At 68.6% G+C, this 57671-nt stretch carries 49 protein-coding genes and 7 tRNA genes (1 of these 56 cut by a window edge); 22 read left to right on the top strand and 34 right to left on the bottom strand.

The genetic code is table 11. The annotated features are described in order from the left end of the window. Positions 1-53: 53 nt before the first annotated feature. From GSI01S_RS09465 to GSI01S_RS20110, 5 genes are read right to left on the bottom strand one after another with little or no spacing between them, the layout of a single operon-like run. Complete coding sequence (locus GSI01S_RS09465; RefSeq protein ID WP_006896330.1) at positions 54-1124, bottom strand: MBL fold metallo-hydrolase; 1071 nt, start codon at positions 1122-1124, stop codon at positions 54-56. Positions 1125-1170: 46 nt separating this feature from the next. Then, complete coding sequence (locus GSI01S_RS09470; RefSeq protein ID WP_006896331.1) at positions 1171-1980, bottom strand: ABC transporter ATP-binding protein; 810 nt, start codon at positions 1978-1980, stop codon at positions 1171-1173. A 2-nt stretch (positions 1981-1982) separates the two neighbouring features. Next, complete coding sequence (locus GSI01S_RS09475; RefSeq protein ID WP_006896332.1) at positions 1983-2765, bottom strand: ABC transporter permease; 783 nt, start codon at positions 2763-2765, stop codon at positions 1983-1985. Continuing rightward, the gene (locus GSI01S_RS09480; RefSeq protein WP_006896333.1) at positions 2765-3631 is read right to left on the bottom strand and encodes an ABC transporter permease; all 867 of its coding nucleotides are present in this window, start codon (positions 3629-3631) and stop codon (positions 2765-2767) included. The genes GSI01S_RS09475 and GSI01S_RS09480 overlap by 1 nt, the downstream gene beginning before the upstream one ends. After that, complete coding sequence (locus GSI01S_RS20110; protein ID WP_039867362.1) at positions 3628-3867, bottom strand: aliphatic sulfonate ABC transporter substrate-binding protein; 240 nt, start codon at positions 3865-3867, stop codon at positions 3628-3630. The genes GSI01S_RS09480 and GSI01S_RS20110 overlap by 4 nt, the downstream gene beginning before the upstream one ends. On the opposite strand from GSI01S_RS20110, the gene GSI01S_RS09490 reads away from it, so the two are divergent. After that, a complete protein-coding gene (locus tag GSI01S_RS09490; protein ID WP_278127423.1) occupies positions 3832-4455 on the top strand; it encodes a LysR substrate-binding domain-containing protein in 624 nt (207 codons plus the stop codon). The two genes, GSI01S_RS20110 and GSI01S_RS09490, sit on opposite strands and share 36 nt — an antisense overlap. A gap of 20 nt (positions 4456-4475) precedes the next feature. Here the strand turns inward: GSI01S_RS09490 and cei are convergent, their stop codons facing one another. Next, on the bottom strand, positions 4476-5165 hold the full coding sequence (gene cei, locus GSI01S_RS09495; protein WP_006896336.1) for an envelope integrity protein Cei: 690 nt from the start codon (positions 5163-5165) through the stop codon (positions 4476-4478). A 278-nt stretch (positions 5166-5443) separates the two neighbouring features. Here cei and GSI01S_RS09500 point away from each other — a divergent pair, with 278 nt between their 5' ends. Then, a complete protein-coding gene (locus GSI01S_RS09500) occupies positions 5444-5743 on the top strand; it encodes a DUF4193 domain-containing protein (protein WP_006896337.1) in 300 nt (99 codons plus the stop codon). Between the two features lie 86 nt (positions 5744-5829). Here the strand turns inward: GSI01S_RS09500 and GSI01S_RS09505 are convergent, their stop codons facing one another. Next, positions 5830-6408, bottom strand: coding sequence for a DUF3093 domain-containing protein (locus GSI01S_RS09505; RefSeq protein WP_006896338.1), 579 nt, complete (start codon positions 6406-6408; stop codon positions 5830-5832). A 42-nt stretch (positions 6409-6450) separates the two neighbouring features. Here GSI01S_RS09505 and dut point away from each other — a divergent pair, with 42 nt between their 5' ends. Both dut and GSI01S_RS09515 read left to right on the top strand, forming a co-directional pair. Continuing rightward, on the top strand, positions 6451-6933 hold the full coding sequence (gene dut / locus GSI01S_RS09510; RefSeq protein ID WP_006896339.1) for a dUTP diphosphatase: 483 nt from the start codon (positions 6451-6453) through the stop codon (positions 6931-6933). 2 nt (positions 6934-6935) lie between these two features. Continuing rightward, positions 6936-7826: a DUF3710 domain-containing protein gene (locus tag GSI01S_RS09515; RefSeq protein ID WP_006896340.1), complete on the top strand. Its 891-nt coding sequence runs from the start codon at positions 6936-6938 to the stop codon at positions 7824-7826. Here the strand turns inward: GSI01S_RS09515 and GSI01S_RS09520 are convergent. Beyond that, positions 7800-8513 carry a hypothetical protein gene (locus GSI01S_RS09520; protein ID WP_006896341.1) on the bottom strand — a complete coding sequence of 238 codons (714 nt, stop codon included), beginning with the start codon at positions 8511-8513 and terminating at the stop codon, positions 7800-7802. The two genes, GSI01S_RS09515 and GSI01S_RS09520, sit on opposite strands and share 27 nt — an antisense overlap. A 71-nt stretch (positions 8514-8584) precedes the next feature. Here GSI01S_RS09520 and GSI01S_RS09525 point away from each other — a divergent pair, with 71 nt between their 5' ends. Further along, a complete protein-coding gene (locus GSI01S_RS09525; protein WP_006896342.1) occupies positions 8585-8959 on the top strand; it encodes an OB-fold nucleic acid binding domain-containing protein in 375 nt (124 codons plus the stop codon). 82 nt (positions 8960-9041) lie between these two features. On the opposite strand, the gene GSI01S_RS09530 is transcribed toward GSI01S_RS09525, so the two are convergent. The 5 genes from GSI01S_RS09530 to GSI01S_RS09550 all read right to left on the bottom strand — a co-directional run bounded on the left by GSI01S_RS09530 (position 9042) and on the right by GSI01S_RS09550 (position 12627). After that, positions 9042-9482 carry a hypothetical protein gene (locus tag GSI01S_RS09530; protein WP_006896343.1) on the bottom strand — a complete coding sequence of 147 codons (441 nt, stop codon included), beginning with the start codon at positions 9480-9482 and terminating at the stop codon, positions 9042-9044. A 10-nt stretch (positions 9483-9492) separates the two neighbouring features. Further along, positions 9493-10653: a globin domain-containing protein gene (locus tag GSI01S_RS09535; RefSeq protein ID WP_006896344.1), complete on the bottom strand. Its 1161-nt coding sequence runs from the start codon at positions 10651-10653 to the stop codon at positions 9493-9495. A gap of 10 nt (positions 10654-10663) precedes the next feature. After that, positions 10664-11167, bottom strand: coding sequence for an RrF2 family transcriptional regulator (locus GSI01S_RS09540; protein WP_006896345.1), 504 nt, complete (start codon positions 11165-11167; stop codon positions 10664-10666). Positions 11168-11299: 132 nt separating this feature from the next. Continuing rightward, the gene (locus tag GSI01S_RS09545) at positions 11300-11962 is read right to left on the bottom strand and encodes a potassium channel family protein (RefSeq protein ID WP_006896346.1); all 663 of its coding nucleotides are present in this window, start codon (positions 11960-11962) and stop codon (positions 11300-11302) included. Between the two features lie 2 nt (positions 11963-11964). After that, positions 11965-12627, bottom strand: coding sequence for a potassium channel family protein (locus GSI01S_RS09550; protein WP_039867369.1), 663 nt, complete (start codon positions 12625-12627; stop codon positions 11965-11967). A gap of 78 nt (positions 12628-12705) precedes the next feature. Between GSI01S_RS09550 and GSI01S_RS09555 the strand changes: the two genes are divergently transcribed. The 3 genes from GSI01S_RS09555 to dxs all read left to right on the top strand — a co-directional run bounded on the left by GSI01S_RS09555 (position 12706) and on the right by dxs (position 18087). Beyond that, positions 12706-14760: an APC family permease gene (locus GSI01S_RS09555; protein ID WP_051999635.1), complete on the top strand. Its 2055-nt coding sequence runs from the start codon at positions 12706-12708 to the stop codon at positions 14758-14760. Next, complete coding sequence (locus GSI01S_RS09560) at positions 14757-16043, top strand: class I SAM-dependent RNA methyltransferase (RefSeq protein ID WP_006896349.1); 1287 nt, start codon at positions 14757-14759, stop codon at positions 16041-16043. The genes GSI01S_RS09555 and GSI01S_RS09560 overlap by 4 nt, the downstream gene beginning before the upstream one ends. Positions 16044-16155: 112 nt before the next feature. Continuing rightward, entirely contained in the window at positions 16156-18087 is a 1932-nt protein-coding gene (gene dxs, locus GSI01S_RS09565; RefSeq protein WP_006896350.1) for a 1-deoxy-D-xylulose-5-phosphate synthase, read from the top strand. A gap of 13 nt (positions 18088-18100) precedes the next feature. On the opposite strand, the gene GSI01S_RS09570 is transcribed toward dxs, so the two are convergent. Beyond that, positions 18101-19378, bottom strand: coding sequence for a ribonuclease D (locus GSI01S_RS09570; protein WP_006896351.1), 1278 nt, complete (start codon positions 19376-19378; stop codon positions 18101-18103). Then, positions 19375-20016 (bottom strand): DUF3000 domain-containing protein, encoded by a 642-nt coding sequence (locus tag GSI01S_RS09575; RefSeq protein ID WP_081598103.1) that lies wholly within the window; start codon positions 20014-20016, stop codon positions 19375-19377. The genes GSI01S_RS09570 and GSI01S_RS09575 overlap by 4 nt, the downstream gene beginning before the upstream one ends. A gap of 224 nt (positions 20017-20240) precedes the next feature. Here GSI01S_RS09575 and hemE point away from each other — a divergent pair, with 224 nt between their 5' ends. Genes hemE through hemQ form a run of 3 tightly spaced genes read left to right on the top strand, consistent with a single transcriptional unit; the run spans position 20241 to position 23402 of the window. Continuing rightward, positions 20241-21269 carry a uroporphyrinogen decarboxylase gene (gene hemE / locus GSI01S_RS09580; RefSeq protein WP_039867371.1) on the top strand — a complete coding sequence of 343 codons (1029 nt, stop codon included), beginning with the start codon at positions 20241-20243 and terminating at the stop codon, positions 21267-21269. Further along, complete coding sequence (gene hemG, locus GSI01S_RS09585; RefSeq protein ID WP_006896354.1) at positions 21266-22669, top strand: protoporphyrinogen oxidase; 1404 nt, start codon at positions 21266-21268, stop codon at positions 22667-22669. The genes hemE and hemG overlap by 4 nt, the downstream gene beginning before the upstream one ends. A 37-nt stretch (positions 22670-22706) precedes the next feature. After that, positions 22707-23402, top strand: a complete 696-nt coding sequence (hemQ, locus tag GSI01S_RS09590) for a hydrogen peroxide-dependent heme synthase (RefSeq protein WP_006896355.1) — start codon at positions 22707-22709, stop codon at positions 23400-23402. A 24-nt stretch (positions 23403-23426) separates the two neighbouring features. On the opposite strand, the gene msrB is transcribed toward hemQ, so the two are convergent. Genes msrB through GSI01S_RS09610 form a run of 4 tightly spaced genes read right to left on the bottom strand, consistent with a single transcriptional unit; the run spans position 23427 to position 27483 of the window. Further along, positions 23427-23840 (bottom strand): peptide-methionine (R)-S-oxide reductase MsrB, encoded by a 414-nt coding sequence (msrB, locus tag GSI01S_RS09595; RefSeq protein ID WP_006896356.1) that lies wholly within the window; start codon positions 23838-23840, stop codon positions 23427-23429. A gap of 17 nt (positions 23841-23857) precedes the next feature. After that, entirely contained in the window at positions 23858-25108 is a 1251-nt protein-coding gene (locus tag GSI01S_RS09600; RefSeq protein ID WP_006896357.1) for a glycosyltransferase family 87 protein, read from the bottom strand. A gap of 25 nt (positions 25109-25133) precedes the next feature. After that, positions 25134-26720, bottom strand: coding sequence for an alpha/beta fold hydrolase (locus GSI01S_RS09605; protein WP_006896358.1), 1587 nt, complete (start codon positions 26718-26720; stop codon positions 25134-25136). Between the two features lie 10 nt (positions 26721-26730). Further along, entirely contained in the window at positions 26731-27483 is a 753-nt protein-coding gene (locus GSI01S_RS09610) for a dihydrofolate reductase family protein (protein WP_006896359.1), read from the bottom strand. A 35-nt stretch (positions 27484-27518) separates the two neighbouring features. Here GSI01S_RS09610 and zapE point away from each other — a divergent pair, with 35 nt between their 5' ends. Continuing rightward, positions 27519-28535 (top strand): cell division protein ZapE, encoded by a 1017-nt coding sequence (gene zapE / locus GSI01S_RS09615; RefSeq protein ID WP_006896360.1) that lies wholly within the window; start codon positions 27519-27521, stop codon positions 28533-28535. Between the two features lie 7 nt (positions 28536-28542). Next, the gene (locus GSI01S_RS09620) at positions 28543-29205 is read left to right on the top strand and encodes a Type 1 glutamine amidotransferase-like domain-containing protein (protein WP_039867407.1); all 663 of its coding nucleotides are present in this window, start codon (positions 28543-28545) and stop codon (positions 29203-29205) included. Positions 29206-29209: 4 nt separating this feature from the next. Here the strand turns inward: GSI01S_RS09620 and GSI01S_RS09625 are convergent, their stop codons facing one another. Further along, entirely contained in the window at positions 29210-29833 is a 624-nt protein-coding gene (locus tag GSI01S_RS09625) for a GNAT family N-acetyltransferase (protein WP_006896362.1), read from the bottom strand. A 117-nt stretch (positions 29834-29950) separates the two neighbouring features. Here GSI01S_RS09625 and GSI01S_RS09630 point away from each other — a divergent pair, with 117 nt between their 5' ends. Then, positions 29951-30847 (top strand): DUF4261 domain-containing protein, encoded by an 897-nt coding sequence (locus GSI01S_RS09630; protein ID WP_006896363.1) that lies wholly within the window; start codon positions 29951-29953, stop codon positions 30845-30847. 2 nt (positions 30848-30849) lie between these two features. Here GSI01S_RS09630 and GSI01S_RS09635 read toward each other — a convergent pair whose 3' ends face one another. Next, entirely contained in the window at positions 30850-34224 is a 3375-nt protein-coding gene (locus tag GSI01S_RS09635) for a DUF499 family protein (protein WP_006896364.1), read from the bottom strand. 217 nt (positions 34225-34441) lie between these two features. Next, the gene (locus GSI01S_RS09640) at positions 34442-37207 is read right to left on the bottom strand and encodes a DUF1156 domain-containing protein (RefSeq protein WP_006896365.1); all 2766 of its coding nucleotides are present in this window, start codon (positions 37205-37207) and stop codon (positions 34442-34444) included. A gap of 146 nt (positions 37208-37353) precedes the next feature. Here GSI01S_RS09640 and GSI01S_RS09645 point away from each other — a divergent pair, with 146 nt between their 5' ends. Continuing rightward, positions 37354-38937 carry an HNH endonuclease signature motif containing protein gene (locus GSI01S_RS09645; protein ID WP_039867410.1) on the top strand — a complete coding sequence of 528 codons (1584 nt, stop codon included), beginning with the start codon at positions 37354-37356 and terminating at the stop codon, positions 38935-38937. 12 nt (positions 38938-38949) lie between these two features. Here GSI01S_RS09645 and GSI01S_RS09650 read toward each other — a convergent pair whose 3' ends face one another. The 9 genes from GSI01S_RS09650 to GSI01S_RS09690 form a co-directional block, all read right to left on the bottom strand. Continuing rightward, on the bottom strand, positions 38950-42432 hold the full coding sequence (locus GSI01S_RS09650) for a helicase-related protein (RefSeq protein WP_006896367.1): 3483 nt from the start codon (positions 42430-42432) through the stop codon (positions 38950-38952). Positions 42433-42510: 78 nt separating this feature from the next. Then, entirely contained in the window at positions 42511-43383 is an 873-nt protein-coding gene (locus GSI01S_RS09655) for a DUF4261 domain-containing protein (protein ID WP_006896368.1), read from the bottom strand. Between the two features lie 118 nt (positions 43384-43501). Then, a tRNA-Val gene (locus tag GSI01S_RS09660) sits at positions 43502-43576 on the bottom strand. Between the two features lie 49 nt (positions 43577-43625). Beyond that, a tRNA-Cys gene (locus tag GSI01S_RS09665) sits at positions 43626-43699 on the bottom strand. A gap of 14 nt (positions 43700-43713) precedes the next feature. Beyond that, positions 43714-43786 (bottom strand) — tRNA-Gly (locus GSI01S_RS09670). Positions 43787-43838: 52 nt separating this feature from the next. Beyond that, positions 43839-44915, bottom strand: coding sequence for a hypothetical protein (locus GSI01S_RS19520; RefSeq protein ID WP_006896369.1), 1077 nt, complete (start codon positions 44913-44915; stop codon positions 43839-43841). 70 nt (positions 44916-44985) lie between these two features. Next, positions 44986-45060 (bottom strand) — tRNA-Val (locus GSI01S_RS09680). Positions 45061-45109: 49 nt separating this feature from the next. Further along, positions 45110-45183, bottom strand: a tRNA-Cys gene (locus tag GSI01S_RS09685). 14 nt (positions 45184-45197) lie between these two features. Beyond that, positions 45198-45270: transfer RNA gene (locus GSI01S_RS09690), tRNA-Gly, on the bottom strand. A gap of 261 nt (positions 45271-45531) precedes the next feature. Here GSI01S_RS09690 and GSI01S_RS09695 point away from each other — a divergent pair. The 5 genes from GSI01S_RS09695 (at position 45532) to GSI01S_RS09710 (ending at position 50099) form a co-directional block, all read left to right on the top strand. Next, a tRNA-Val gene (locus GSI01S_RS09695) sits at positions 45532-45603 on the top strand. A gap of 258 nt (positions 45604-45861) precedes the next feature. Then, positions 45862-47667, top strand: coding sequence for an ABC transporter ATP-binding protein (locus tag GSI01S_RS09700; RefSeq protein ID WP_006896370.1), 1806 nt, complete (start codon positions 45862-45864; stop codon positions 47665-47667). After that, positions 47664-47837 carry a hypothetical protein gene (locus GSI01S_RS20680; protein WP_324803216.1) on the top strand — a complete coding sequence of 58 codons (174 nt, stop codon included), beginning with the start codon at positions 47664-47666 and terminating at the stop codon, positions 47835-47837. Before GSI01S_RS09700 ends, GSI01S_RS20680 begins: the two co-directional genes overlap by 4 nt. A 24-nt stretch (positions 47838-47861) precedes the next feature. Next, positions 47862-49427 carry an ABC transporter ATP-binding protein gene (locus GSI01S_RS09705; protein ID WP_081598104.1) on the top strand — a complete coding sequence of 522 codons (1566 nt, stop codon included), beginning with the start codon at positions 47862-47864 and terminating at the stop codon, positions 49425-49427. A gap of 9 nt (positions 49428-49436) precedes the next feature. After that, on the top strand, positions 49437-50099 hold the full coding sequence (locus GSI01S_RS09710) for a TetR/AcrR family transcriptional regulator (protein ID WP_006896373.1): 663 nt from the start codon (positions 49437-49439) through the stop codon (positions 50097-50099). Positions 50100-50112: 13 nt separating this feature from the next. On the opposite strand, the gene GSI01S_RS09715 is transcribed toward GSI01S_RS09710, so the two are convergent. From GSI01S_RS09715 to GSI01S_RS09725, 3 genes are all read right to left on the bottom strand, one after another. Then, complete coding sequence (locus GSI01S_RS09715; protein WP_006896374.1) at positions 50113-51108, bottom strand: alpha/beta hydrolase; 996 nt, start codon at positions 51106-51108, stop codon at positions 50113-50115. A gap of 136 nt (positions 51109-51244) precedes the next feature. Further along, entirely contained in the window at positions 51245-53092 is a 1848-nt protein-coding gene (locus GSI01S_RS09720) for an ABC transporter ATP-binding protein (RefSeq protein WP_006896375.1), read from the bottom strand. Next, entirely contained in the window at positions 53089-54885 is a 1797-nt protein-coding gene (locus GSI01S_RS09725; RefSeq protein ID WP_006896376.1) for an ABC transporter ATP-binding protein, read from the bottom strand. Before GSI01S_RS09725 ends, GSI01S_RS09720 begins: the two co-directional genes overlap by 4 nt. 203 nt (positions 54886-55088) lie before the next feature. Here GSI01S_RS09725 and GSI01S_RS09730 point away from each other — a divergent pair, with 203 nt between their 5' ends. Both GSI01S_RS09730 and thrS read left to right on the top strand, forming a co-directional pair. Then, positions 55089-56438 carry a glycosyltransferase 87 family protein gene (locus GSI01S_RS09730; RefSeq protein ID WP_231650087.1) on the top strand — a complete coding sequence of 450 codons (1350 nt, stop codon included), beginning with the start codon at positions 55089-55091 and terminating at the stop codon, positions 56436-56438. Positions 56439-56532: 94 nt separating this feature from the next. Further along, positions 56533-57671, top strand: partial view of a threonine--tRNA ligase gene (gene thrS, locus GSI01S_RS09735; protein ID WP_260868972.1) — the 5' portion only. It continues 880 nt past the right edge of the window; the window shows 1139 of its 2019 coding nt (coding positions 1-1139); its start codon is at positions 56533-56535; the stop codon falls past the right edge of the window.

A 57671-nucleotide genomic window follows, 5' to 3' on the forward strand; every position in this document is an offset into this window, starting at 1 on the left:
CTGTGAGATTTGATGCCTGTGCGATGTGCTGCGGTCGTGCGCCGGCGGGCGGTTCAGCGGGGCTCGCCGAGACCGAAATGCATGAGGTCTTCTCCCACCACCAGGTGGCCGGAGAACCCCTGCTGCGCCTGCTGCCACTTCTCGACCGGCGTATTGCCCGGCACCAGGTGTGTGAGGACCAGGGTGTCGACGCCCGCGGCCTCGGCTTGAGCGCCGACCTCCTCGATCGCGGTGTGCGCAGCGAGCATGTGCTGCATGAGGTTGGGGTCGGGTCTGGCGGAGTTCGGCCCGAGCAGGGAGTCCACCCAGTCCATGTCGATGCACTCGTGGAGGAGGATGTCCGCGCCGTCCGCGATCGTCACCAGATTGCTGCACACGCCGGTGTCGCCCGAGACGACGATCGAGCCGTCCGGGGTGTCGAAGCGGAAGGCGAAGGCCGGGAAGATCGGCCGGTGGTCGACGAGGATGGCGGTCACCCGGACGTTCTCGTCCGCATAGACCTCGAACGGTTCCATCGCCGGACTCGGGTCGCCGTTGGGGTCGTCGCCGGTCGTTCCCGGGAGCACGATGTCGTGGAACTCGAAGATCTCGCGCAGATCCTGCTTGGCGTTGTCGCGCATCCGGTCGTTGATGTCGAGGGCGTACGCCTGGAGCAGCCTGGCCGTCGACTCCTCGAGACCGGGTGTCGGCGACTCCGGATTGAAGACCTCGGGGATCGGATCCCGATTGGTCTCGTCGAAGATCGGCGGCAGGACGCGACGATCGCCGGGGCCGTAGACCTGCACCGGCTGCCGGAGACCGTCGGAACCGTTGTGCCAGGCGAGGAGCAACAGGTTCGGATAGTCGACCATGTGGTCGGAGTGGTGATGGGTGATGAACACGCCGCGGAGGTCGTCGAGACCCTTCTGGAATCCGGCCGGGCCGAGACCGGCCTTGCGGTACCGGGGACCCCACCCCTCACCGCAGTCGATCAGGTACACCGAGTCGTTCACCGTGATCGCGGTCGAAATGCCGGCGCGGTCCGATCCGTCCCACCACGGCGGTCCGCCGGAGGTGCCGAGCAGGGTGACCCGGGTGCGATAGGCGGTGGCCTGGGCGTTGTCGAGAGGCTGATGAGTTGTCATGGCGGCGTTCTCCTAGAGGGCTTTCTCCTGCTGGCGTTTCGGGTGGTCAGGCGATGCTCGCGTGCGACTGCGCGGCCTGGATGAGCTCGAAGACCTCGGTGCGGTACTTCGCGTACGCGGGCAGCGTCTTGGTCTCGAGTTGGTCCCGTGGCTGCGGTAGATCGACGTCGATGTTCCGCGTCACTCGGGTCGGAGCACCGGAGAGGACGATGACTCGATCACCGAGGTACACGGCCTCGTCGATGTCGTGGGTGACGAAGACGATGGTGGTGTCGAAGTCCTTCCGCACACGCAGCACCAGGTCCTCGAGTTCGATGCGGGTCTGCGCGTCGACGGCGGCGAACGGCTCGTCCATCAGCAGCACATCCGGCTGATACGCGAGACCCCGGGCGATCGCCGCGCGCTGCTGCATGCCGCCCGACATCTGCCAGGGGTACAGGTCGTGCTTGCCCGCCAGGCCCACCGCTGTGAGAACCGAATCGATCCGGACCGCGCGCTCGGCCTTGCGGACCGTGCGGCGCAGCGGAAGTTCGATGTTGTCGGCGACGCTCAGCCACGGGAACAGGGAGCGACTGTAGTCCTGGAAGACGACGGCCAGCTTCGCGGGCGGTCCGGTCACCGTGTCACCCTCGAACAGGCAGGCGCCGTCGGTGGGTGCGAGCAGGCCGGCCATGCACCGCAGCAGGGTGGTCTTGCCCGAGCCCGAGGGGCCGACCACGCAGACGAACTCGCCGCGGCGCACGGTGAAGTCGATTCCGGCCAGGATCTGGACATCGCCGTAGGATTTGCGCAGGTCGCGCAGTTCCATGAGCGTCGTCGGTGCGGTGACATCGGTTTCGGTGGCGTCGACAGACATGATCATCCTTTTGCGTTCAGGGCCCGCATGCCGTACTGCCAGCGCAGCACGTACTTCTCGATGCGGACGAAGACGAGATTGGCGAGGTATCCGAGCAGGCCGAGCAGAACGGTGCCCGCCCAGGTCTCCGGGACCGCGAAGGTCTGCTGGGAGTTCAGGAGGTAGAAGCCGATGCCGTTGGTCGACGCCACCATCTCGGAGACGACGATCAGGATGATCGAGATCTGCAGAGTGGTGCGCAGGCCGGCGAAGATGGCGGGGCCGGCATGCGGGAGCAGAACGTACCGGATGTATTGCGGGAGCGTCAGTCGGTACGACCGCGACATGTCCTTGACGAGCGGGTCGAGGGATCGAACTCCGTCGATGGTGTTGAGCAGGGTCGGCCAGACCGCACCCACGACGATGATCGAGATGTTCATCGCCGGACCGATGCCGAAGACCAGCAGGCCGATCGGCAGCAGAACGGGAGGCGGCAGCGAGCGCAGGAACTGGATGATCGGCTCGCACGCGGCACGCAGGACCGGCGACAGCCCGATCAGCAGTCCGAAGACTATCCCCAGTGCGCCGGCGATGAGGAATCCGATGAGGAACTTCTCCACGCTGGGGACCACGTCGGTCCGCATGCCGTGGACGATCAGGTCGTCCCACATCGTGGTGAGGATGGTCTTCAGGGAGGGAAAGTACAGCGATTCACTCGTCGCCGAGGCGAACCACCAGGTCAGAACCAATGCGGCGGGCAGCCAGGCGCGAAGGAGGATCGCCCGCCAGAGACGACCGGTCTTCATCACTTCGCCTCCTCTCGGTGACTCGGGTGCCAGAACAGCAGCGGCTTCTCGGCTGCCTTGAACACGGTGTTGACCAGGAGCCCGAGCAGGCCCGCGGCGAAGATCAGGGCGTACATCTCCTTGATCGCGCCTGCCGACTGAGCGACCACGATGTCCTGGCCCAGACCTGCGGCGCCGCCGATCATCTCGGTGACGATGGAGATGATGAGTGCGATGGCGGCCGCGATCCGCAAGCCGGTCATCGCGAACGGCGTCATCGACGGAATGACGATTCGGCTCGTGGTGAGCCACCAACCGAGGTGGTAGCTGCGCGCCATGTCGAGACTGGTGGCGTTCACCTCACGGACGCCGTAGACCAGCTGGGTCAGCAGCGGCCAGATCGCGCCGAACACGATCAGGACCATCTTCATTCCCGGCGTCGGGCCCCACAGCAGCAGACCGAGCGGGATCAGGGCCACCGGCGGGATGGGTTTGAGGAACTCCACGACGAGCCAGGTCGATTCCTCGGCGAATCGCGACAGGCCGAGGAGGATGGACAGCGGCGCGGCGATGACGATGATGACCACGAGACCGAGGATCACGATCGACACCGTCGACCAGACGGACGCCCAGAAGGCTCCCGATCCGAGCAGGTCGAGCAAGGCGCCGAGCATCTGGCCTGCGGAGGGCAGTGCGGTGGCCGGCAGGACGCCGAGTGACCAGAGCACCTGCCACACGGCGAAGACGAGGGCGACGGCGCCGGCACCGTAGAGGAATCGTCCGAGACGGGACTCGGCAGATGCGTTGATCGTCCGCACCCATCGCCGGATCGGCCGGTGCATGGTCGTGGCCGAGGTGGAGTCGGTCACGGTGACGAGCTGACTCACGGCCAGATCATCTCCTTCGTATCGACGGGCTTCGAGGTGAAGCCGAGGTGGTTCATGAGGTCCGCGGTGCCCTGGAGAGCGTCGGCGCTGATCTGGTCCGTGTAGACCGGGAGACGCATCTTGGCGAAGACCTGTGGCGGCAGCTTTCCGTACTTCTCCAGCACGGCGCCCACCGCTGCGGGATCCTTCGCTGCGACGAGATCGGCGCGGTTGACCGCCCGGACGAACGCTTTCACCAGCTCCGGGTTGGTTTCGGCGAACGGGCCCGCGCTCCGGACGTGTCGGTCGAACTCTCCGATCCCGACCCGGCCGGAGTCCTCGGCATCGTGGCGGAGGGTCGGGCGGACGTCGGATTCGTCGCCACCGCGGACGTCTCCCGCCTGGCCTCCGCATTCCCCGGACTCCACGTCCGATTCCTGGTGGATCTGCCCCTGGTCCTGGTGGTCTCAAGCGGTCGGCATGTCGCCGGCCTGCGTGATCTGGAGTCGGAGACGTGGATCGTGCCCGCGGCGATTCAGGGATTCCCCGGGCTCGACGAGCTGACCGATCAGTTCTGGCGACGGAACGACGTGACCCCCGCCCGTATCCAGCAGGTGTCGACTCTCCAGACGGCGCTGCCGCTCATCGCCGCGGACATGGCCGTGGGGCTGCTGCCGCGTGACGGATTCGAGGTGGTCGGCGGGCAGGTCGCGGCGATCGATCTGGCCCTCGACATCCCGCCGTTGCGCGCCGCGATGGTCTGGTCCGCCGAGATGCAGCCCGCACCCAGTCTCGATCTGTTGTTCCAGGTGATCGATCAGGCGGTCGCCGACGCCGCCATCTGACCGCGGCGGCGCCGTGACCGCTAGCAGGCCTGGTTGTGCACCGCTTCGATGAGTGATCGATCGATCGCCGTCTTCGGGTTCTTCGGGTCCACCGACCGCAGGGCCTCGAGTGCGGCCTGCGAATCCTGAGTCGGACGTCCCTGCGTGTAGTACTCGCCCAGTGCGAGGTCGACGTCGGTACCGGTGCGGCCGTCGTCGACCAACTGAGCGCACGGCGCGGCGAGCCACACCGCCGCCGCGCCCGCCTGACCGGCCTGACCGAATCGGATCTGAGCGACGCAATGCAGATTCTGGTCGGGGTAGACGGTGTCGTCGGCGTACGCGGGATCGCCGGGGGTGAACCCCTCGGCCACGAGATCGTCGCTCACCGAACGCGCCGAACCACGGGGCGCGGCGGAGTTGAAGACGCGCACCTTGAACGTCGACAGACCCGCCGGCGCGACGCTGAGCATCTCGGTGGAGCTGACCGGCTTCAGATTCGGCGGGGGCGTCGCCGGTGCCCCGGAGCGGTCCGACGGCGACGCGGCCTCGGGCATGTTGCAGTCCGTGGGGCGCGCCTCGTCACCGCCGCCGGTCAGCGCGACCGACCAGGCGGTGATGGCCGCCACGGCGAGGACCGCGACGACGATGAGGGCGGGCATCAGGTGGCGGCGCCGGAACGGACGGCCCTTCACATCGGTGGTGTAGCCGGTGGCGATCTTCGAGACCAAGACGCTCTAGCACCTTCTTCCGGAATCAGGGGTCGCCGACCACTGTAGAGGGCTCCGCGACGACGGTGCGGGAAGGTGTCCGGCGCGCCCTCATAAGTCGAGTTCGGTGCCTCTGACCGGCGCATTCGACGAGTGGTTGACTTCCGGGGTGGGTGCACCTAGAATTCGGGCGCCCAACATCATCGCGCGACGATGTGGGGGCCGGGGGAACGAGGCCACAAGTGTGTTCTCCCACAGCAATCCGCATCCACACCTACAGAACCCAGGTTAGGCACACTATGGCAACCGATTACGACGCTCCGCGCCGCAGCAACGACGACGACATCGCGGAGGACTCGCTGGAGGAGCTGAAGGCTCGCCGCAATGAAGCGAAGTCCGCCGACGTCGATGTCGACGAGGGCGACACCGCCGAATCGTTCGAACTGCCGGGCGCGGACCTGTCGGGCGAGGAGTTGTCGGTGCGCGTGGTCCCGAAGCAGGACGACGAGTTCACATGCTCGAGCTGCTTCCTCGTGTACCACCGCAACCGTCTCGCCGAACAGCACGGCAACGAGATGATCTGCGTCGACTGCGCCTGATGCACCCCTGTGCCGCGAACCGACCGCGGCTCCGGTGATCCCGGACCGCGGTCGGTGAATCGCGACCCCCGTGCGCCGCGTAGGGCTCAGCCCTGCGCGGCGTCGTCCTTTCCGTGACCCTCATCTCCGGACTCCTCATCTCCGGACTCCCGGTCTGCGGGTTCCTGACCGGGGACGCGGCCCGCGTCACCCATGCCCAGGGCGGCCAGCACCCGATCGGGATGGCGGGTCGAGATGAGCCAGTAGGGCGTCGGGTCGTCGGGGTCGTCCAACACCACGAGCACCATCGTCTTGACCCAGGTGCGATGGAGTACGAACGCTGCCGGATCGAGCTGCCTGCCCATGGCCGCGCTGCGCTGTGCCGCCGAGACCGTGGCGCCGCGGGCGATCACCTCGCTGGGCAGCATGGCCTTCCCCGCGTGCAGCGAGCCGTTCGCGTCCACGCGAACGGGCGTCCGCCCCATCGAATACAGTCCCCAGCCGATGAGGGCCGCGATGACGGGATAGGCGACGACGCTCCACGGCTCCCGGTAGGCGGCGAGTTGGACCTCGTAGCCGAAGATCGCGGTGATGGCGAGGCCGGCGAGCCACCACCACCACGGGACGATGAGGCGCTCGCTGTAGCGGTCCTGCTGCGGGGCGGGTGTCGAGGCTGCTTGCGTCACGCGGACAAGCCTAATGCGGTAGCGCCCTAGTAGTCTGCGGGGGTGACCACGCCAGTGACGCCCGATACGTATCCGCCGTTGCGAATCCGCCGACTCGATCCCGACCTCCCGCTTCCCGTGCGCGCCCATCCGGGCGATGCGGGCATCGATCTGTACGCCGCCACCGACCTCGTGCTGGCGCCGGGACGTCGTCAGCTCGTCGGGACCGGTATCGCGATCGGGCTGCCGTACGGCACCGTCGGACTGATCCATCCGCGCTCCGGTCTGGCGGCGCGCGCGGGACTGTCGATCGTCAACGCGCCGGGAACGATCGACGCGGGCTACCGCGGCGAGATCAAGGTGTGCCTGATCAACCTGGATCCGGAGGCTCCGATCACCATCACGCGCGGCGACCGGATCGCCCAGCTGATCGTGCAGCGTGTCGAGTTGCCAGACGTGGTCGAAGTCGATGAACTCGACGACACCGAGCGCGGCGCCGGAGGCTACGGCTCCAGTGGCGGCCACGCGATTCTGACGGAGGGATGACGATGGCACAGCGTGCGACCGGCGCCGCGGGCGACAAGTACTCGATCGGCGACACCGCGGGACCCTACGACATCGCGGATCTGGCGACGCCCCTCGCCGAACTCGCGAACTCCCATCTGGATCTGGGCTCCCTGCTGATGCCGGTGGTGGAGGGCGGGCAGGTGACCGTCGAGATGTCCGCGACGCATGAGCCCGAGGCCGTCTACCTCGTGACGCCGGTCGGCCGCATCGGACTGCACGCCTTCGCCGCCCCGCGCAGCGGGGGACTGTGGCGCGAAGTGGTGCGCGAACTGGCCGAGTCGCTCCGCAGCGACGGAGCGCAGACCTCGATCGAGGACGGTCACTGGGGCCGCGAAGTGGTGGCCCGGGTGCCCGGCGGCAGTCACCGGTTCATCGGTGTCGACGGTCCTCGCTGGATGGTGCGCTGCGTCGCGAGCGGCCCCGAGGAGTCCGAGGTGCAGCTGGCCCAGCTCGCCCGCGCCGTCCTCGCCGAGACGGTGGTGCGTCGAGGCAGTGAACCGTGCCCGCCGCGGGAGTTGCTGCCGATCGTGTTGCCGCCGGTCCTCGCCGAACAGGTCGCGGCCGCCCAGCAGCAACTGGCCGAGCAGGCGGCCGAGCAGGCCGGGGTGGACGCCGAGACCGGAGCCTTCCCCTCGCAGCCGCTGCCCGCACAGCCGTCCGGTGACGACTCCGGAGTGCCGGAGGTGATTCCCGGCGGCGCCGTGGAGCAGAGCGCCTCGGCCACCGTCTACTCCGATCAACCGGACGCGGATGCGCCGTCGGCGACAGCGGAGGAGACGTCGGCTCCGCCCGCAGTGGAGCCGGAGGAGGCACCCACCGCGCCGCCGTCGCGCGGTTCGGCGATGTCACGCTTCCGCCGGCGCCGCCGCTGACGCGTCCCTCCAGGCGGCGGCACAGGCGTCGCCGAGCCGATGCGGTGCCGGCCCGAACTCGGTGAGCGGCACGGCGCGCACCGCCGCCCGCGGTGCATACGCGGCCCAGGCCCGTCCCACCTCGACGGGATGCAGCGGGTCGTCGGGGGCGGCGGCGACGCCCAGCGGCACCGTCAGTGCGGACAGTTCGCTCTCGGCGGGCGCGGCGTGCGCGGCCGCGGCACGCAACTGCTCGACCAGTCCGCGGTCGGCGAGCGAGCGCCACGACCGTGACAGCTCCGCCCCGAGCCATGCGGGGCTGGTCCGGACCATCTGCGCCACCGCGGCCGCCAGACCGTCGCGTTCGATCGCGTCGGCGGTCAGCCGCGCCGACAGCGCGGCGAGTGAGTCCGCGGCCGGGCCCGACCACGGCGGCAGGGCGGCAAGCACTCCGCGGCAGTGCTGCGCGAGCGGTGATCGCAGTGCCCATTCGACGGCGATCGCCGCACCTATCGAGATGCCGCCGACGAGTAGGTCATCGCCTTCGGCGGCGACCTGGTCCAGGCGCGTAGAATAGCTGTTGACCAGGTCAGATTCTGGTTCGAGTGACACCAGTCGAGCGCCGATCGAGGCGGCGGCGGGGCCGAAGACCCGTGCGGCGTAATCGGCGTCCGACCCGGTGCCCGGCATCACGATCAGCGTGGTCATACTTCGATCATGCACGGGTAGTATGGTGAGTTTGCAAGTGAGTTCGATTGCGACACCCCGCGGAGGATGGGATGGCTAATTCGGGTCTGCTCAAGCGGCTCGGACGGATGCTGACCGAAGATCTCGACGAGATCGAAGAGGGTCGCATCCAGCGCGAGTGCCAGGCACATGGTGCGCAGCGCGCGGTCGACTGCGCCCGCGGCGACGAGGCGACGATGGTCGGCGAGCTCCGCGCGGTCGAGACGTGTTCGCGCAACACCAAGACCGGTGTGGTCGCGGAGTTCTTCGACGGCACCGACACGGTGATCCTCAAGTGGATGGGCCGGAACCGGATCCCGGGCATCGAACCCGGTCGACGGGTGACGATCCGCGGCCGGGTGGCGAACTCGGACGGCATGAAGGTGATCTACAACCCCTATTACGAACTGCACGCCACCGACGAGTGAGCGCCTGACCGAGTGAGCGCATGACCGAGTGAGCATGACGACGCCGGCCTCCGTGGAGACCGGCGTCGCGTCGTGCAGTACTTCAGATGCTCAGCAGCAGCGAGGTCCCGAGCGTGATCAGCGCCGCGACCTTGATCAGATCGAATCCGACATACCAGTAGTGCGCCGTGCTGCGGTGTTCGGGAACCGACTCCGGGTGGGCCAGGACCAGATCGGTGCGCTTGGAGAGCACCGGCCTGATCGCCGCCACCTGAACGATCAGCGCCGCGGCCGCCACACCGAGTCCGATCAACGTACCCGTCGACCAGTCGTCGCCGACGGCGACCGCGACGATCAGTGCGATCGCCCAGAGCGCCTCGACCGCGTTCAGCGCGCGGAACACGAGGCGGCCGATACCCAGGCCGAGCGGGATGGTGATCCCGGGGGCCTGGAACTTGAGCGGCGCCTCGATGAACGAGATGCCGAACACCATGCCGAGCCAGATGAAGGAGCCGGCTGTCGCCAGGGCCTGGGTCACGGTCATCGGATCACGCTCACTTCATCACGCTGAAGGACTCGTAGTGGATGCGGTCCTCGGGCACGTCCCGCTCCAGCAGGGCGTCGCGGATCGCGCCGAGGAAGCCGGACGGTCCGCACAGGAGCGCGGTGGTGTCGGGTGCGATGTCGACGCCCTCGAGATCCATGTAGCCGATCCGCGTCGCCTCGTCGGTCGCCAGTCCGTGCTCGTACCACTGCAGCAGTTCGGCCTGGGGGAGGCGATCGACGAGCTGTGCGAGGTCGCCTCGGTGCGGCTGCCTGCTGCGCGAGCGGTCGGCGTGCAGGACCGTGACCGGACGGGTGTCGCCGGTGGAGACCAGGTGGTTCAGCAGACCGATCACCGGGGTGCAGCCGATCCCCGCCGAGGCCAGCAGCAGCGGATCGTCTCCCTCGGGGAGGGTGAGGTCGCCGAAGGGCGTGCTCACGGTCATGAGATCGCCCTCGAAGACGTGCTCGTGCAGATGGCTGGACACCTCGCCGTCGAGCTTGACGCTGATGTGCCACGCGGGATCGGAGGTCGACCCGGTGAGGCTGTACTGCCGGATCTGCCGCGCGCCGTCGTCCATCGTCGCCTGGACCGAGATGTACTGACCGGGGACGAAGGCGCCGAGCGGCTCGCCGTCGAGGCTCTCGAGCGTGAAGGCCACGGCGTCGGGGGCCACCTGCTCGCGTTCGACGACGCGCGCCGACTTCCACACATCGCCGGGTTCGACGCCGGCAGCCCGGTACAGCTCGGTCTCCCGGCCGATCAGGACGTGTGCCATCTCCCAGTACAGCTCGTCCCATGCGGCCGCGACCTCCGGGGTGACGGCCTCACCGAGGACGTCGACGATCGCGGCGAACAGGTGCTCGTGGACGATCGGGTACTGGTCGGCGACGATGCCGAGGGAGGCGTGCTTATGGGCGATCCGGTCGATGATGAAGCGCATCCGGCCGGCATCGGGCTCGAGCTGCAGTCGGGCGAAGGCCGCGACCGCACCCGCCAGCACCTGCGGCTGACCGCCGGTGGCCTGGTTGGTCCGATTGAACAGATCGCGGAGCAGTTCGGGCCGCGCGGTGAACATCCGGTCGTAGAACCGCGGCGTGATCTCCGGCAACGCGGCTTCGACGACGGGGACAGTGGCTTCGAGCACCAGTTTCGTATCCGACGAGATCATCGATTTATCCTCACTTCGCTGCGATTGAATCGGGAGCCGCCGCATCCACGGTGGTCGTGGTCGGCGGGGTATCGGTGGACCGGAGAGTCGGCAGCAGCGTCAGCAGCTGGGCTCCGGTCGGATCGGCGATCAGGTCTTCGACGCTGAGCCGATCGAGGCTGGTGTAGAACGCCTCCTGGGCGGTCGCGAGTGCGCGGCGCAGACGGCAGGCGTTGCGCAGGGGACACGGTGCGGGGCCTTCGCAGTCGACGACTTCGGCATCGCCCTCGAGATGACGGGCGAGCCAGCCGACGCCTGCTCGCCTGCCGAGCTCGGTGATGCCCAGGCCGCCGGAGCGGCCGCGGCGCGAGTGCACCACGCCGAGTTCGGCCAGTCGACTGACCACCTTGGCCACGTGCGTGTAGCTCAGCTGCAGATCGGCCGCGATCTGCTTGGAGGTGTGGCTGGCATCCGGGTCGGCGGTCAGCGCCATGACGACCCGCAGGCCGATGTCGGTGAACCGTGTCAGCTGCATGAATCGATCAGAACATAATTGGAACCCGGGACTCCAATTAATGTGTCGGACCTCTCATGACCTGCGGAAACAGGTAATTTCGGCCTTTGAGACGGGGACGAAAGTCCCTACCGCTACTACAGCGTGTAGGAGTTAAATGGGTGACTTGATCGTCCGGTGGAGCTCTTCTTCGGCTTCCTCCGGTGCGATGAACACCAGCTCGTCGCCGCCCTCGAGAGGGTCGTCCGACTCGGGCACGATCACTCGCCGGCCGCGGATGATCGCCACCAGCGCGACGTCGTGCGGGAGCTGCAACCGCCGCACCGCCTTCCCCGCGAGCGGGGTGTCGTTCGGCAGGGTCAGCTCGACGAGGTTGGCCTGGCCCTGGCGGAAGGTCATCACCCGCACCAGATCGCCGACGGTCACCGCCTCTTCGACCAGCGAGGCCAGCATCCGCGGTGTCGAGACGGCGACGTCGACGCCCCAGTCCTCATTGAAGAGCCACTCATTGCGCGGATCGTTGACGCGGGCGACCACCCGATTCACGGCGAACTCCGTCGTCGCGAGCAGGCTCACCACCAGATTCGCCTTGTCATCTCCCGTGGCCGCGATCATCACGTCGTATGTCTGCAGCTGCGCCAGCTCCAGGTCCGACAGTTCGCACGCGTCGGCGTGCACCCAGTCGGCCCCGGGTACCGCGACCGGATCGATGTGCGTGCGGTTCCGTTCGAACAGCGTCACGTCGTGATCGTTCACGAGCAGTTCGCGGGCGATGGCCCGGCCGACGGCCCCGGCTCCGGCGATGGCGACTTTCACAGTTACTCCCGGGGCATCTCGGCGCCGGCGACGGCGCGCGCGTTGTCGACATTGGAGGCGAGGGTCGCGACGTAGAGCACGTCGTCGTCCTGAATCACGGTCCGCGGATCGGGCAGCACGGTGTTGCCCATCCGCGACAGGAACGCCACCCGCGCCCCGGTCAGTTCCTGGAACTTGCCCGCGTCGGTGCCGACCCACGATTCGTGGAAGTCCAGAACGGCCATCACCACCGAACCCGACGGATCGGTCCAGACCGGCGTGCTGGAGGTCTCGCCGAGGGCGGCGACGAATCGCTGGGTGGTCCACGGGACGGTCGCGACCGTCGGGATGCCGAGACGCTCGTACACCGCGGCGCGCTTCGCATCGTAGATGCGGGCGACGACGCGGTCGACGTCGAAGGTCTCCCGCGCGACCCGCGCGGCGATGATGTTGGAGTTGTCGCCCGAGGACACCGCGGCGAAGGCGTCGCAGTCCTCGATGCCTGCGTCCTTGAGGACGTCCCGGTCGAATCCGACGCCGCAGACTCTCCGGCCCCGGAAGTCCTCGCCGAGACGACGGAAGGCCGTCTCGTCTCGGTCGATGACGACGACGTCGTGGCCGAGTCCGGACATCGCCCCTGCCAGGGCGGATCCCACTCGGCCGCAACCCATGATGATTACGCGCACGGTGATCGAGGTTACTGTGCCGCGATTGAATTCGCACCCTGGTGTTGCGAGGGCGACCTCGGGCCTTAATGTTGCGGAGTGTCCACGATGTCAAAGGTGTCGGTAGCCACCAAGAGGCTGGTCCTCGGGCGTCCGTTTCGCAGTGATCGGCTCGGTCACACGCTGCTCCCGAAACGGATCGCGCTGCCGGTGTTCGCCTCTGACGCGATGTCGTCGGTGGCCTACGCCCCGCAGGAGATCTTCCTGGTCCTGTCGATCGCCGGTATCAGCGCGTACACCCTCGCTCCGTGGGTGGCGGTGGCCGTGGCGGCCGTCATGGTGGTGGTGGTCGCCAGCTACCGGCAGAACGTCCACGCTTATCCTTCCGGCGGCGGCGACTACGAGGTGGCCACCGTCAACCTGGGCTCCAACGCCGGTCTGACGGTCGCGTCCGCCCTCCTGGTGGACTACGTGCTGACCGTCGCCGTGTCGGTGACTTCGGCCGCGGAGAACATCGGTTCGGCGGTACCGCTGGTGCACGAGCACAAGGTGTGGTTCTGCGTCCTCGGCATCGCGCTGCTGGCCGCGGTGAACCTGCGCGGTATCAAGGAATCCGGTGCGGTCCTCGCGATTCCGACGTATGCGTTCATCGTCGGCGTGCTGTTGATGCTCGGGTGGGGAGCGGTGAAGATCTTCATCCTCGGCGACACCGTCGAGGCCGAGACCTCGGGATTCGGGATCGTCGCCGAACAACCGCACCTGATGGGGCTGGCGATGGCCTTCCTCGTCGCGCGGTCGTTCTCGTCCGGCTGCGCCGCGCTGACCGGTGTGGAGGCGATCAGCAACGGTGTGCCCGCGTTCCGGAAGCCGAAGTCGAGGAACGCCGCGACCACCCTGCTGCTGCTCGGCTCCTTCTCGATCGCACTGCTGCTGGGCATCGTGATGCTCGCTCAGAAGATCGGCGCGAAGTACGTCCTCGATCCGGCGAAGGATCTGAGCGGTCTGCCCGACGGCTACCAGCAGAAGTCGATCCTCGCGCAACTCGCCGAGGCCGTCTTCCGTGGTTTCCCGCCGGGCTTCTACTTCATCGCCGTCGTCACCGCCCTGATCCTGTTGCTCGCGGCCAACACCGCGTTCAACGGTTTCCCGGTGCTCGGCTCGGTGCTCGCGCAGGACCGGTACCTCCCGCGTCAGCTGCACACCCGCGGCGACCGCCTGGCGTTCTCGAACGGCATCGTCTTCCTGGCACTGGCCGCGATCGCCTTCGTCGTCGCCTTCGGGGCCGAGGTCACGTCGCTGATCCAGCTGTACATCGTCGGCGTCTTCGTCTCCTTCACCCTCAGTCAGACCGGCATGGTCCGGCACTGGACCCGCCACCTCAAGACCGAGAGCGATCCCGATGCGCGCTCGCGGATGCGGCGCTCGCGCGTCATCAACGCGATCGGCATGGTGATGACCGGGACGGTGCTGGTGGTGGTGCTGCTGACCAAGTTCACCGCCGGCGCGTGGATGGCGATTCTGGCGATGGTGGTGCTGTTCTGCCTGATGAAGCTGATTCACCGCCACTACTCGGGGATCGTCGAGGAGCTCGAGGCCACCGACCAGTCCGACGAGGTGCTGCCGAGCCGCAGCCACGCCGTGATCCTGGTGTCCACGCTGCACCTGCCGACGCGGCGCGCGCTGCGCTACGCCCGGGCGACGCGCCCCGACACCATCGAGGCGGTGACCGTCAACGTCGACGACCGTGACACTCGCACTCTCGTCAGCGAGTGGGAGGAGAGCGACATCACGGTGCCGCTCAAGGTGCTGGCGTCGCCCTACCGCGAGATCACGCGTCCGATCATCAACTACGTGCGGCGCGTGCGACGCGAGTCGCCGCGCGACGTCATCACCGTCTTCATCCCCGAATACGTGGTCGGACACTGGTGGGAGCAGATCCTGCACAACCAGTCCGCACTGCGCCTCAAGAGCCGCCTGCTGTTCGAGCCCGGGGTGATGGTGACCTCCGTTCCGTGGCAGCTGAACTCCTCGGAGAACCGGGCCCGGCGGGCGGAGCACAATTACCACGCACCCGGCGACGCCCGCCGGGGGTTCTCGGCCAACGAGCAACCGCGGCCCGGATCCGGTTCCCCCTCGGACGGCGGAACCCGATGAGCCGCCCCGGCGGCCCGCTCACCCTCGAGGTCACCGCGTACGCCAACGGCGGCGCCGGCATCGCGCGGTCGGACGGTCGCGTGGTCTTCGTCGACGGCGCCCTGCCCGGCGAGCGGGTACGCGCCCGGATCACCGACGACTCGCGCAGCAGCTACGCCAAGGCGGCGGTGGAGGAAGTCCTCACCCCGTCCGAGCATCGCGTGGTCCCTCGCTGTCCGGCCGCGGCGGCCGGCGCCGGCTGCTGCGATCTCGCCTTCGTCGAGCCGGCGTACGCGAGGAGGCTGGGCGCGGACGCCCTCGCCGACGTCCTCCGCCGGATCGGCCGATTCGACCTCGACGAACTGCCGCCCCCGGACGTGGAGCCGCTCGGCGGAGCGTCCACCGGCTGGCGGATCCGGACGCGGCTCGCGGTGGGCCGAGACGGGCGGGCGGGCCTGCGTGGACGCCGGTCGGCCGAGATCGTCACCGAGCCGTGCGTCGCACCCGTCGCGGGACTGCTCGAGCAGGTGGACGGCCTCGGTGCCCGGCCGGGGACGGAGATCGTGCTGATGGCGGGCACCGACGGCGTGCGGCATGCGGGTGAGCTCGCCGCGCCCCGGGAAGGCGATGTGCGCGGACGCCGTCGCGGCGACGCCGCCCGACGCCGGGCCCAGCGATCGCGCGGGGCCCGCAGTGCGCACCGAGAGCTGCGCATGCTGGTCGGTGACGGTTCGGTGACCCACCGCGTCGGCGACCGGAGTTGGCGGATACCGGTGACCGGCTTCTGGCAGGCACATCGCAACGCTCCCGAGGTGTACTCGGCCGCCGTGGTCGATCTGCTCGCCGAGGCGGGCGTCGCGGGGACGGTTCACGCGTGGGACCTGTACGGCGGGGCGGGCGTCTTCAGCGCGGCGCTGATCGACGCTGGGCCGAGCCGCGGACTCGACGTCGCATCCGTCGACCTGGTCGACACCGATCCGAGCGCGCTCGCCGCCGCAGATGCGGTCTTCGGCGCCGATCCGGTGACCACTCATCGGGGCGGCGTCGCCGAGACCCTCGCCGGCCTGCGGTCACCGCAGGTGGTGGTCAGCGACCCGCCGCGTGCCGGGGCCGGACTGTCTGTGGTGGACGGCGTCGCCGCCGCGGGTCCGGAGGCGGTGGTGCACGTGGGATGCGACGCGGCCTCCTTCGCGCGCGACCTGGGCCGGTACGCGGTCCACGGATACCGGGTGCGCGGCTGGCGGGCCTTCGACGCCTTCCCGCTGACCCATCACATCGAGGCGGTCGCCGTTCTCACGCGGTGAGGGGCTCGGTGACCCTGCGGCGTCCTGTGATCCCGGGCTCAGCCCCCGAGTCCGTAGACTGGGTCTGATGCGACGCCGCTCGGGCGGTCGCGGCTGCGAAGGAGGACTACGGATGGGCGTGCTGGATCGGGTGGACTCACCGGCAGACGTACGTGCGTGCTCGCCAGAGGAACTGGCGGAGCTGGCCGACGACATCCGGCAGTTCCTGATTCAGAAGGTCGCGGCCACCGGGGGACACCTGGGCCCCAACCTCGGCGTGGTGGAACTGACCCTCGCGATCCACCGGGTCTTCGACTCGCCGACCGACCCGATCCTGTTCGACACCGGGCACCAGTGCTACGTCCACAAGATCGTCACCGGGCGCAAGGATCGATTCGACACCCTGCGGGAGCAGGGCGGGCTCACCGGGTACCAGGACCGCACCGAGAGCCCGCACGACTGGATCGAGTCCTCGCACGCCTCGGCGGCGCTGTCGAACGCCGACGGTCTCAGCAAGGCCTTCGCCCTGCGCGGCGAGGACCGCACCGTGGTCGCGGTGGTCGGTGACGGCGCGCTCACGGGCGGCATGTGCTGGGAGGCGCTGAACAACATCGCCGACAGCGACCGCTCGGTGGTGATCGTCGTCAACGACAACGGGCGGTCGTACGCGCCCACGATCGGCGGATTGGCACGCAATCTCTCGGCGCTGCGGCTGCAGCCCGGTTACGAGCGCTTCCTGGAGACGGGCCGGCGCACTCTCAAGAGCGTCCCGATGGTCGGCGACGCCGCGTACGCGGTGCTGCACGGGATGAAGAGCGGGGTCAAGGACCTGGTCTCGCCGCAGGCGATGTTCGCCGACCTCGGGATCAAGTACGTCGGCCCGGTCGACGGGCACGACCTGGCCGAGATGGAGGCCGCGCTGCGGCGGGCCAAGGCCTTCGGCGGTCCGGTGATCGTTCACGCCGTGACCCGGAAGGGAAACGGCTACGCCCCGGCCGAGAACGACGAGGCCGAGCAGATGCACTCCACCGGAAAGATCGACCCGCTCACCGGCCGGGCGCTCGCCGAATCGCCGGTCGACTGGACCTCGGTGTTCTCGGAGACGCTCGTGCGCGAGGCCGCCCGCCGACCCGAGGTGGTGGCGATCACCGCCGCGATGCCCGGTCCCACCGGGCTCGCCGCGTTCGGTGAGCGGTACCCGGAGCGGATGTTCGACGTCGGGATCGCCGAACAGCACGGCATGACGTCGGCGGCCGGGTTGGCGCTCGGCGGCATGCATCCGGTCCTCGCCATCTACTCGACCTTTCTGAACCGTGCCTTCGATCAACTGCTGATGGACGTCGCGCTGCTCAAGCTGCCGGTCACGGTGGTGCTCGACAGGTCCGGCATCACTGGTCCGGACGGACCGAGCCACCACGGGATGTGGGACCTGTCGCTGCTGGCGATCGTTCCGGGGATGCGCGTGGCAGCTCCGCGCGACGCCGTCCGGCTGCGCGAGGAACTCGCCGAGGCCCTCGATATCGGCGACGGTCCCTCGGCGGTGCGCTTCGGCAAGGGCCGCGTGCCCGACGACATTCCGGCGGTACGGCGGCTCGGCGACGGCGTCGACGTTCTCGTGGAGGCCGCCGAGCCGGGCGGGGTCCTCATCGTCGCCGTCGGCGGAATGGCGGAGATCGGCATCGGGGCGGCGGAACTCCTGGCCGCCCGCGGTATTCCCGCCACCGTGGTCGACCCGCGCTGGGCGCTGCCCGTCCCCGCATCGATCGCCGACCTGGCCCGCACGCACATCTCGGTGGTGACCATCGAGGACGGCGGCGTGCGCGGCGGTGTCGGAAGTGCGGTGGAGTCGGCGCTGGAGCAGGCGGGCGTCGACGTTCCCGTCCATCGTCGGGGAGTGCCTCAGGAGTTCATCGCACACGCTTCGCGCGAGGCGATCCTCGTCGACTGCGGGCTCACTCCCGCAGGGATCGCCGACTCGATCGCGACCGGATCCGGGTACGTGTCCCTCGTGGGGCCGGAGGAGCCGGTGGAACTGAACGCGCCCGTCACCACCGCGAGCGGGTAGACGCAGATCCGGCTCAGGGCCGGATCGCGTCCAGGGCCGCGTCGATCGGTGCGGCCACCAGGGCCCGCTGCCACGGTCGGGCACCGCGCTCGGCGAGCCACTCGTCGGCGCCGGCGCTCGGGCCCAGACCCTCCCAGCAGAGGTTGCGCAGCAGGTCGGGGGAGATCAGGTTCTCCTGCGGAACGCCGACCTCCTCGGCGATCGCCCGGACCACCGGACGCACGGCGCCGGCGCGGGCCGCGGCCTCCGGATTGCGCTGCTCCCACCGGTTGTAGGGAGGCGGTCCCACCTGCGGAGTCTTCTTGGCAGGCAGGTCCGACTCGGGCAGTTGCTGGGCCTTCCGGATGGCGCGCATCCAGCGGTCGGCCTGACGCCGCTGGCGCGGTCCGCCGAACACCGGGAGGCTGGCCAGGGCCGCGGTATCGGTCGGATTCGCCGTGGCCGCGGTGACGATGGCCGAGTCGGGAAGCACCCGGCCCGGCGCGATGTCCCGGCGCTGCGCGATCTCCTCCCGCGCCGTCCAGAGCTCGCGCACCACAGCGAGTTGGCGCTGAGTGCGCAGGTTGTGGATGTTCGACGTCCGCCGCCAGCGGTCGGTGCGCGGCGGCGCGGGCGGCCGCCGGAGAACGTGGGCGAACTCCTGAGCCGCCCATTCGCCGCGGCCGCGTTCGTCCAGCGCGCCGGCGACGGCGTTGCGCAGTTCGATGAGGACCTCGACGTCCAGGGCCGCGTAATTGAGCCAGTCCGCCGGCAGCGGTCGGCGCGACCAGTCGGCCGCGCCGTGACCTTTCGCGAGACCGAGGTGCAGGAATTCGGCGACCATCGCCGCAAGATTGACCTTCGGGAAGTCGAGGAGCCGGCCCGCCAGCTCCGTGTCGAACAACGACTCGGTCCGGAAGCCGAGCTCGCGCAGGCAGGGCAGGTCCTGGTCGGCGGCGTGCAGGATCCACTCGGGCCCGTCGAGGGCGTCGATGATCGGCTCCAGTGCATCCGGGTGCGCGATCGGATCGATCAGAAAGCTGCCCGATCCGGCGCGTCTGAGCTGGATCAGATAAGCGCGCTGCGAATAGCGGTAGCCGCTGGCGCGCTCGGTGTCGACCGCGATGGGGCCCGAGCCGTCGCGCAGCCGGCGTGCGGCTTCGGCGAACTCGTCCCCGGTGGCGAGCACCGGCGGGACTCCCTCGCGCGGCGAAGTGAGTGGCGTGACGTCGGGCGCGACGGCTGGCTCGGGCTGGGCCCGCGGTTCCACCCGCGGCTGTTCGCCGGTCGAACCCGTCGAGGCTTCGGTCACGAGGACTGGACCGGGCCGAGCGCGGTCACCCCGGCCGGCGGCAGCCCCGCGGCCGAGGCGAGGACCTCGCAGAACGCCTCGAGATGCGCGGCGAGCCGGGGACTGGTGGCCGTCCACGACGCGCGGAGTTCGAGCTGGTGCGCCTGCGGGGGGCCGGCGATGTCGCCGTATCGCACAGACGTGGTGGCGGTGACCGTGCCGCCGAGGGCCCGAACCATCGGTACGTCGGACCCGAGCGGGGGATCGGATTCGGTGGCGCCGTCGGGGACGCCGAGCGCCTCCGACAGCCACGTCCACGCCACCTGCGGCAGCAGCGGATCGGCTGCGAGGGCGGCCTCCACCTCGGCCTGAATGAAGGCGACGAGCCGGAAGGTTCCGTTCCACGCCTCCTGGCCTGCGGGGTCGTACAGCAAGACGAGTCTGCCGAAGGCACTGCCGGAGGAATCGTCGGCGACCAGCGCGGGATCGCCGGACTCGGGCGGGCTGACCTCGACGCCGAGGGCGTAGCTGTACGGCGCCAGGCGCTGCGGCGGGCGGATCGAGCCGATCTCGATCTCGCGGCGCACGGCGGCGTCGTGGAGCGAAGCCACCGCATCACGGAATTCGGCGGGCTCGCTCGGGGCTCCAGAAGTGGTCACGGCGTCAGGTTAGGCCCCCGCTCCTGCCAGTTGGCGGAGGCGCGCCGCAAGCTGAAACGACGATAAGTGAGCGGCCTCACGCGCCGGCGCCGGTACGGGTGCGGCATATCACCTGGACGGAGCACAGGGAGGCCGCGGGCGGTGCGCGGATGGTGGCGGGCGCGGGCAATGATGGCAGAGTTGTCCGTATGACTTCGATTCGAGGCCGACGTTCGCCGGGCCGGATGCCGTTGATCGCCGCCGCCACGGGCGGCACCCCTTCTCGCCGACCCGTGTGGTTCATGCGCCAGGCGGGGCGTTCACTGCCGGAGTATCGCGAGATCCGTGCCGGGCGCGGGATGCTCGAATCCTGCTTCGACCCGGAACTGGTGGCCGAGATCACCATGCAGCCGGTGCGCAGGCACGACACCGACGCGGCGATCCTGTTCTCCGACATCGTGGTCCCGCTGCGCGCTGCGGGGATCGACCTGGACATCGTGGCCGGGACGGGCCCGGTCATCGCCTCGCCGATCCGGACCGCGCGTGATGTGGCGTCGATCCCACGCCTGGACCCCGCTTCGGTCGGCGCCGTGACCGCGGCCATCGGCATGATCCTCGGTGAACTGGCCGACGAGAAGTCGCTGATCGGCTTCGCGGGTGCACCGTTCACCCTCGCCTCGTATCTGATCGAGGGCGGACCCAGCCGCACCTACGAGCACACCAAGGCGATGATGCTGGCTGAGCCGGAGCTGTGGCATTCGCTGATGGGGCGGCTCACCGACATCACCATCGCCTTCCTGCGCGCCCAGCTCGACGCCGGCGTCGACGCCGTTCAACTGTTCGACTCCTGGGCGGGAACGCTGTCGAAGGCAGCGTACGAGGAGTTCGTGGCGCCGCACTCGTCCCGAGTGATGGCGGAGGTCGCCGAGTACGGGGTGCCGCGCATCCACTTCGGCGTCGGCACCGGAGAGATCCTCGGCTCGATGACCGACGTGGGCGCCGACGTCATCGGCGTCGACTGGCGCATCCCGCTCGACGAGGCCGCGGCCCGCGTCGGGCATCGCGTCGCGGTCCAGGGCAACCTCGATCCGACGGTTCTGCTGGCCGGCGACGACGCGGTCCTCGAGCGCGAGATCGATCGAGTGGTGGCGGCCGGACGGCGAGCCGTCGACGCGGGCGCCCCGGGACACATCTTCAATCTCGGCCACGGCGTCCTGCCGAACACCGACGCCGGCGTGGTGACGCGCGCGGTCGAGCTCATTCACTCGCTGTGACCGGCGGGCGGTCGGGGGACCGGAACCGGGTCGCGGTGATCGGGGCCGGTGTATCCGGTCTGACCGCCGCCCACCGCCTGCGGCGCGAGCTGGGAGCACAGGCGCGGATCGACGTCTACGACGCGGCTGACCGGCCGGGCGGCCTGCTGTGCACCCGCACCGTCGGCGGTACCGCGGTGGACGTCGGCGCCGAGGCGTTCATCGTGCGCCGTCCCGAAGCCCTGGCGCTGGTGACCGAACTGGGTCTGGCCGACCGCGTGGTGGCCCCGGGACCGATGCGGCCGGCGATCTGGTCCGGGGGAGCGCTGCACGACCTCCCGGCCCCGGCTCTGATGGGCATCCCGGCGGGTCCGGCGCCGTTCGCGGACCTCGCGGCCGCCGACGACCTGGAGCGGATGGCGGCCGAGGAGCGGACCCCGCTGGAGTGGACTCCCGGAGCCGATCCGTCGGTGGGAGAGCTGGTGGGCGAGCGGTACGGACGGTCGGTGGTGGCGCGCGGGGTGGACCCGATGCTCGGCGGCGTGTACTCGGCGCTTGCCGACCAGCTCGGACTGCGCGAAGCCGTGCCCGCACTGGCTCGCGCTCTCGACGCGGGCGCTCCGTCGCTGAGCGCCGCCGTTCGGACCGTGCTCGATGCGGGCGCCGGGGGAACGGGCCCGGTATTCGGCGCGCTCGCCGGCGGATATCGGGAACTGGTGTCCGCGCTCGTCGAGGCCGCGGGCGCCGATCTGAGACTCGGTACCGAGGTGGTCGGGCTGCGGCCGATCGCCGACGGCGCCGCGGTGCTGGTCGCCGGTTCGGGTGAGCCCCGGGCGGTGGAGTACGACGCGGTGATCGTCGCCGTTCCGATCTGGACGGCCGCCCGCCTCCTGTCGGAGGCGGCTCGGGCCGCGGCCGCGGTGTTCGGCGAGGTCGCACCCGCGGGCTCGGCCGTCGTGGCTCTCGCGGTGCCCGCCGCGACCCCGCTGCCCGAGCATTCCGGCGTGCTGGTCGCGACCGACGCCGGCCTCCGGCTGAAGGCGATCACGCTGAGCAGCCAGAAGTGGCCGCATCTGCGACACGGTGACGTGCGGACGCTGCGGACCTCGTTCGGACGGCTCGGCGACCCGGTGACGGCGAGCGACACCGAACTCGTCGACGCCGCGGTCGCCGACCTCGGCACGGTCTTCGCCGCCGCCGGACTGCCCGCGCCCCAGGTCGCCGACGCGGCGGTGCAGCGCTGGCCGCACGGACTGCCGCACTACGCACCGGGGCATCTCGCCCGAGTGCGCGAGGCGGTGGCCGGACTGCCCTCCCGGATCGGGGTCGCCGGGTCCGGTTACGCCGGAGTCGGAGTGCCCGCCTGCATCGGCACCGCGGATGCGGCCGTGGGAGAAATCACCGCCGACCTGCGGACCTGACGTTCCGCCCGAGTCGGGCCGGTGGCACGATGGAGGCATGAGTCGTCTGGATTACGCCGAACTGAATGCAACCATCCGATACCTGATGTTCTCGGTCTTCAAAGTCCGGGCGGGCGAGCTGCCGGCGGACCGTGACGAGGTCGCCGCCGATCTCGAGCGTTTCCTCGCCGAGGTCGCCGACAAGGGCGTGGTGGTGCGCGGCATCTACGACATCGCCGGTATGCGCGGCGACGCCGACTTCATGTTCTGGTGGCACGCGGAGACGATCGAGCAGTTGCAGGACGCCTACTCGACCTTCCGCCGGAGCACCGTCCTGGGCCGGGCGTCCGACCCGTTCTGGAGCGGCTCGGCGCTGCACCGTCCGGCGGAGTTCAACAAGAGCCACATCCCGGCGTTCCTCGCGGGCGAGGAGCCCGGTGCGTACATCTGCGTGTACCCCTTCGTGCGGTCGTACGACTGGTACCTGCTGCCCGACGCCGACCGGCGCAAGATGCTCGCCGATCACGGCAAGGAGGCGCGTGACTACAAGGACGTGCGGGCCAACACGGTCCCGGCGTTCGCGCTCGGCGACTACGAGTGGATCCTGGCCTTCGAGGCGCCGGAACTGCATCGGATCGTCGACCTGATGCGCGACCTGCGCGCCACTGAGGCGCGCCGCCACGTGCGCGTGGAGATCCCGTTCTTCACCGGACCGCGCGTGGACGCCGCCAAGTTGGCCCGCTCGCTGCCCTGATCGGGCCCGCGCGCCGGGCAGGGTTCACTCGGCCTCGAAGGTGAGGCTGATGGAGTTGATGCAATAGCGCAGGTCGGTCGGGGTGTCGTAGCCCTCGCCGGCGAAGACGTGACCGAGGTGGCTGTGGCAGTTGGCGCACAGCACCTCGGTCCGCGTCATTCCCAGCGAGTCGTCGACGCGCTCGATGATCCGGTCGCCGGCGAGCGGGGAGAAGAACGACGGCCATCCGCAGTGCGACTCGAACTTCGTCGTACTCCGGAACAGTTCGGCGCCGCAGGCGCGGCAACGGTAGACGCCGACATCGGTCTTGTCGGTGTACTCACCGACGAAGGGCCGCTCGGTGCCGGCTTCGCGCAGCACGTGGAACTCCTGCGGAGTGAGGCGTTCACGCCACTGCTCGTCGGTGAGCTGGGACAGGTCGGCAGGCTGGTCGGTCATGCCGTCCAGGGTACCGCTCAGGCGGCGGGGACGGGCCCGTCGTGGACCGAGCCGCCGTCGCTGGAGCCCCCGTCGACGGAGCCGCCGCTCGCATCCGCTTCACGCAGGTCGAGGTAGCGGAACAGCAGCACGCAGAACACCGAGATCATCAGCAGTGACCAGCCGAGCGGAACCTTGTTGTATTCGAGGTACCGGCCGAACGGTTCCCATTTCTTCGAGTCGAAGACGTCGAAGGTCATGCAGCCGTACACGCCCAGCCAGGCCGGCCAGTTCCGCATGGTCGAGCCGGTCTGGAAGACGGTCATCAGCAACGGGAACAGCAGCATCGAGTAGTAGCCCTGGCCCAGCGATCCCACGAGGAACGTGGTGCCGAGCAGAACGCCCGACGAGGTCGCGAGCCAGAGCAACTCGTCGCTCCGGCGGTAGTAGCGGTAAAGGAACCACAGCGAGAAGACGGCCATCACCACGAACGCGATCCGCAGCAGCCACGCCAGCCAGGAGTCGACGCCGAAGTAGGCGGCGTTGCCGGTGATGGAGCTGTTGTAGTAGTCGCGCGACTCGCCGAGGTACGGGACGGTGCGGTGGACGAAGTCCATCGGGTCCTTCGACAACGGCCACGCCAGCACGTTCAGCACCAGCGGCACACCGATCGCGGTGACCAGGATCTTCCACTGGCGGTTCAGCAGCACCAGCAGGAGCAGCGGCGCGAGTACCGGCTTGACGGCGAGCGTGAGACCGATCGCGACGCCGGCCCACAGGTCGTGTCTGCGCATCATCAGCATCATGAACGCCAGCATCCCGAGCAGGACGAAACCGTTGAAGTTGGTGAAGATCAGCGTGTGCGCCACGGTCTCGGTGCTGAAGAAGAAGAGCAGGAGCGCCGGGAACACCCAGGAGTCGTAGGAGTAGCCGAACATCCTGGTCAACAGGTAGGCGCAGAGAATGAGCACCACCACGCTCGCCGCGATGAACAGCCAACGGGAGTATTCCGGGTTCAGAACCGCGAGCGGCGCCATCAGCATGGTGCCCGACGGCGGGTACAGGTAGTGCGGATCGACCGTGCTGTAGTTCTCGTTGTAGACCGGCAGCCGGTTGAGGAAGTTGAACGCGGCGTTGTAGACGGGCGTGAAGTCGTCGGTCCGGTGTCCGTTGACTCCGAGGATCAGCGACCGCTGAATGATCATCATCACCGAGATCGGCCACAGAATCAGCGAGATGATCCGCTGCGACTCCACGCGCGGATACAGGTAGCGCTCTACAACGTTCACCCGCGCACCGTACTACACCACGGTGTCAGGCCGGACAGGCGCGCTCGCTCGGCGCGCCCAGCGGAGCCGGGCCGAGATATTCGCCGATCAGGTCGCCCGCGCACGTGGAATTGGCGGCCACCGAGTAGCCGAGACCGTCCCACGAGACGGTGGTCTGAGCCGTGTCGGCCGCCAGCATCAGCGGCGTCAGATCGTCGGCCGCGGCGGCGCCGTTGATCGGATCGTTCTGGCCCACGAGCACCAGCGGGTCGACCGCGAAGCGCTCCGGCGCGGCGGGCGAGTCGGCGACGCCCCAGCCGTCGCACCGGACGAGATCGAGTGCCGTGGTGCCGGCGGTCAGCGGATTCTGCGCGTTCCAATCGCGCGCGAGGGCGGGGATCTCGTCGGTGCCCGGACGCCCGCGCATGTCGTTGCAGCGGGCCACGATCTGGCCGTCGGCCAGGCGGAGCGAGCGAGCCTGGTCCGCGAGCTTGCGCAGGGCACCCGTGTCGCCGCGGTCGGCGGCGGTGAGCGCCGTACTCAGTTCGCGCAGTCCGTCCGGGGAGGTGTCGCCGACCGCGAGCGCGGTGGTGAGTGCGTCGAGGACCTGTGTGTCCGACAGCGCGCCCACCTGTCCGCCCGCGCCCGACGACATCAGCCGTCCGAGGACCGCCGCCCCGCCCGCGCCGAGCGAACAGCCCGCCCCGGCGCAGCGCTGCGTGAACGCGGTGAGGGTGGCCTGCAGGCCGCGGGCGCGGCTCTGGGCGGCGGCCTTCGCGGACACGTTGTAGCCGACCGGGGAGTCGAGGATCAGCCGGCCGACGTGGTCCGGGTGCGCGGCGGCGAACGCGAGGGCCACCGATGATCCGGTTCCGACCGACAGGATCGCGAGCCGGTCGACGTCCCAGCGCTGGCGCAGTTGCTCGAGGTCTTCGCCCGCCGCCGCGGCCGAGTAGTCGAGCTGGTCCGGTGTCAGCGTGTCGTTGCACTGGTCGGCGGCCGCGCGCGCCGCCTCCGACAGTTTCTCGGCGCGTGCCGCGACATCGCGTCCGTCACCCGCACCGTTGTCGTCGTAGACGCTGCGCTGCGTGGTGGTCATGCAGTCGATCAGACCGGACGTGCCGATCCCGCGATGGTCGACGGCGATCACCGGACGGCGATCCAGGATGCCGTGGTCGGCGCCCGTCGCGAACGACAGCAGGGTCCGCGAACTCGGCATGTCCTCTCCGCTCGTCAACACGAGCGGCACGGCGCCGGCCGGCGTGGCGTCGGTGCGGGCGCGGACGACGCCGACCTTGATCGTGGTGCCCGACTGCTGCGCCGGGTCCACCGGGACGTCCAGCCGCGCGCAGTCGAGCTTCACACCGTCGGGAACGGTGACGCCGTACCTCTGTGCGATCGACCCCGCGCACTGGCGCCAGTTCAAGTCCTTCTTCGGCGCCTGCAGGGCGGGCTGCTCCGGTGCGCCGGTCGCCTGCCCGCCCTCGTCGTCCCCGCGCACGATGTCGGGACCGGTGTCCGGACCGACCGCGCAGCCGCCGACGGACGCGGCCAGGACGAGCACAGTCAGGACTGCGGCGAACCGGGAGACCGCCGATGCTCCAGCGGTCCGCGGGCGTCCGGGTGAATGCATGACCGCGAGCCTAGTCGGCACGCTCCCACAGTTGATACAGATACCCTTCCGCGTCGCCGAGCATGTGCCGCAGACGCATCGGCCCGGGAAGGGAACCGGCCGTCCGAGCGGGGACCGCGGTGCCGTGCGCGATGCGGGGTGCGTCGCCGCCGACCAGCGCGGGGCTGACCGTCAACGCCAGTTCGTCGAGCAGACCGGCGGCCGCGAGATCGGCGAGGAACCGGGGACCGCCCTCGCACAGCACATGCCGCAGCCCACGCCGGGCGAGCTCGTCGATCACCGCCCGCGGCTGCACCGACGACTCACCGCAGTCGACCACGGTGGCGCCGGCGTTGAGCAGTCGGCGCCGCGCGTCTCGCGGGGCGTCGCTGCACGTGGCGATGAGGACGTCGGGGTGCCGCGCCGTGGTGAAGTCGGCGGGCAGGTTCAGCGATCGCGACGCGAGGACCAGCAGCGGCACGGCCGACTGACCGCGGGCGGCGCGGCCCGGCCCGTGACGGGGCTCGACGACCGGTGGTCCGTACCCCTCCGTGACCGCGGTCTGCGCACCCACGACGATCGCGTCGGCCAGTGCGCGCTGCAGGTGGAAGACGGTGTGGTCGCCGTCGGATCCCAACGCGCCCGACCGACCCTGCGCGGTGGCGGCGCCGTCGATGCTGGCGATCATGTTGGCGCGGACCACCGGTTCGCCGGACGGCGGAAAAGAATAGACCTGCGCCAGTCCGTCTGCTGTGACATCAGTCGCTTTCTGCAGGATGAACATGAGTCCATCATGGTGCCGGTCGTTACCCTTGCCTAATGCTGGCACGACTTAGCGATCGGAATCCGGTCCTGGCTCCCGACCAACTCATCGGCGAGATGGTTCCGCCGACGATGTTCGACGAGGTGAGCTTCGACTCGTACATCCCCGACCCCGATGAGCCCAGCCAGACCGCGGCGGTGAACGCCGCCCGCGACTTCGTCGCCCGCGCATCCAAGGTCCGCAGCGGCGGAAAGAAGAGCTTCTTCCGCAAGTCCGCCGCACCCCAGGGGATCGGGCTCTACCTCGACGGCGGCTTCGGCGTCGGCAAGACGCACCTGCTGGCGTCGATCTACCACGCGATGCCGGGGCCCAAGGCGTTCGCGACCTTCGGCGAGGTCACCAACGTCGTCGGCGCCCTCGGTTACATCGACGCGCTGGAACGGCTGTCGGGACACAGTGTCCTCTGCATCGACGAGTTCGAGCTCGACGATCCGGGCGACACGATGGTGGTCTCGCGGCTGCTCACCGAGCTCACCGCCCGCGGCGTCTCCATCGTCGCCACGTCCAACACGCTGCCCGGACAGCTCGGCGAAGGCCGGTTCGCCGCGAGCGACTTCCTGCGCGAGATCCAGAAGCTGTCGTCGATCTTCGAGACCATCCGCGTCGACGGTCCCGACTACCGGCACCGTGACCTTCCGCCCGCACCGGAGCCGATGTCCGACGAGGAGCTCGAGCGTCAGGCCGAGAACACCGTCGGGGCCACCCTCGACACCTTCGACGGCCTGATCGCGCATCTGGCGAAGCTGCACCCGTCGAAGTACAAGTCGCTGGTCGACGGCGTGTCGCTGGTATGCATCTCCGACGTGCGTCCCGCGCCGGACCAGGCGGTGGCACTGCGCCTGGTGGCGCTGGCCGACCGGTTGTACGACGCGGAGATCCCGGTGAGCATCTCCGGGGTCAAGCTCGACGAACTGTTCACCCCGGAGATGCTGGCCGGCGGCTACCGCAAGAAGTATCTGCGCGCCACCTCGCGGCTGCTGGCCCTCTCCCGATTCGCGGAGGCGAATGACTGAGGCGCCGATGACTGACGTGCAAGGCCCACTGATCCTGCTGTCCCTCGGGGCGGGCGCTCTGTTGGAGAACCTGCCGCCGGTCGCCGGCGCGGCGCACGACGCCACCGAACCGCGTCGTCTGCGGATCGGCTACATCGACGAGGCTCAGCGTCATCTGCTCGACGCGCCGTTCACCGGACCCGAACGCGAGCGGCTCGTCCGGTTCGGGTACGACGTCGTCGATGTCGACCTCCGCAAGAGCGGCTTCGAGGAGGCTCTGGCCTGTGTCGACGCCTTCTACGTCTCGGGAGGCGACACCTTCGCGCTGATGTCCGGGCTGCGCCGCAGCGGCGCCGACAAGGTGATCGCCGAACGGGTCCGCGCCGGGACTCCCTACGTCGGCCTCAGCGCGGGAGCGGTGGCGGCCGGGCCGGACGTGGAGCCCGCGGCGTTGATGGACGACCCGGGTCTGGGTCTCGACCTGGCCGATTTCCGGGGACTCGGACTCACCGACACCGTCGTGATCCCGCATGCGGACGGGCAGTTGCCGCCGTATCCCACCGAACTGATCGACCGGACGCTGAATGAGTACGGCGACCGGTTCACACTGCTGCCGCTGTACGACGATCAAGCGTTGATCGTCGACGCCGCCGGATCGCGCGTGGTGCCGTCGGCCGAACCCGCCGTGTGAGGGTTCAGCTCTCCCGGGCCAGCACGAAGTCGTGCTCGATGGCGCCGTTCATGTTGAAGCTCTTGGTGCCGATCTGGCGGAAGCCCATCTTCGCGTAATACCTCTTCGCGCGTTCGTTGCCCGAGTGCACGCCGAGCCACACCAGGGTCGCACCGCGGTCGCGGGCGGCGTCGACAGCCGCGTTCATCAGGGCGTGAGACGGCCGGAGCCTGCTGTGGACGGCATGATGCTCGGGCAGCACGTACATCTTGGAGATCTCGGCGACCGTCCCGTTCGCGACGGCGGCGGCACCGGCCGGGAACGCGTCGACCGCCGCGCGCACGTCGGGGTCGGCCGGGAGGTCGTGGACCAGCAGCGCGTAGCCGACGATGGGGCCGCCGGCACCGGTCCGCGCGACGAGTACCTGCTTGCGCGGGTCCGCAAGGTACTCGGCGAACCGTGCGGCGGAGAGCACCTGCTCGATGTGCGCGGCGATGTTCTCCGGTGTCGAGTGCGGCGGGCAGGCGAGCGGGAAGGTCGAGGCAGCGACGTCGGCGATCGCGGGAGCGAGGCCGGGATCGGTGACCGTCTCGATCAACAGACCGGCGTCGCCGGCGGCCGATTGCGCTGAAGTCGCAGATTGCGTCACATACCGATTGTGCCTTGTTCCGGTGCGGCGGCACGACACGGTACCCCGCGTCCTGGTGCAATGGAGGCTGTATGGAGCTGTATGGAGGCTGTACCGCCAACGACCGTGAGGACGCCCGTGGATCCACTGTTCGTCACCCTGTTCCAGACTCGGATCGATCCCGGCCTGACGGCTGCGAGACTGCTCGAGCAGATCCGTGCCGACTGGGGCGAGTTGCTCGACTCCGAGTTCGACTCAGTTGTGGTCGAGACACAACGAGGCGAGGGACCGGAGTCCCCGCCGGTGTTCGTGATCGCTTTCGACGAGGTCCGGGTGCTCGTGGCGGGCGTCGACGTGCCGCAAGGACTCGACGTCGCCGACGCGGCTCAGGGCAGTCCGCTGTGGAGTGCGGAGGCCGAGCTGCCCGACCCGGACGGGCCGTCCCTCGTCGTCGCGGCGTCGTCGGAGGCGGTGCTCGCCGGCCCGGTATTCGACGATGCGGTTCTCGGTGACGCGGTTCTCGGTGACGACCGTGACCTCATCGAGGAGGCGACGCTGATCTCGCGGGTGGTGACCTCACTGCTGGCCTGCACCGACTCGGTGCGGGCGGTGTACATGCACACCTCCGAGCAGATCGCCGAGCCCTCGGCGTACCGGCGCGCGGCGCTGGAGGTCTCGCCCGACCTGCCGCTGATGCTGTGGGTCGATTTCATGGTCGCCGACGAGGCCGGACTGGTGTCGGCGGAGACGATCGGGATGTCGGAGCTGGGGTTGCTCGACATCGAGGTCACCGACAGCACACTGCCGGCCGAGCAGGTGGTGAAGGTCGTCGTCGACACCGCCGTGCTGATGTACGACGACGGTCCGGTCATCGGTGACGGTGACGTTCTCGGGACCGACAGCGGCGACTTCACTGCGCGGATCGCCCCGTCGAAGTACGACGCCGACCACATCGTCCTGCACCTCGTGCCGCCGACGGCGACCGCCAACCGTGCCGAGCGTCGCGCCGCGGCGCGGAAGAAGAAGCGTCGCTGACCTCAGTCGTTCTCGAAGCCGGACGCTTCGAAGCCGAGGGTCGTCGCGTTCTCCGACACGGTGCGGCGCACCGAATCGGAGAATCCGTCGGGATCGACGGCGCTGATCTCGATGCGGATCTCCACCCGTCCGGCGGCCGAGGAGAGGTGCTTGAGCACTTCCTGCTGGATGGTGCTGAAGTCGCGCGCCGGAAAGTCCGAGTCGAGTTGCGCTGAGCCGAAGTAGCGGCGCTTGAGTGCGCTCTGAGTGGTGGACTGCGTCTCCGCCGAGCCCGCTCCGGCGGTGGACGCGTCCGATGATCCGCCGTCCGCCGAGGACTGCTCGCCGTCGCGCTCCCGCTGCTGGCGCACCTCCTCGTCGCGCTGAGCGTCCGCCGGTCCCGGCTTCACGATCAGCGTGCTGTCGGAGATGTGCACGGTGGCGTCGTCGCCGGGCAGATGCAGCCCGAGATAGCGCTTCTGGGTCTCGTCGTATCCGTCGGCGAACGCGAATCCCTGCTGGCGCCAACTGATCTGGTCGTCGAGGACCGAGTACAGCCCGTCGATCAGCACCTCCCGGTCGCGCAGCCGCGGCAGGTATGGGTAGGTCGCGTAGTACCGGTGCAGCGTGCCCACGTCGAGGTGTCCGGAATCCCATGCCGCCGACAACCGGCCCGTCAGATCCAGATAGATCAGCGACGACGATCGGGCCAGCGCGATGTGTTCCAGGCTGAGCTTGGCGCCGGTGCGCGCGTACACGTCGTCCTTGCTGCCCGAGACGTTGACCACGTCGATGGAGTAGGTCGCCTCGCCCGTCTGCTGCTCGGGGCAGAGTGCCCAGCAGAAGGTCTCGTTGAGTCGATTGCGCACGATGTCGTCGTTCGTCGCGCGCCGTTCCGTCGCCTGCTTGGTCTGCTGACCGCCGAGCCCGTAGTCGTCGGCGTTCTCCGCGACGTGCTTCCACGCCAGGTAGTTGCGCACCGCCTCGTCCAGTTCGCGGGCCCGGTTGGTGTCGGCGGCGAGGAAGATCAGCGAGTTCTTGAACGAACGGATCGCGTTGCCGCGGTGTTCGAGGACGTTCGCGGCCCACGACTTGGCCGTCGGGGCCGAGGACCGTGCGGCGTAGGTGTGCTGCATGGGCACCACGACCAGACGCGTGTCGGTCTCGTCCGGCACGTCGGCGGACGATTCGGGGAACACGTGGATGCCGGCGAACGACTTGTCTGCGGAGGTCTTGCGCAGTTCGGTGAGCCGTCGCTCCACCTCGGCCCAGACGTCCGCGGGCGCCAGCCCGGCCGCGTGGTCGCGCGCGGTGCGGCTGATGTTGGCCTGGGTGTCGTACCAGTAGCGCGACGACTCGGTGTACAGGTACGTCGACTGACCGGTGAGGGCGTCGAGCGCCGAGTGGAAGTTGCCCGGTACGTCGCCCGGGAGAGCGGTGCCGAGGAAGATGCGGTGCTTCTCTGCGCCCTTGTGCGCCGAGTGCAGGCCCGGAGTCGCGGCCATGAACACCGAACGGGCCAGCCGCTGTGCCACCTTGCGCTTGCCGAAGTGCTCGTTGTTCTTGTCGACCAGCGCCGGGACCGATTCGGGGCCGGCGACGTCGGTGTGAATCACCGGTTTGAACTGGTCCTCGAGGTACTTGGTCACCTCGGAGACCACGTCGGCGTCGTCGAGTGGCACGGTTCCCGGCATGATCAGCGCCGACGAGTTGTCCGACCGCCAGAGGGTCCCGACCACCCGGTTCATCATCTGCAGGACGCCGCGAGTCCGCTGGAACCGGTCGAGCGTCGACCAGTCCTGGTACAGCCGGTCGAACAGCTCCGGATGAATCGGGTAGCAGCGCTTGATCCGGTCCTCGTACTGGGAGTCGCGGACCTCCGACGGGAACTCGGCGTGGTACTTGCGGTAGAACTCGACGACATTCTTGGCGATGTTGGCGATCTTCGCCGACGCCTCGGCGTCCGGTGTGGAGAAGATGCGCCGCCGCACGATCTCGAAGCTCTCCTCGGCGTTGGCGGGCTGCCACTGGTCGGCGGTCCGGCCGATCACGTTCTTCAGTGCGTGGAGTGCTTCGCGGCCGTACTCGCCGCCGACCTCTTCGTCGTTCACCTCGTCGCCGCCGTCTCCGTTGGACGACGCGGGGATCGAGATGACCACCTGAATGCCCTTGACCGCACGGGCGGCTTCGGTGAGGGCCTGGGCGAAGGTGAACTGGGTGTCGAAGTCGCCGGCCGGAAGCGGTTCCGGAGGGTTCACGAGCTGTCTGGCGTACGCCACCCATTCGTCGATCAGGATCACCGCGGGGGAGTACAGCGTGAAGAGCTCGCGGAGGTCGGCACCCGGGTTGGTCGAGGTGCGGTCGGCATGGGCGACGATGTCATAGGCTTCCTGCCCGCCCAGCTGCCAGGCCAGTTCGCCCCACATGGTGCGGATGTTCGGCCGGCCGTCGTCGGTGTTCTCCCGTGACGGGACCATCTGGTTGCCGACCAGGGCGACGCGTCCGACGCGTCCTCGCACCGCGTCGAGCGGTTTGGCGAGCGGAGCGACGTCGTCACCGAAGACGTGGCTCTCCGCGCCCGACGCCAGATGCCAGAGCGCGAGCATCGAGTGCGTCTTGCCGCCGCCGAAGTTGGTCTGCAGGTTGATGACCGGTGACGCGTTCTCATCGCCGGTCAGTCGCGCGACGTTCCGGGTGATCAGATCGCGCAACCCCTCGGTGAGATAGGTACGGCCGAAGAACTCGGCGGGGTCGGTGTACTCGGACTTGTGGCCGCCGCTGCGCATCGCGACGGTGTACAGGTCGGCGGCGAACTCCGCGGCGTTGAACTGGTCGCTCTGGATGTCGGGATGGGGTGCCAGGACGTCGCGCCATGCCGGCAGATTGTCGGAGCCCACCTGCAGCGCGGGCACGTTGCGCGCGGCCCGTTCGGTGGCCTGCCGGGTGCCGATGGCGCGGACGTCGTCGCGCAGCTTCGCGACGTCGGCGGCCTCCTTCGGAGCGTCGATGGCGAGCAGGAATCGGTGACAGATGTCGAGGTCGAACTGCGCGTCGTCGTTCGTGAAGTTCTCGTGATGCGCGAGCCGGTTCCGGGCGTCAACCAGCGGCGTCGCCAGGGATACCTGCGCGCGGCTGAGCCGCTTGCCGATCGGGTCCCAGCCGCGCCGGAACTTGTACGGAATGTTGTCGGTGAACATCCGAAGGCTGTCCGACGGGTCGAGCGGGTTGTACTTCTTGTCGGGGTGCGCGCTGGGTGCCTTGACCGTGCGCAGCACGTCGATCCAGCCGCTCGCCCCCGCCGGCAGATCGGGGCCGATCGTCTCGGTCAGGAAACGATCGACCGCCGGTCCGAGCAGCTCGAACGCCTGATGGATCCGATCCCGATTACTCGGCGCCACGGAGGGCTCCTTTCACTATTCACACAACTGTGTGTATTCGCGACGAAGGTTATCGCAGCGGTCGGACAATCAGGACGTCGAGGTCACGTCCCGCCGCCGGTGTGACGGATGCCCGCCTACGACAGCGGCATGGGCCTCCCGCCCCGCACAGGGCTTGCACGGCGTGTCGGCCGCTCCGGGCGTGTCGTGTCACGTGACTCGGCGGCGATCGCGCCGATCACAGCAGCATCTCCTGGTGCGCCGCACCCCGCGCACCGCGGGCGATGTCGCTCCATGCGGCGCCGAGGCCGTTGAAGCTGACCGCGAGGGCCGTCGATTTGCGATCCTCGGCGAGTTTGAAGAGCAGGCTCGCGAGTTCGCGGCACAGATCGGTGTCGACCGCATCCGGCACCAGGCTCAGCAGGGTCGACGCCGCGGGGATGCCCTCCGAGTCGAGGACCCGCACCAGGTGCATCACCACCTCCCACTGGCTGATCGACGAGTCGGTGGACGGGTCGTAGTCGGCAGGCATGTCCGTGGGCGCGATCAGCGCGACCCGGCCACCGCCCTTGGTGAGAATGCCCGAGCGCTCCATGCCGTCGAGCGAGATGCTGCGCGCGTTCGCGAGCGACTCGGCGTCGCCGAACTTGCCGCTGTCGAAGCCGTTCTGGCGGAACCAGGTCAGCGCGAAGCGGGTGGGTGCGTCGAAGTCGTTCTCCAATTCGCCGAGCACCTCGTCGAGGATCGCGTTGATGCGTTGCAGCGCGGTCCGGACCGTCATCTTCGACCCGTCGTCCTCCAGCACCGCGTTGTACTCGGAGAAGATGGCCATACCCGGCCCGATCGCCGCCTGCGGCAGATCGACCGGCGCGATGGCGCCCTGCTGCAACTCACGCAGGCTCGCCGGCAGTTCGTTCCGCAGCCGCGCCAGGAACGCACGGCGGTCGACGCGGGGTGCATCCTCCGGGCGGGGTCGGAGTGCGAGGACGATGGAGGAGGCGAGGGCGTTGGTGCCTTTCGCGAGAAGGCGACCGCTTCCTTCTGTTCGCATCGGCCATGTCGCAGTGATCTGCCACCCGGAACGGATCATTCCCTCGAGTAGGGTCTCCCACCCCGTGGACGACTGCCCACCTTCGGACGAGTCTTGCTGTTTGAAGGCGTAATACACGGTGATGGGATAGTCGGCGTACGCATTCTCGCGCGCTCGCCGGAATACATCGCGGAACCCTTCCTCGAAGAACTTATGTGCCCCTTCTTTTCCGTTGTGCCGGTATGGATTTGCCACTAGTTCCTCGGTCTTTGGGACCAACATCGTTGACAGAATCGAAGGGTGTACGCCGCGAAGTGATCGGCGAAGCCATACGTAGAAATAGTCCGAAAGGTCGGAGTACCCAATATTGTCGTAGTACGGGGGATCGGTTGAAATTAGTAAGCATCGACCGAGTGAGTCAGCGGCGTCGGTTTGCGTTGCAACCCCTCCACCCATTGGCGCAAATGCGACAGCCTGAGCGACTTTGTCGACTACGGTGGTGAGTCCCCCACCAGCAGATCCCAGCAAGTTGGCCTCAGCAAAGTCCCATGACATCGGAATTGCTTGGCGAGCAAATACTTCACGTAACGCTGAGCGGTCGCTCATCCAAGTCGTAATCGATGAGGAGAGGTTCGTTGCCTTACTTGTACTCAGTCCCAGGTAGGTAGCCACCGCATCCGCATACGCGACGGCTCCCGTTCCTCCGTCGTCGAGTCGGCTGCCCTCTGTCATTCCCGCCGCGAGGGCGTCACGCAAGGCCAACTCGCGTGCTTCTCCGACCAGATCGCTGAATGTCGTCAGCGCGGTGAGTTGGCGTGGAGTGAAGAGCGAGGCGAAGGTTGTAAGACCGTAGCGGACGACATTGATTCGCCCAGGCCAATCAAACAGTTCTCCAGCTGGCGCAGAGTCGGGGCGAGTGACTGCTGCGGCAACAGAATGCGCCTCACTCGGTGCGAGATACACCCGTCGCCGTTTCCCCTCCGCGACCGTCGCCATCAATTGCTCGCCCATCCGCCCCGCACGACCCTCCGAGCGGATGTACTTGAGTTCCACCGCCGTCCCACACCGAATGCAGGTCGCGCCGGTCCGGCCGACGGTCCCGTCGGTCTCCTTGGTCGGCGCCTGAGCAGGATCGTGACCGATCTCGTACCGCACGGTCTTGCCTTCGATCGCCGGGACGACGTACGCCTCCTTGCCCTTCTTCTTGCCGAGCCACCACGACCTGACGAGGGGCATCGCTATCCGGCACTCGGGATTCGGGCACGTCACCGTACGCGCCCAAATCCACGCGATCACCGTCGCCTCGGTGCCGTCGGGCAGGGTCGCCTTCGGATACAGATGTCCGATCCGCTTCTGGGCCTCGTCGCGCATCCACTGTCCGTAGCGGCGGACGTCCTCGGCGAGACCTGTCGCGCGGGGCCAGTTCTGGATCGTCTCGTCGGCGGCGCCGGGCCACACGGGCGGCTGGCCGGCGAATTTCGGGGGAATCTCGATCAGCGCCTTGTTGATGAGCACGGCGACGGGGTTCAGATCGGATGCATGAGCTTCGAGTCCGAGTCGTTGCGCTTCAAGGGGAATGGTTCCGCCGCCGGCGAACGGGTCGAGGATCGGCGGGGGATTGCCGTCGGTCGACTCCATGATCTTGCGATGAGCTTCGGCGAGCAGTTGCTCGTCGTTCGAGTTCTCCCACACCACGAGTCGCTCGATCAACTCGAAGAGTCGCTTTCGCTCCGCGATCTGCTCCGCCTCGGTGGGGTACAGGTCTGGGCGCGACGCGGGGTCGTCCACCAGTTGAGAGAACAGCACAGCGCGTGCCGCGGCCAGTGGCCGGCGCGCCCACCACAGATGCAGTGTCGACGGATGTCCGTGGCGGATCGACTTCTCGCGAGCGGACTCCTCGTTGATCTTCTGCAGCGGGATGCTGACCTCGATCAACTTGCGTCGCTGAACATTACTGTGTGCATCGCTGGACACGTGTACCCCTTGGTGAAGCGCATGGCGGACGAGAACGTTTCAACATAGCGCACACGGCAGTGTGTATCGCAATCGGTGTGACTCGCCTGAGAATGTCGGACCTCTCGAGTATCATCGAACGTAAGTTCGACAATCGGGGGGTAGAGATGAAAGTGCAGGTGAGAGAGCGTAGGGCTTCGTCTGTGACGGTGGCCGACGACGCGATCGTCATCCGGATCGAACGTCCGGACGTCGAGAACTCGCCCACCGTTGCATCCGAGGTGTCGGGATCGCGAAGCGATCGAGCGGCACTGCTCGGGTTCGCGGCGCGAGCGGACTGCTACCAGGGGCTGGTGCTGTGGCATCGGTACGAGGCGCTGTACTCGCTGCTCATGGCGAAGCAATCCGAGTTGGAGTCCGATCCGTCGGCGGACGCCTACACCCGGCTCTACGACCCACTGTGCCAAGTCGCGGCGTCGTATGCGGTCGCCGCGGGTGTGCAGCACTACACGGCAGAGCGGTTCGTCGAATCCGCCGTGGCCTGCATGGAGCGGATCCCGGCCCTCGGACGGATGTTGCGCGACGGACTGATCAACTCGGCGAGTTTCCGGCGCGCGGTGGAGCAGACGGCCCTCGTCGACGATGCGGACATCCTGGCCTTCATCGACGCGGAAGCGGCCGCGAGACTGCGCGAAGTGGGCGGTCTCTCGGCGGCGCGTGTGGAGACGATTCTCGGGGCGATCGTCGCCGAGCACGATCCCGACGCGGTGACCTTGACCAGGGAGGAGGTGCGAGCGGCCAAGCGCGTGCAGGTGAACCCGCTGACCGACACCGCCTCGGAACTCATCGTCACCGCGTCGGCCGAGGACGTGGCGATCGCCAAGGATGTACTCGATGCGGTGATCGCCGGCGTCTGCCCCAACGACCCACGTACCAAGGGCGCCCGGCGCAGTGATGCGGCCATGGCGCGCATCAACGGCACGGACTTCGTATGCGAGTGCGGTCGAGAGGACTGCACTGCTCGACTCGCGCCGGCCGACATCGCGTCGCGGTGCGCCCGGATCGTCCTGCACGTGGTGGTTCGGAAAGAAGTGCTCGAGGGGACGTCGCAGACTGCGGCGCATCTGGACGGCCACGGACCGATCTCGGCGACACACATTCGTGAGATGGCGTCACGGCCCGACGCTGTGCGTCGCGAGCTGAACCTCGACGACGTCATCGCGCAGGCGAGTCGGCCCGACAGCGGATACCGTCCGTCCGCGGCGCTGGACACCGCCGTCCGCGGGCTGTTCGGCACCTGCTCGTGGCCGGGTTGCGCCCGGCCCGCGTGGAAGTGCGACCTTGACCACGTATGCGAGTACGACCACGCGGATCCATCGGCGGGCGGCGTCACCTGCATCTGCAATCTCAATGCGAAATGCCGATTCCATCATGGGTTGAAGACCCACGCGAACGGGTGGGTCGACGATCAGATCGTGGACGCCGCCGGCGTCGTCTGGACAGAAGTCACCTCACCGGAGGGGATCACCGTCCGGCAGCAGGCACTGAACATGTGGCTCCTTCCCGAACTGGGCCACCTTCAGTGCGGACACGGCTCTCCGACACGCCGAGAAGCACGACACGCCGGTGACGAACCCGAACGCTCGCTGACACGGTTGCAGGCCAAGCACCGGTACCGCATGCAGAAGCGAGCGGCGAACCGCCGGGCTCGCGAAGCCATCGCCCACGACGCCGGCGCCCCGCCGTTCTGACACCGCGAGCCGTCAATGCGGCGGGAGTGCCTTCTTCCAGGCCTTGTGCCAGTTGAGTTCGACTCCGCTCACGTCGGTGTTAGCGAGGTCGACGTCGCGGAAGTAGTCGGTGAGGTAGCGGACCTCGTCGTGATCGGGGCCGTCGGGGCTCACCGAGACCATCGCGAGCCGGTGGTTCTCACCGGTGTTCTTGCCCTGGAGCACCTGGTTGTAGGAGACGAAGAAGGTGTCGGCGCCGGCGATCCGGCCCTTGACCTCGATGTACACCGATGGTGCACGACCGCCGTCCGCAGCCGGAGCCGGAACGGAGAGGACGTCGTATCCGGGGTTGTTGTGCGGCATCTCCTCGGGCATGCGGGCCAGGGCGCACTCGGCACGCAGCACCGCGTCGACGGCCCGCCGGTCGGTGGCCGTGGTGTCGGCGGCGTGTCGGCCCACCGACTCGCCGAGCATCCCGGCGGGGACCACGAGAACCGCGGTCTCCAGCCTCGGCGGGCGTGCGGTGAGGACACGCTCGTCGGCGAGCTCGCGCAGGCGGCGCCCGAGCCTGGCCTCCAACTCGCGCGCCCGCCGCTCGAGCCGTTCCGGGCTGAGGCGCCGCCCGCGCGTGGTCTTGCCGGCCGCCGATTCTTCACGCCGGCGTGCGACTTCGGAGTCCAGGTAGTTGATCTGCTCGATCAGCCGTGTGCGCACCGCTCTCTCGGTCCGCTCGACGTCGGGGACCACGCGGTCGCGGACCTCGCTCAGGTGACGGGGCACCGCGGTGGACGCGGCCCACGACAATGCCTGGTCCGTCAGTGAACGGCCGACGAACGAGTCTAGCCCGCGGATCGGCGCGCCCTCCGGGATCGGCTGCAGGTCGAGATGCGGCGCCGGACCGGCATCGGCGACGGACCCGTCGGCGTCGATCGAGACGAACGCGAATCTCTTGCTGACCACGGTCCCGGAGCCGTCGACGATCTCGGAGGTCAGGGCGAAGATCGCGCGCGGGGCGGTGCCGGGATCGGTCGGGTCGAGCAGTGTGGCGCCCGCGGCGAGGACGTCGGCACTCCCGTCCAGGACGGAGTCGATCACGGCGTCGAGCAGCGGGTGCCCGGGTGCCAGGAGGTCGGCGCGCACGGCGCCCGACGACACCGCCGACGGCTCGAACGTGACGCGCTCGTACGCCCTCGTCACCGGCCGCCCCGCGTGCTCCCGGCGGATGTCTCGATGACGCAGCGGCGCCGGAACATTCGAGATCTGGAACCGGTGGCGCTCCCGCTTCGACAGCCGACCGCCGAGCGCGGTGAACGCATCGGTGAAGAACTGCGCGATGTAGTGCGGCTGCAACCTGCGCGCGGTCGCCTCGTCCATCTCGCGGCGCAGACGCGCCATCTCGAGCGGATCGAGCGTCTCGCGGGCGAGTGCGCGCTCGGTGACGAGCGTGTCGCAGCCGGAAGCCACCTCGGCGTCGACGATGCGCTCGATCTCGTCGATCCGCGCGGGATCGTCGCCGTAGAGCACCGCATCCCACAGCAGGTCGCGCAGCGGCCGGCCGGCGAACGCTTCGTCGCCGAGAACGTCGAACAGCTTGCCGCCGTAGGCCGAACGTTGCTGCTCCATCTTCTCGAGCAGACGCGTGTAGACCTGACCTTCGCGAGTCTGGGCGGCCACGATGTTCCACAGGCGGCACACGTTCTTCTGCCCGATGCGGTGAATGCGGCCGAAGCGCTGCTCGAGTCGGTTCGGATTCCACGGCAGGTCGTAGTTGACCATCAGGTGCGCGGCCTGCAGATTGAGCCCCTCGCCGGCGGCGTCGGTGGCCACCAGCACCAGCCGCGACGGTTCGTTGGTGAACTGCTCCCGGATCGCGACGCGCTCGCCGCGCCGCGTGCCGCCGTGAATCGTCAGCACCGCGTCGTCGGAACCGAGCACATTGCGGATCTGCGCGGTGAGGTAGTCGAGCGTGTCCTTGTGCTCGGTGAACACGATGAGCTTGCGCGGACGACCGTCCTTGCCGCGCAACAGTTCTCGATCGGTCAGCAGTGAACGCAGCTCCGACCACTTCCGGTCGATGCCGCGGTCGCGCACACGGGTCGCCAGCGCCACGAGGTCTTCCAGGATCGCGATCTCGGTGTCGAGTTCGGCGACGGTGCGTGCGGCGGTCGCCGCGTCGACCACTTCCTCCTCGATGCGCTCGTACTCCTCGGCGCTGTATTCGTCGGGATCGTCGAAGGCGTCGGCGGGCGGCAGCGGCATCCGATCGTCGACGGGGATCCGGCCGGCGATCAGGTCGGCACGACGCGAGGCGAGCCGATCGCGGCGACGCTGCAGACTTCGCAGCACCGCGTGGGTGCTCGACGCGAGCCGGCGCTGGAGGACGGTGAGCGCGAACCCGACGGTGCGGCGTTTGGGGGAGTCGGGCGAACTCTCCGCACGGTTCATCTCCACGCGCACGTACTGCGTGACGGCCTCGTACAGCTCCGCCTCCCCGTCGGAGAGCTCGTAGGGAACGGTTTCGGCGATCCGTTCGGGGAACAGCGGCCTGCCCTCGAATGTGAGCAGTTCCTCCTTGACCATCCGTCGCATGAGGCCGGAGGTGTCGGCGACCGCGTCCGACTGCGGGCGGCCGGCGAATCGGTCCTCGTCGAGAAGGGAGAGGAACAGTTGGAAGTTGTCGTCGTTGCCGGCGTGCGGCGTCGCCGTCATCAGAAGCAGGTTGCGTGCCACGCCGCCGAGGACGCGGCCGAGCTTGAACCGCTCGGTCTCCCGGACCTCGCCGTCCCAGCCCTGCCATGACGCGGACATGCGATGCGCCTCGTCGACCACCACCAGATCCCACTCGCTCGCCTCGAGGTGACCGATCAGGTCGGGGTCGCGGGCGAGCTGATCCATGCGGGCGATCATGAACGGGTGGGCCGGGAACGGGTCGCCGCTGGGGCTGGCGTTGATCAGATCCCGGGTCAGGAGAGTGGCTGTGAGGCCGAACTTCTCCGACAGTTCGTCCTGCCACTGTTCCACCAGCCCGCCCGGCGCGACGATCAGCAGCCGCGCGAGATCGCCCCGGAGCAGCAGTTCCTTGGCGTACAGCCCCGCCATCACCGTCTTGCCCGCGCCGGGATCGTCGGCCAGCAGGAAGCGCAGGGGAGTGCGCGGCAGCAGTTCCCCGTACACCGCGCGGATCTGGTGCGGCAGGGGAGAGATGTCGCTGGTTCCGACCGCCGCCATCGGGTCGTGGGCGCCGGTCATCGCGATGCGCAGCGCCTCCGTCGCGAGGCGGAACGTCCGCGGGTCGGCGTCGAAGGTCCACGAGCGCTCGACATCGTCCTCGACGACGATGTCAGCGATGTCGTCGGCGAACAGCATCTCCTCGCGGACGCCCAGTCGGTCGTCGCGGACGACCACCGTGGCCGCCGAATCTCCGCTCGGGATCACCGCGACGAGGTGGACCGGCTCGCGCCAGCGGCCCGACAAGCGCTGCCCGGGACGCAGATCGGTGAGGGATCGCAGATTCATGTGCACACCATAGTGGGCGCATCGGACAGTTCCCGCGTCGCGGTGGTGCTACTTGCGGTGGTGTTACTTGCGGTGGTGCTACTTACGTCCGAACCAGCGCCGCTTCCTCGGCTGCGCCGGCTCGTCGGCGAGTTCGGGTTCCGGGAAGTCCTCTCCGACGAACTCCAGCGACAGGACGGTCTTGTCCGCGTCGACCTGCGACGGCGCGTGGTGCGCGACGATCTCGGCGGCCTCCGTGGCGCCCAGCGTGTCGCCGTCGCCGATCACCGGGCCGTTCTCGAGAAGGTAGATCGCGGTGTTGACGATGCGGCCGAAGGTGTCCTCGGCGGACTCGTGCGACTGCACGATCTCGACGTCTGGCAGCCCGAGCATGTCGAGTCCGCGCGTATGTCCGGTCATGATGCCGTCGGGTCGCGGCGCGACGTTCAGGGCCACCCACGCCGGGAGCATCGGATCGGGGAGCGTCTCGATCGCCAGGTCGCGGAACAGCGGAGGCAGGATCACGTGATTCGCGCTGCCGAAGTACACGGCGACGATCGACTCCGACAGTGCCACCGCGGCAGCGATGACCTTCGACAGCAGGACCGCATCGGCGATCGCCTCGACATGGTTCGTCTCATGTCCCGGCCGGACGACGGTGACGATGGTGTGCGCCGAGTAGTCGGCGGGCGCCGGAGTGTGATCGGGCCACAGCCGGCTGTACTGGGCGATCTCGGCGAGGTCGTCGCCCACCGGTGCCGCGATCCCCATCAGGAAGATCTGCCGGTCGCCGTACGCCAACGCCAGGGGCGAGTCGGCGTCGTCGGCCGCCCCCGACCCGGCAGCAGCGTCGCCGACGCTCAGCAGATCGGCGTCCAGGTCCGGGAAGTCGCTGAGCATCTGTGCGGCGAGGCGCTCGGCGGAGAGTGCGGGATCGAGTCGGCTCTGGAACAGCATCGCGAGGCTGGGCACTGGAGTCCGGTCCTTTGCAGTGGGGTTCGAGGGGCGGTCCGGCCGAAGCGGAACGCCGTCAATCCTGCCAGAACCGGGAACGACGAAGCCCGCCGGATCCCGGCGGGCTTCGTCTGCGTGGTGCGCGATACAAGGATTGAACTTGTGACCTCTTCCGTGTCAGGGAAGCGCTCTCCCACTGAGCTAATCGCGCGGGTCTTATTGAGTTGGTGCCGTTACTCGAACTCGGTACCGGTGTTCGGTGGAGGTGGCGACGGGAATCGAACCCGTGTGCACGGCTTTGCAGGCCGTTGCCTCACCACTCGGCCACGCCACCAGGTGATCTTTCCGAGCGGATGACGGGATTCGAACCCGCGACCCTCACCTTGGCAAGGTGATGCGCTACCAGCTGCGCTACATCCGCATGCCGGTGAACTCGTCTTGTGGACGCTGTCGCTCACCGGCGAGAACAAACACTAGCGGTACGGCGGCGACATTTGCAAACCGGGGTCCCCGTCGGACCGTGGACTCCGCCAGATCAGCCGCTCCGCCTCGGACGCTCCGAGGTCGCTCGCGGCGAATGCGGTGACGTCGGCGGCTCGCTGACGGAGATGGTCGGCGACGCTCCGGTCGAATGCGGCGTCGACCCGGGACTCGAAGTCGTCGATCGGGCCAGTGGCGTCGAGCCAGGCACGTCGGTCGAGCTGTTCTCTGGCGCGGTCGGCGCCCTCGGCGTACGTCAGGAACGCCAGGACTCGATCCGTGAGGGCGTCGGCGCGCTGGTCCAGGCCGCTCGACTTGTCGATGTAGGCGTTGACGATCTCCGGATCGGATGCGCGGGGGCCGAGGGGCTGCGAACCGAGGATTCGGCGCGCCCTGCGAATCGCGGCGGCGGACTCGGCGACCGTCCGAACCTCGGCGTCGAGGTCGATGCGGGCCTGGTATCGATCCAGCAGATCGTCGTGCCATGCCGGGTTCTGGTGCAGCCGCGCCGCCACCACGGCGGCCAGCACCGCCAGCCGGCCGTTCTCGTCCGCCTGCATCAGCCGTAGCGCGGCCTGCTCTTCGGAGTCCGGTCGGTAGCGCCGGCGCAGTCGCATGTCGGCGATCTCAGCGGTCTCCACGTGCTCGGGCGGTTCGACGAAAGGGAGCCAACTCAAGCCGACCGCTCGGGCGCGCAGGGTGAAGTCACGACCTCTCCAGGTGTCCAGCGCCAGCGCCAGGTGGCCGGACACCGTTCCGTCGCGGGCTGTCTCGCCGAACACCGTCTCGCCGCACGGGTCCGGGCCGCCCGCATCCGCGGCGGCCCGGGCGGCGTCGTCGTACTGCTGCTTGCGGATTCGGCGCGACTCGCGGAGACGCTCGGTGTGCGTCGTGAGTCGCCGAGCCAGTGCGTCTCGAACGGGCCGTGGGCGGCGAAGCGGGCGTCGGTCGTCGCCGTCGGAGCGTCGGGCATCGCGCGGGCGGTAATCGGAACTGCCGGACGCGGGCTGCCGGACAAGGATCGCCACGGCGACCACGACGAGTGCGGCGGCGACGAGCATCAGTGTCATGGACACAGCACAGCATGAGGGTCGGACAACGAGACGAGGCCCGGCGGTCGCCGGGCCTCGCTGTCGGATCTGGTGCGCGATACAAGGATTGAACTTGTGACCTCTTCCGTGTCAGGGAAGCGCTCTCCCACTGAGCTAATCGCGCGGGTCTTATTGAGTTGGTGCCGTTACTCGAACTCGGTACCGGTGTTCGGTGGAGGTGGCGACGGGAATCGAACCCGTGTGCACGGCTTTGCAGGCCGTTGCCTCACCACTCGGCCACGCCACCAGGTGATCTTTCCGAGCGGATGACGGGATTCGAACCCGCGACCCTCACCTTGGCAAGGTGATGCGCTACCAGCTGCGCTACATCCGCATACCGGTGAGCTGCCTTGTGGGCGTTGCTCACCAGCGAGAAGAACACTAGCGGCACGTATGTCGTCAAGACAAATCGTGAGGTCAGCGACTTACATGGATGTGATTCCGCAGATGGGAGCGTTCTTGGCACCCCGGAGACGGGCTCGCGACCGTTCCTCGCGAGTGTTCCCGGCTCTCGAGCGGGGGATTTGGTGCCGTCGGCCGCGATGTGTAATCTGTTTTCTCGTGCGACCGACGCAGGTCGTTCATAACTCGATACGGTCCCGTGGCTCAGTGGAAGAGCGTCCCGTTCACACCGGGGAGGTCGCTGGTTCGATCCCAGCCGGGACCACAAGAAGAAGACCCGCAGGTTACTGCGGGTCTTCTTGCTGTTCGACGCGCGACTTGCCACTCGACGCGCGAGCGCGATCGCGACTCGACGACGTTCCGCCTCTCCTCCTGCTGTTTCGCAGATCTCGGTCCAGCGAGTGCCTCCTTTCTCTCTACTTTCGCCCCGCTCGGGGGCTTGCCACGACTTCGCATCGACCCTATTCTGAACGCACTTCATTAATAGGTATGGCAAACCTAAGACACATGCGTGAGGAGCGATATGACGACGCTGGAAGCGCCACCGGTGCAGACCGCCGACGACCCGCCGACCGATCCGAAGGTTCAGCAGCGCGAGGACTCCCGCGCGCTCCGCGAACTGATGCGCCCGGTGGCCCCGCAACTGGCGCTCGGTCGTGGACTCGCGGTGATCTCGGGTGTGCTCGCAGTGGTCCCGTACGTCGCGCTGGTGCACATCGGCGAGGTCCTGCTCGATGCGGCCCGTGCGGAGGCACCCGTCGACGGCGATGAGGTGAACCATTGGATCGAGATCCTGATCGTCACCTTCACCCTGCGGCTCGCCGTCTATTTCGTGGCACTGGGCGTCACCCACTTCGCGGACATCCGACTGGGGCATACGATCCGCCTGCGGATGGTGGAACGTTTCTCGCGTGTGCCGCTCACATGGTTCACGTCGACGAACTCCGGCCGCGTGCGCAAATCGCTGCAAGACGATATCGGAACCATCCACCACCTCATCGCCCACCAGCCAGTCGACGGCACCCAGGCCGTGGTGATGCCACTGGCGTTGACGGCCTACGCGTTCGTCATCGATTGGCGGCTGGGTCTGCTGGCCATAGCGACGGTTCCCCTGTACGCCGCCGCGATGGCGTTGGGAATGCGCGGCATGGCGGAGAAGACCGTTGAGATGGACGCCAAGCTCAGCGTGGTCTCGGCACGGATGGTCGAGTTCGTCACGGGTATCACGGTGGTGAAGGCATTCGGACGGGTGGGCCGCGCGCACAGCGCCTATCAGGAGGCCGCCGGCGATTTCCAGGCCTTCTACTACGCCTGGGTGAAGCCGCTTCTTCGAGTCAGTTCGCTGGGTACCTCCCTGCTCGCGGTCCCATTGGTACTGCTGATCAACATCGGCGGCGGCGCCTGGCTGGTGCACCGCGGCGAGGTCACCACGGCCGACGTGCTCGCCACCTCGCTCATCGCATTGTTGGTCCCGTACGGCATCGAGGTGCTGATGAACTCCATGTGGTCATCGCAGATGGCGGGCGCGTCCGCGCGGCGTCTCACCGACCTGCTCGAAACCCCGACCCTCGACGACGACGGTGTTCGCGCCCAGCCCGAAGGACACGACGTGGAATTCGACCACGTCAGCTACTCGTACGGCGGGCCGGGAGCGGACCTGGCACTCGACGACGTCTCGTTCACCCTCCGCGAGGGCACGATCACCGCGCTGATCGGCCCTTCGGGCTCGGGCAAGTCGACCATCGCGACTCTGCTGGCGCGCTTCGACGATCCCTTCGCGGGGCAGATCCGCCTCGGCGGCGTACCGATCGCCGAGATCGACCACCTCTACCAGCACGTGAGCTTCGTGTTGCAGGAACCGCAACTGCCGTCGATCTCGCTCCGCGACAACATCGCCCTCGGCCGGCCGGACGCGACCGACGAACAGATCCGCGCAGCCGCCCGTGCCGCCCGGATCCTCGACGACATCGAAAGTCTCCCGGACGGCTTCGACACCGTCTACGGCTCGGCGAGCGGGCTCTCCGGCGGTCAGGCGCAGCGCATCGCCATCGCGCGTGCCGTACTGGTCGACGCCCCCGTCCTCATCCTGGACGAGGCCACCGCGCTCACCGATCCGGAGTCCACGCACCAGATCCAGCAGGCGCTCAGTGATCTGGCCCGCGACAAGACAGTGCTTCTGGTGGCGCACCGACCCGAGGTGGTCGAGGGCGTCGATCAGATCGTGCTCGTGGACAGAGGGCGCGTGCTCGCAACCGGCACGCACGACGACCTCCTCGGCGAGCCCGGCTACGCCCGCCTGTGGGAGTCGGTCGAGGAAGGCGAGAAATGATGAACCTGCCACTGATCGACATCATCCCGCGGATGAAGCGGATGGTCTCCGCGCCCGAGGCGCTGGCCCCGGCGTTGCTGGCCGCAGTGCTGGCCGGTCTGGTCGAAGGTCTGGCCCTGGTCGCGTTGCTCCCAGCCATCAGCTCGCTTGCATCCGGCGAACGGGTGTGAGGATCGGGAACCGCGGGATGGCTGATCGTCTTCGCAGTGCTCGCGGTGGCAGCCTTCGCGCTCATCTACATTCAGGAGCGGCGCACGTACGCGGTCGCTCTGGACTTCCTCCACAGCATTCACCGGCTGGTGGGCGACCAGGTGTCGAGACAGCCGCTGGGCTGGTTCGCACGCCCGCTGTCCGGCCGATTGTCGCGGATGGTCTCGTCGGAGTTGATGATGGCGGGCGAGATCTTCGCCCACATGATCGGCCCGCTGGTCTCGCGGATCACTGCGGCGATCGTGATCGTGGTGGCGTCGTGGTTCTGGAATCCGTGGCTCGGTCTGATTCTGACGATCGCCGCACCGGTGTTCGTGATCATCACCCTGGCGTCGACTGCGTTGATGCGCAGTGGCGAGCGGATTCACGAGCCGGAAGAGGTGAATCTGGCGAACCGCATCGTCGAGTACGCGCAGTGCCAGGGCGCACTGCGATCGTGCGGTCGAGGCCGCTCGTTCGCACCGTTGGACGCCGCGTTCGGTGACACCCTCCGCGCCCGAAGAAGAGCACAGTGGATCGAGACCGCCGGTCTGTTGCTCTCCGGCATGGCGACCCAGGGAGTGATCGTCGCGCTGATCTCCATCACCGGAGCGCTGGCCGTCTCGGGGGCGCTCGAACCGATTCCGGCGCTGGCGTTCGTCGGTTTCGCACTGCGCTTCACTTCCACCCTCTCCACCATCACCGAGAGCGCGATGAGCCTTGAATCTCGGCGGCCGCTTCTCGACGCCATCGACGAGGTGCTCACCGCCGAACCGCTGCCTGAGCCGCCGTCTCCGGCCGAGTTGACCGCTCCCGGCTCGATCGAACTCGACCGGGTGAGTTTCGCCTACCACTCCGACCAGGATCCGGTCCTGCGCGACGTCTCGCTCCGGGTGCCCGCCGGTGCGATGGTGGCCCTGGTCGGTCCCTCCGGCAGCGGCAAGACCACGCTGATCAGACTGGTGAGCCGCTTCCATGACGTCGACGCCGGCACGGTGAAGGTCGGCGGCGTGCCGGTGACCGAGCAGACCACCGAGCAACTGATGGGGCAGTTGTCGCTGGTATTCCAGGACGTCTATCTGTTCGACGACACCCTTGAGGCCAATGTCGCAGTCGGCCGGAGCGGCGCGTCGCGGGATGAGATCCGCGCGGCGGCGGACCTGGCCGGCGTCACCGAGATCGCCGAGCGGCTCCCGGACGGCTGGGATTCGCGGGTGGGGGAAGGTGGGCGAGCACTCTCCGGAGGCGAACGGCAACGAGTCGCCATCGCACGGGCATTGCTGAAACGGTCACCGATCGTGCTGCTCGACGAGGCCACCTCGGCGCTCGATGTGGAGAACGAGGCGAACATCGTCGCTGCCGTCGAACGATTGCGCACGCAGGCCACCGTGCTGATCATCGCGCATCGTCTGGAGACGATCGCCGCGGCCGACCAGATCGTGGCGCTCACCGACGACGGGCGAGTGGAGGCGCAAGGCACGCACGAGCAACTCCTGGCCCAGGACGGCACGTACTCGCACTTCTGGAACCGGCTGCACAGTGCGCAGGGGTGGCGGATCGTCGCCGACTAATCTGGACCGGTGCAGGGTTCAAGCTCACCGGACAACCGGCCCGTCCGCGGCGGACGGAAGGTGGGGCGCAAGCCCGCCTTCACCGCCGACGACGTGGTCGCCGCGGCGATCGCCGAGGGCATCGACCGGTTCACGCTCTCGGCGGTCGCCGAACGGCTCGGCGTCGTGACGGCTGCCATCTATCGGCTGTTCCCCTCGCGCGACGACTTGGTGATCGCCTGCCTCGACGCGGCAGGGGCGACCATCGCGCTGCCGGAGCCGGGCAGCCGATGGCGCGACGTACTGCGGTTGTGGGCCGACGAGTGCTGGCGAGTCTGCGACGACTTCCCCGGCCTCGCGTTGCTCGTATACGCCTTCGCACCGGCGCCGTCACGGATCGAGCACGTCTTCGCCGCCTACGTCGCGGCCCTGGCGGCGGAGGGGAAGACCCGCGGCCAGGCGATGTTCGCCCTGGACTTTCTGGGCGACTCGGTATTCGCCTCGCACCTGTCGGTGGAGTCGATGCGCGCGGTAGACGAGCGCGGCGACTCCGGACTGGACCGGATCCGCCGGGCGCTCGGTGCGGGCGACACCGCTCTGCGTCCGGACGACTCGTGGATCGACCGCGGGGCGGTCGACACCAAGATCGACTTCATCCTCGCCGGCCTGGAACACCACTGGCCGGAGATCTGAGCCGCGCCCGGAGTCAGGCGCCGATACCGCGGGCGATCTGCGGCCAGGACTTGTGCAGCTGGTCCTGCCAGTACTTCCAGGAGTGCGAACCGGCCGGAACACGGTCGACCGTCGCCGGAATGCGGAGACGGCCCAGTTTCGCGGCCAGGTCCTCGGTGCACTGACGGGTCGCCGCCTCGATCGCGCCGCCGACGACGATCTGGTCGGTGAGCGTCGCCGAGTCCGGGACGTACTGCGGGGTGTCGTACTTGCCGGGCAGACCGGTCGCGGCGCTCAGGTACAGCGAGACGCCGCGCAGCCCGGCGGCGTTCACCACCGGATCGTTCTGACGCCACAGGGGACCGTTGTACGGCCCCCACATGTTCCGGGCGTCGCCGCCGCCGCGGGTCTCGACCACCAGCCGCACATACGTCTGGCCGGGCTGGGTGGAGGTGGCCGCGCAGCCGCTGTAGGCGGCGACGGTGCGATACAGACCCTTGTGGGCGATCGCCAGGTTCAGCACCGAGGTGGCCGACGAGGAGATGCCGGCGATGGCGTTCCGGCCGTTGGTGGAGTAGGTGCTGTCGATGACTGCGGGCAGTTCCTCGCCGAGGAAGGTCGACCACTTGTTGACGCCGAGCTTCTCGTCGGGCTTGAGCCAGTCCGTGTAGTAGCTGAACGCGCCCTTCATCGGAATCACCACGTAGGCGTTCTTCTGTGCGAAGAAGTTCACGACGTCGGTCTTGCCCTGCCAGGTCGCGGAGTCCTCGCCGCCACCGGCCCCGTTGAGGAGATAGAGCACGCCGGCGGGCCGCGACCGGTCCTTCGGCAGAAGGACGGTCAGCGGTATGTCGCGGTTCATCGCCGCCGAGTGCACCACGATGTCGGTGCTGGTGGGACCGGTGGCGCTGGACGACACCAGCGCGGAGGCCGGCGCGGCCGAGACGGGCGCGGCCGGCAGGCTCGCGCCTCCGACGATGAGGGCGGCCGCCGTGGCGGCGAGGGCGATTCGGGAGGGTCTGCGGATCACGGTTCGGAGTTCCTGTCGTCGGGGCGGGGGAGCGGAGCCTTTCGCGGAGCCCTGTCAGGCGAGCGGAGCCCAATCAGGCAATGAGGCTGGTCACATACTTGCACATTCCGTGTCCGCTATCGGCCCTTGTCGAACATCAGGTCGGGCCGCGCCCGTAGATTCGGGCGAACTCACCGCCCGCAGCCAGCAGCTCCGAGGCCGAACCGTGCTCGATGATCCTGCCGTCGGCGAGCACTGCGATCGTGTCGGCGGTCGCGAGTGTGGAGTACCGGTGGGTGACGATGAGCGTGGTGGTGCGGTTCCGCAGTGCCTCCAGACCACGGCCGATGATGAGTTCGGTGCGCGGGTCCGCGGCGCTGGTGGCCTCGTCGAGGATGAGGATGTCGGGGTCGGCGGCGAGCGCGCGCGCGACCGTGATGAGCTGTTTCTCGCCCGCGCTGAGCAGGGTGCTGTCGCCGGAGACCGGCGTCTCGGGTCCGCTCGGCAGCCCTGCCAGCAGCGAGTCGACCATCGCTTCGTCGACCGCCCGGCCATCGGTGGGGCGTCCGTAGTCGACGTTCTCGCCCGCCGTCGCGCTGAACAACCACGGATCCTGCGTCACCACCGCCATCATCGACCGCACCTTCGAGCGCGACATCCCCGCGATGTCCTCGCCGTCGATCAGGATCCGTCCGGCGGTCGGGTCGGCGAACCGCTGCAGCAGCCCGGTGAGTGTGGTCTTGCCCGACCCGGTGGCGCCGACCAGCGCGGTGGTGCGTCCGGCGGGCAGCGTCAGGTCGATTCCGCGCAGTACGGGGCTGCCGTCGGCATAGGAGTAGTGCACGCGCTCGAAGGCGACCGTCGGCGGAAGCGTGTGCCGTCCGGGAGCGGCGACCGGCTCATCGTCGACCGCGGGCTCGGACTCCTCGTCGGCGCCCAGGAACGTGCGCACGCGACCGAATGAGATGAAGCCCGACTGCAGGGTCGGCAGCGTGCTCGACAACTCCGTCATCGGGGCCGAGAGCTGCTGAGTGTACATCACGACGGCCTGCAGGGTCCCGAGCGTGACGGCGCCGTCGAGCATCTTGAGCGCACCGAGGACCGCGATGATCACGAACACCAGGGCGTTGCAGAAGGTGAGGACCGGGGTGATGGAGCCGCTCCACGCCTGCCCGCTGCGCGCCGCGCGTTCCAGCCGGCGGTTGAGCGCGTCGAACTCCCGCGAAGTCTGCGGATGTCCGGCGTACGCGGCGATCATGTCGTGGGCACCGTAGACGTCTTCGATGTGTGCGCTGATCGACGAGGTGGTCCGCCACTGCGCCTGCATGTGCGGGCGGGCGAACCGGACCACCGTGAACGCCAGGGCCGCGGTGACCGGGATCGTGGCGAAGGCGATGAGGGCGAAGAAGGGGGAGAGCAGGATCAGCGCGACCGCCACCGCCACCACGGTGAGCACCAGCACCGGCAGTTGGACGAAGAGCGGGCCGATCACCGTCGACATGTTGTCGACGTCGACGGTCATCGCGTTGAGCACCTCGCCGCGCCGACCGCCCTCGAGTCGGGAGACCGGCAGACGGTGGATCTTGCGCTCCACCCGTTCGCGGATGGTGCGGATCGCGTCCTGAACCGCGCTGTTCACGAGCAGGCCGCTGCCGATGCGGGTGATCGTGACCAGGGCGATGGCGATCAACGCGACTGCGGCGGCGGCCCACAGCCGGTCCCAGTCGATCCCGGCGCCCGGTACCGCGCCGGTGGTCTCGACCACGTTGGCGAGATCGCCCTGCCCGCTTCTGCGGAGTTGCTCGACGGCCTGCTCCCGAGTGTCGCCCGCGGGCAGCCTGGTGCTCACGGCGCCGGAGAAGATGATGTTGGTGAGGCGGGCCAGGAGCACCGGCACGGTGACCGTCGACAGGGCGGCGACCACCGACAGGACCAGCGCGAAGCTCAGCCTGCGGTCGGAGCCGAGGAAACGCCGGAACTCGCGCAGCGCGCGGACGATCCTCATCGTGAGACCCCCGTCGCCACAGTCGGACCCCCAGGAGCAGGAGCAGGAGCAGGAGCGGCCTGCGCCTGGGCGAACTCGCGGTACACGGCGCATCGGGTGAGCAGGTCCTCGTGGCGTCCGGTCGCGACGATCCGGCCGGCGTCGAGCACCCCGATCAGGTCTGCGGAGCGGACGTTGTCCACCTGCTGGTCGGCCAGCAGAATCGTCGCCTCGGGCAGCGTGGCCCGGATTCCCGAGAGCACCGATTCGGCGGTACTGCGGTCCATCGCCGAGAACGCCGAGTCCAGGCACAGGATCCGCGGTCGCCTCACCAGCGCGCGTGCCACCGCGAGCCGCTGCCGCTGTCCGCCGGAGAAGTTGGATCCGCCCTGCGCCACCTCGGTGGAGAGTCCGCCGCGGTCGACGACGGTCGTCGCCATCTGAGCCGCCTCGAGGGCGCGCCAGAGACGGTCGTCGTCGGCCTCGGCGTCGCCGAGGCGGAGATTCGATTCGACCGTGCCCGCCACCAGTGACTGACCCTGGCCCACGTGGGCGACGGCCGCGCGCAGGTCGGGCAGGTGCCACGCCCCGAGTCGGACGCCGCCGGCCTCCACGGTCCCGGATGCGGGGTCGAGCAGTCTCGGCACCAGCGCGAGCAGCGACGACTTGCCGCTGGAGGTGCCGCCGATCACGGCGGTCACCGTCCCCGGCAGGCACTTCAGCGAGACCGCGTCGACGGCCGGGTGATCTGCACCTTCGTACCGCACGGTCGCCGACCGGAAGGTCAGCGGCAACGGACCCTCGACGACGGCGGTCCCGTCGTCGTCCAGGCCCGCGGGACGGTTGATCACGGCCGACAGGCGGGTGGCGCTGGCGCGGGCGCGGGGGAGCATTCCGGCCAGTGCGATGAACACCGTGATACCCGCGACGATCTGCATCAGGTACCCGGTGAACGCCGTGAGGCCACCGATCGTCAGATGCGAGTCCTCGATCAGACGGGCGCCGAAAAGGCTGGTGGCGACGCTCGCCAGATTCGCGATCAACAGGACCCCGGGCAGCAGCATCAACTGCAGTGCCGCGACCCTGCGGACCAGAGCCGTCAGATCGCGATTGACCTCGGAGAACCGGGTGCTGGCGGCCCGCTCGCGACGGAACGCGCGAATGATCCGGGTGCCGCCGAGTTGTTCGCGCAGCACCCGGTTGACGCGGTCGACCGCACCCTGGACGCGCGTGGCCAGGGGCGTGACATAGACGACGAAGATCCCGATGCCGATGCTCAGCACGATGGCGGTGACGACGATGACGGGTGCCAGACGCACCGACTCCCGCAGCGACATGGCGATCGCACCCACGGTCACCAGCGGTGCCGCCACCGCGACGCTGGTGGTCAGGAACACCGCCTGTCCGACCACCGAGGTGTCGAGGGAGGTCCGAGTCAGGAGCGTGGGCGTTCCGAGTTCGTGATAGGTGGCTGTGGAGAAGTCGGCGACGTGCCGGTACACCGATCGACGCAGGTCGGCTGACGTGCCCGCCGAGAGCGCCGCGCCGAGCGCGATGGCGGCGAGCGAGGCGACCAGTCCGCCGATCGCGACCGCCAGCATGATCGCGCCCATCCGTTCGATGTACGGAACATCGCCCGCCACCACTCCGTTGTCGATGATGAGCGCGTTGAAGGTGGGCTGGGCCAGGCTCGCGGCCATCGCCAGGATCTGGGCGAGGATCACTCCGGCGACGATCGCGCGGCGGTTGCGCATCGACGATGCGGCGAGCCGGACGAGATCGGCGCCCGGCCGGGCCGCGTGTGCTCCACTCACCTGGAACGGCTCCCTTCCCGAGCGACGGCCCCGTGCGGGCGCGTGCTCGTGTCTCATGCGTGCCGGACGCCGGCACCGGATGCCAGTATGGCCAGCGTCGCCGGGCGGAGGGCGCGGACGGGTCGAACTCGACAAAGAACCCTGGTCCGACACCCCTGTGCGCCGTACCGCCTCGGCGGACGGACCGGACGTATTATCGCCGAGTGAAAATCAGCGGGGCGGATACACGTCCGGTGACATGGTCGATGGTGGCACTGGCCGCTGTCGGTGCGGCGTTGATCATCGCCTGGAACATCTGGGTGGCGCCGTTCGACCACCCGGTGTTCGGACTCTTCAACATGGGCATCGACACGCGCGTCTACCGCGGAGGGGCCGCGGCGGTGTGGGACGGACGCCCGCTCTACGACCTCCCTGTGTACAAGGTGTGGCAATTCACCTACACCCCGTTCGCCGCGATCATCCTGGTGCCGCTGGCCTGGATCCCCGAGCACTCCGCCCAGTTCCTGTGGAACGTCGGCAACGTCGTGTGCCTGCTGGGTCTGGTCGCGGTCTCGCTGCGCTCGCTGCGGTTCCGGATCGACGGGCGATTCGTCGCCTTCGTCGTTCTGTTCGCGGTGTCGGTGATCGGTCTCGAACCGGTCCACACCACGTTCTGGAACGGTCAGATCAACCTGGTGCTGGCGCTGATCGTGATCGCGGATCAGGTGCGGCGAAGCGAGCGGATGCGCGGAATCGGCGTCGGGCTCGCCGCCGGTATCAAACTGACCCCGATCTTCTTCACCGCGTACCTGCTGATCACCAGGCAATGGCGCGCCGCGGTGACGGCGGTCGTCACCTTCGGCGTCACCATCGCCATCGGTCTGGCCATCCTCGGTTCGGAGGCGTGGGGGTTCTGGACCGACAGCCTCTCGCAGACCGGGCGGATCGGGCCGATGGACCACCCGGCCAATCAGTCGCTCAACGGCTTCTTCGCCCGACTGGTGCCCATGGGACTCGGGCACACGCCGAGCTGGCTGTGGATTCCGGTGGGTGTGGTCGTCGGACTGCTCGGTCTGTGGGCGGCGTACGCGGCCCACCGCGCCGGCCAGGAACTGCTCGCGTTGAGCATCACCGGCATGACCTCGTGCGCGGTCTCGCCCTTCTCCTGGGGACATCACTGGGTGTGGGTGGTGCCCTTGCTGATGGTGGCGGTGGTGCACTGCTTCGACGCGGCCGACCGGCGCCGCCCGGTCACGTGGCTGTGGTGGCTGGCACCGGCCACGGTGGTGGCGCTGACGTTCACCTGGTGGCATCGGGTCACCGTCGTCGGCCCCCACGGGCACGAGGACATCAAACTCTCGTTCGGTGTGTTCCGGTTCCTCCGGGCCCCGATCGGCCCGGCGTGGGAACTGCCGTTCCGTTTGGCGGGCAGCGGGGCGTATGTCCTGTTGCTCCTGATCACGATCGCGGTCACTCTGTGGATGTGCGACGGGATGCGCGCGATACGATTCAACGCGACCGTGCCGCGTGTCCGTGACCGACATGCGGCAGCCGCCCCTCTCGACACCGAATAGAGGAATCACGACCGTGCCCGACAACGTCGCTGCCGAAAGAGCCCGCCTGCCCGAGACCGTCCGGGTTCCGGCGGGCACTACCGCCGGCGCCGCCATGCGGGACGCGGATCTGCCCGACGGTGTCGAACTGCCCAACAAGGGACCGCAGGCGGTGGTCGTCGTCCGCGAGGCCGACGGCACGCTGCGCGACCTGTCGTGGGCGCCGGAGACCGACACGCTGGTCGAGCCCGTCACCGCGGACTCGGAGGACGGACGCGCGGTGATCCGCCACTCGTGCGCGCACGTGCTGGCGCAGGCCGTCCAGGAGCTGAACCCGAAGGCGCATCTGGGCATCGGGCCGCCGATCACCGACGGCTTCTACTACGACTTCCAGGTGGACGATCCCTTCACCCCCGAGGACCTCAAGGCTCTCGAGAAGCAGATGAAGAAGATCATCAAGTCCGGTCAGCGGTTCTCCCGCCGCGTCTACGAGTCGAAGGACCAGGCGCGGGCCGAGCTTGCGGACGAGCCGTTCAAGCTCGAACTGATCGACGACAAGGGCGCGGCCGACGACGCCGAGGTGATGGAGGTCGGCGGCGGCGAGCTCACCGCCTACGACAACCTCAATCCGCGGACCGGGGAGAAGATCTGGGGCGACCTGTGCCGCGGCCCGCACGTGCCGACCACCAAGTACATCGCCGCCTTCAAGCTGACGCGCAGCTCGGCCGCCTACTGGCGCGGCGATCAGTCGCTCGCCGACCTCCAGCGCGTGTACGGCACCGCCTGGGAGTCCACCGAGGCGATGGACGCCTACCTGGACCGTCTCGCCGAGGCCGAGAAGCGCGACCATCGCCGGCTCGGCGCCGAACTGGACCTGTTCAGTTTCCCCGACGAACTCGGTTCGGGTCTGCCCGTCTTCCACCCCAAGGGCGGCATCATCCGCAAGGAGATGGAGGACTACTCGCGCGAGCAGCACGCTGCCGCCGACTACGAGTTCGTCAACACGCCGCATCTGACCAAGGGGCATCTGTTCGAGGTGTCGAAGCACCTCGACTGGTACGCCGACGGCATGTTCCCGCCGATGCACCTCGACGCCGAGTACAACGACGACGGCACCGTCCGCAAGCCCGGCCAGGACTATTACGTCAAGCCGATGAACTGCCCGATGCACAACCTGATCTACCGGTCGCGCGGGCGGTCGTACCGTGAACTCCCGCTGCGGCTGTTCGAGTTCGGTTCGGTGTACCGGTACGA

The sequence above is a fragment of the Gordonia sihwensis NBRC 108236 genome (assembly GCF_000333035.1).
Taxonomy (GTDB): Bacteria; Actinomycetota; Actinomycetes; order Mycobacteriales; family Mycobacteriaceae; genus Gordonia; species Gordonia sihwensis.

Excerpts from the sequence above, each read along its gene's own strand:
- GSI01S_RS09500 (WP_006896337.1), top strand. The coding sequence starts at position 5,444 with ATGGCAACCGATTACGACGCTCCGCGCCGCAGCAACGACGACGACATC.
- msrB (WP_006896356.1), bottom strand. The coding sequence starts at position 23,840 with ATGACCGACCAGCCTGCCGACCTGTCCCAGCTCACCGACGAGCAGTGG.
- GSI01S_RS09645 (WP_039867410.1), top strand. The coding sequence starts at position 37,354 with ATGAAAGTGCAGGTGAGAGAGCGTAGGGCTTCGTCTGTGACGGTGGCC.
- GSI01S_RS09650 (WP_006896367.1), bottom strand. The coding sequence starts at position 42,432 with ATGAATCTGCGATCCCTCACCGATCTGCGTCCCGGGCAGCGCTTGTCG.
- GSI01S_RS09465 (WP_006896330.1), bottom strand. The coding sequence starts at position 1,124 with ATGACAACTCATCAGCCTCTCGACAACGCCCAGGCCACCGCCTATCGC.
- hemE (WP_039867371.1), top strand. The coding sequence starts at position 20,241 with ATGCCGTTGATCGCCGCCGCCACGGGCGGCACCCCTTCTCGCCGACCC.
- GSI01S_RS09610 (WP_006896359.1), bottom strand. The coding sequence starts at position 27,483 with ATGTTCATCCTGCAGAAAGCGACTGATGTCACAGCAGACGGACTGGCG.
- GSI01S_RS19520 (WP_006896369.1), bottom strand. The coding sequence starts at position 44,915 with ATGACACTGATGCTCGTCGCCGCCGCACTCGTCGTGGTCGCCGTGGCG.
- GSI01S_RS09470 (WP_006896331.1), bottom strand. The coding sequence starts at position 1,980 with ATGTCTGTCGACGCCACCGAAACCGATGTCACCGCACCGACGACGCTC.
- GSI01S_RS09535 (WP_006896344.1), bottom strand. The coding sequence starts at position 10,653 with ATGATCTCGTCGGATACGAAACTGGTGCTCGAAGCCACTGTCCCCGTC.
- GSI01S_RS09620 (WP_039867407.1), top strand. The coding sequence starts at position 28,543 with ATGACTGACGTGCAAGGCCCACTGATCCTGCTGTCCCTCGGGGCGGGC.
- zapE (WP_006896360.1), top strand. The coding sequence starts at position 27,519 with ATGCTGGCACGACTTAGCGATCGGAATCCGGTCCTGGCTCCCGACCAA.
- GSI01S_RS09560 (WP_006896349.1), top strand. The coding sequence starts at position 14,757 with ATGAGCCGCCCCGGCGGCCCGCTCACCCTCGAGGTCACCGCGTACGCC.
- GSI01S_RS09540 (WP_006896345.1), bottom strand. The coding sequence starts at position 11,167 with ATGCAGCTGACACGGTTCACCGACATCGGCCTGCGGGTCGTCATGGCG.
- GSI01S_RS09520 (WP_006896341.1), bottom strand. The coding sequence starts at position 8,513 with ATGACCACGCTGATCGTGATGCCGGGCACCGGGTCGGACGCCGATTAC.
- hemQ (WP_006896355.1), top strand. The coding sequence starts at position 22,707 with ATGAGTCGTCTGGATTACGCCGAACTGAATGCAACCATCCGATACCTG.
- GSI01S_RS09475 (WP_006896332.1), bottom strand. The coding sequence starts at position 2,765 with ATGAAGACCGGTCGTCTCTGGCGGGCGATCCTCCTTCGCGCCTGGCTG.
- GSI01S_RS09525 (WP_006896342.1), top strand. The coding sequence starts at position 8,585 with ATGGCTAATTCGGGTCTGCTCAAGCGGCTCGGACGGATGCTGACCGAA.
- GSI01S_RS09700 (WP_006896370.1), top strand. The coding sequence starts at position 45,862 with ATGACGACGCTGGAAGCGCCACCGGTGCAGACCGCCGACGACCCGCCG.
- dxs (WP_006896350.1), top strand. The coding sequence starts at position 16,156 with ATGGGCGTGCTGGATCGGGTGGACTCACCGGCAGACGTACGTGCGTGC.
- GSI01S_RS09720 (WP_006896375.1), bottom strand. The coding sequence starts at position 53,092 with ATGAGGATCGTCCGCGCGCTGCGCGAGTTCCGGCGTTTCCTCGGCTCC.
- GSI01S_RS09530 (WP_006896343.1), bottom strand. The coding sequence starts at position 9,482 with ATGACCGTGACCCAGGCCCTGGCGACAGCCGGCTCCTTCATCTGGCTC.
- GSI01S_RS20680 (WP_324803216.1), top strand. The coding sequence starts at position 47,664 with ATGATGAACCTGCCACTGATCGACATCATCCCGCGGATGAAGCGGATG.
- GSI01S_RS09515 (WP_006896340.1), top strand. The coding sequence starts at position 6,936 with ATGGCACAGCGTGCGACCGGCGCCGCGGGCGACAAGTACTCGATCGGC.
- GSI01S_RS09605 (WP_006896358.1), bottom strand. The coding sequence starts at position 26,720 with ATGCATTCACCCGGACGCCCGCGGACCGCTGGAGCATCGGCGGTCTCC.